Annotated in this window: 55 protein-coding genes (1 of these 55 cut by a window edge); 13 read left to right on the top strand and 42 right to left on the bottom strand. The window is 72.2% G+C overall.

Translation table 11 applies throughout. The features are described 5' to 3' along the window. Positions 1–695 precede the first annotated feature (695 nt). On the top strand, positions 696–2,435 hold the full coding sequence (locus tag OIE69_RS43235; RefSeq protein WP_326581588.1) for an uS11 family ribosomal protein: 1,740 nt from the start codon (positions 696–698) through the stop codon (positions 2,433–2,435). Between the two features lie 32 nt (positions 2,436–2,467). On the opposite strand, the gene OIE69_RS43240 is transcribed toward OIE69_RS43235, so the two are convergent. After that, positions 2,468–2,698, bottom strand: a complete 231-nt coding sequence (locus tag OIE69_RS43240; protein WP_326581589.1) for a hypothetical protein — start codon at positions 2,696–2,698, stop codon at positions 2,468–2,470. A gap of 276 nt (positions 2,699–2,974) precedes the next feature. Further along, a complete protein-coding gene (locus tag OIE69_RS43245) occupies positions 2,975–4,369 on the bottom strand; it encodes an AbiJ-related protein (protein ID WP_326581590.1) in 1,395 nt (464 codons plus the stop codon). Positions 4,370–4,688: 319 nt separating this feature from the next. Between OIE69_RS43245 and OIE69_RS43250 the strand changes: the two genes are divergently transcribed. Then, a complete protein-coding gene (locus tag OIE69_RS43250) occupies positions 4,689–5,168 on the top strand; it encodes a hypothetical protein (RefSeq protein ID WP_326581591.1) in 480 nt (159 codons plus the stop codon). Between the two features lie 138 nt (positions 5,169–5,306). Continuing rightward, positions 5,307–6,527, top strand: a complete 1,221-nt coding sequence (locus OIE69_RS43255; RefSeq protein WP_326581592.1) for a hypothetical protein — start codon at positions 5,307–5,309, stop codon at positions 6,525–6,527. A 149-nt stretch (positions 6,528–6,676) separates the two neighbouring features. Here OIE69_RS43255 and OIE69_RS43260 read toward each other — a convergent pair whose 3' ends face one another. Beyond that, positions 6,677–6,952 (bottom strand): DUF6225 family protein, encoded by a 276-nt coding sequence (locus OIE69_RS43260; protein ID WP_326581593.1) that lies wholly within the window; start codon positions 6,950–6,952, stop codon positions 6,677–6,679. Between the two features lie 258 nt (positions 6,953–7,210). Between OIE69_RS43260 and OIE69_RS43265 the strand changes: the two genes are divergently transcribed. Continuing rightward, positions 7,211–7,789 (top strand): DUF6300 family protein, encoded by a 579-nt coding sequence (locus OIE69_RS43265; protein ID WP_326581594.1) that lies wholly within the window; start codon positions 7,211–7,213, stop codon positions 7,787–7,789. A gap of 103 nt (positions 7,790–7,892) precedes the next feature. On the opposite strand, the gene OIE69_RS43270 is transcribed toward OIE69_RS43265, so the two are convergent. Then, a complete protein-coding gene (locus OIE69_RS43270) occupies positions 7,893–8,321 on the bottom strand; it encodes a hypothetical protein (protein ID WP_326581595.1) in 429 nt (142 codons plus the stop codon). Between the two features lie 542 nt (positions 8,322–8,863). On the opposite strand from OIE69_RS43270, the gene OIE69_RS43275 reads away from it, so the two are divergent. Further along, positions 8,864–10,105, top strand: a complete 1,242-nt coding sequence (locus tag OIE69_RS43275) for a hypothetical protein (protein WP_326581596.1) — start codon at positions 8,864–8,866, stop codon at positions 10,103–10,105. Between the two features lie 56 nt (positions 10,106–10,161). Here OIE69_RS43275 and OIE69_RS43280 read toward each other — a convergent pair whose 3' ends face one another. Then, positions 10,162–10,638, bottom strand: coding sequence for an LOG family protein (locus tag OIE69_RS43280; RefSeq protein ID WP_326581597.1), 477 nt, complete (start codon positions 10,636–10,638; stop codon positions 10,162–10,164). Between OIE69_RS43280 and OIE69_RS43285 the strand changes: the two genes are divergently transcribed. Beyond that, a complete protein-coding gene (locus OIE69_RS43285; RefSeq protein ID WP_326581886.1) occupies positions 10,560–10,760 on the top strand; it encodes a hypothetical protein in 201 nt (66 codons plus the stop codon). The two genes, OIE69_RS43280 and OIE69_RS43285, sit on opposite strands and share 79 nt — an antisense overlap. A gap of 44 nt (positions 10,761–10,804) precedes the next feature. On the opposite strand, the gene OIE69_RS43290 is transcribed toward OIE69_RS43285, so the two are convergent. The 10 genes from OIE69_RS43290 to OIE69_RS43335 all read right to left on the bottom strand — a co-directional run bounded on the left by OIE69_RS43290 (position 10,805) and on the right by OIE69_RS43335 (position 21,312). Then, a complete protein-coding gene (locus tag OIE69_RS43290) occupies positions 10,805–11,071 on the bottom strand; it encodes a hypothetical protein (RefSeq protein WP_326581598.1) in 267 nt (88 codons plus the stop codon). Positions 11,072–11,122: 51 nt separating this feature from the next. Then, positions 11,123–12,271 (bottom strand): hypothetical protein, encoded by a 1,149-nt coding sequence (locus OIE69_RS43295; RefSeq protein ID WP_326581599.1) that lies wholly within the window; start codon positions 12,269–12,271, stop codon positions 11,123–11,125. Positions 12,272–12,382: 111 nt separating this feature from the next. Further along, entirely contained in the window at positions 12,383–12,718 is a 336-nt protein-coding gene (locus OIE69_RS43300; RefSeq protein WP_326581600.1) for a hypothetical protein, read from the bottom strand. A gap of 458 nt (positions 12,719–13,176) precedes the next feature. Then, a complete protein-coding gene (locus OIE69_RS43305; protein ID WP_326581601.1) occupies positions 13,177–14,775 on the bottom strand; it encodes a hypothetical protein in 1,599 nt (532 codons plus the stop codon). After that, positions 14,772–15,857: a bifunctional DNA primase/polymerase gene (locus tag OIE69_RS43310; RefSeq protein WP_326581602.1), complete on the bottom strand. Its 1,086-nt coding sequence runs from the start codon at positions 15,855–15,857 to the stop codon at positions 14,772–14,774. Before OIE69_RS43310 ends, OIE69_RS43305 begins: the two co-directional genes overlap by 4 nt. Positions 15,858–16,093: 236 nt before the next feature. Then, positions 16,094–16,426, bottom strand: a complete 333-nt coding sequence (locus tag OIE69_RS43315; RefSeq protein WP_326581603.1) for a helix-turn-helix domain-containing protein — start codon at positions 16,424–16,426, stop codon at positions 16,094–16,096. A 202-nt stretch (positions 16,427–16,628) separates the two neighbouring features. Continuing rightward, positions 16,629–17,318 carry an LOG family protein gene (locus tag OIE69_RS43320; RefSeq protein WP_326581604.1) on the bottom strand — a complete coding sequence of 230 codons (690 nt, stop codon included), beginning with the start codon at positions 17,316–17,318 and terminating at the stop codon, positions 16,629–16,631. Between the two features lie 423 nt (positions 17,319–17,741). Continuing rightward, the gene (locus OIE69_RS43325) at positions 17,742–18,953 is read right to left on the bottom strand and encodes an ATP-grasp domain-containing protein (protein WP_326581605.1); all 1,212 of its coding nucleotides are present in this window, start codon (positions 18,951–18,953) and stop codon (positions 17,742–17,744) included. A gap of 26 nt (positions 18,954–18,979) precedes the next feature. After that, positions 18,980–20,083, bottom strand: a complete 1,104-nt coding sequence (locus OIE69_RS43330) for a GNAT family N-acetyltransferase (RefSeq protein ID WP_326581606.1) — start codon at positions 20,081–20,083, stop codon at positions 18,980–18,982. Next, on the bottom strand, positions 20,080–21,312 hold the full coding sequence (locus OIE69_RS43335; RefSeq protein ID WP_326581607.1) for an MFS transporter: 1,233 nt from the start codon (positions 21,310–21,312) through the stop codon (positions 20,080–20,082). Before OIE69_RS43335 ends, OIE69_RS43330 begins: the two co-directional genes overlap by 4 nt. 432 nt (positions 21,313–21,744) lie before the next feature. Here OIE69_RS43335 and OIE69_RS43340 point away from each other — a divergent pair, with 432 nt between their 5' ends. The 3 genes from OIE69_RS43340 (at position 21,745) to OIE69_RS43350 (ending at position 24,700) form a co-directional block, all read left to right on the top strand. Next, positions 21,745–22,032, top strand: coding sequence for a hypothetical protein (locus OIE69_RS43340; RefSeq protein ID WP_326581608.1), 288 nt, complete (start codon positions 21,745–21,747; stop codon positions 22,030–22,032). Between the two features lie 705 nt (positions 22,033–22,737). Beyond that, entirely contained in the window at positions 22,738–23,157 is a 420-nt protein-coding gene (locus OIE69_RS43345; protein ID WP_326581609.1) for a hypothetical protein, read from the top strand. A 244-nt stretch (positions 23,158–23,401) separates the two neighbouring features. Next, positions 23,402–24,700 carry an aminotransferase class I/II-fold pyridoxal phosphate-dependent enzyme gene (locus OIE69_RS43350; protein ID WP_326581610.1) on the top strand — a complete coding sequence of 433 codons (1,299 nt, stop codon included), beginning with the start codon at positions 23,402–23,404 and terminating at the stop codon, positions 24,698–24,700. On the opposite strand, the gene OIE69_RS43355 is transcribed toward OIE69_RS43350, so the two are convergent. The 3 genes from OIE69_RS43355 to OIE69_RS43365 all read right to left on the bottom strand — a co-directional run bounded on the left by OIE69_RS43355 (position 24,627) and on the right by OIE69_RS43365 (position 27,676). Continuing rightward, a complete protein-coding gene (locus tag OIE69_RS43355; RefSeq protein ID WP_326581611.1) occupies positions 24,627–26,171 on the bottom strand; it encodes a hypothetical protein in 1,545 nt (514 codons plus the stop codon). The two genes, OIE69_RS43350 and OIE69_RS43355, sit on opposite strands and share 74 nt — an antisense overlap. Positions 26,172–26,369: 198 nt before the next feature. Next, entirely contained in the window at positions 26,370–27,056 is a 687-nt protein-coding gene (locus OIE69_RS43360) for a hypothetical protein (RefSeq protein ID WP_326581612.1), read from the bottom strand. A 5-nt stretch (positions 27,057–27,061) separates the two neighbouring features. Beyond that, positions 27,062–27,676 carry a hypothetical protein gene (locus OIE69_RS43365; protein ID WP_326581613.1) on the bottom strand — a complete coding sequence of 205 codons (615 nt, stop codon included), beginning with the start codon at positions 27,674–27,676 and terminating at the stop codon, positions 27,062–27,064. 540 nt (positions 27,677–28,216) lie between these two features. On the opposite strand from OIE69_RS43365, the gene OIE69_RS43370 reads away from it, so the two are divergent. Continuing rightward, positions 28,217–28,540 carry a hypothetical protein gene (locus OIE69_RS43370; protein ID WP_326581614.1) on the top strand — a complete coding sequence of 108 codons (324 nt, stop codon included), beginning with the start codon at positions 28,217–28,219 and terminating at the stop codon, positions 28,538–28,540. Between the two features lie 123 nt (positions 28,541–28,663). On the opposite strand, the gene OIE69_RS43375 is transcribed toward OIE69_RS43370, so the two are convergent. Continuing rightward, positions 28,664–29,956 carry a hypothetical protein gene (locus tag OIE69_RS43375; protein ID WP_326581615.1) on the bottom strand — a complete coding sequence of 431 codons (1,293 nt, stop codon included), beginning with the start codon at positions 29,954–29,956 and terminating at the stop codon, positions 28,664–28,666. Continuing rightward, positions 29,953–31,062, bottom strand: coding sequence for a HesA/MoeB/ThiF family protein (locus OIE69_RS43380; protein WP_326581616.1), 1,110 nt, complete (start codon positions 31,060–31,062; stop codon positions 29,953–29,955). The genes OIE69_RS43375 and OIE69_RS43380 overlap by 4 nt, the downstream gene beginning before the upstream one ends. A 506-nt stretch (positions 31,063–31,568) precedes the next feature. On the opposite strand from OIE69_RS43380, the gene OIE69_RS43385 reads away from it, so the two are divergent. After that, a complete protein-coding gene (locus tag OIE69_RS43385; RefSeq protein WP_326581617.1) occupies positions 31,569–32,888 on the top strand; it encodes a hypothetical protein in 1,320 nt (439 codons plus the stop codon). Positions 32,889–33,071: 183 nt separating this feature from the next. Here OIE69_RS43385 and OIE69_RS43390 read toward each other — a convergent pair whose 3' ends face one another. Together OIE69_RS43390 and mobF are read right to left on the bottom strand one after the other, a co-directional pair. Then, entirely contained in the window at positions 33,072–33,347 is a 276-nt protein-coding gene (locus OIE69_RS43390) for a hypothetical protein (RefSeq protein ID WP_326581618.1), read from the bottom strand. Between the two features lie 340 nt (positions 33,348–33,687). Further along, positions 33,688–38,421 (bottom strand): MobF family relaxase, encoded by a 4,734-nt coding sequence (gene mobF, locus OIE69_RS43395; RefSeq protein WP_326581871.1) that lies wholly within the window; start codon positions 38,419–38,421, stop codon positions 33,688–33,690. Positions 38,422–38,849: 428 nt separating this feature from the next. Here mobF and OIE69_RS43400 point away from each other — a divergent pair, with 428 nt between their 5' ends. Further along, positions 38,850–39,383: a hypothetical protein gene (locus OIE69_RS43400; RefSeq protein WP_326581619.1), complete on the top strand. Its 534-nt coding sequence runs from the start codon at positions 38,850–38,852 to the stop codon at positions 39,381–39,383. A gap of 81 nt (positions 39,384–39,464) precedes the next feature. Here OIE69_RS43400 and OIE69_RS43405 read toward each other — a convergent pair whose 3' ends face one another. The 14 genes from OIE69_RS43405 to OIE69_RS43470 form a co-directional block, all read right to left on the bottom strand. Beyond that, positions 39,465–39,677, bottom strand: coding sequence for a hypothetical protein (locus tag OIE69_RS43405; RefSeq protein WP_326581620.1), 213 nt, complete (start codon positions 39,675–39,677; stop codon positions 39,465–39,467). Positions 39,678–39,807: 130 nt separating this feature from the next. Then, positions 39,808–40,227, bottom strand: coding sequence for a hypothetical protein (locus OIE69_RS43410; protein WP_326581621.1), 420 nt, complete (start codon positions 40,225–40,227; stop codon positions 39,808–39,810). A gap of 201 nt (positions 40,228–40,428) precedes the next feature. Continuing rightward, positions 40,429–40,917, bottom strand: coding sequence for a hypothetical protein (locus tag OIE69_RS43415; RefSeq protein WP_326581622.1), 489 nt, complete (start codon positions 40,915–40,917; stop codon positions 40,429–40,431). Between the two features lie 177 nt (positions 40,918–41,094). Continuing rightward, on the bottom strand, positions 41,095–41,952 hold the full coding sequence (locus OIE69_RS43420) for a hypothetical protein (RefSeq protein WP_326581623.1): 858 nt from the start codon (positions 41,950–41,952) through the stop codon (positions 41,095–41,097). A 164-nt stretch (positions 41,953–42,116) separates the two neighbouring features. Continuing rightward, positions 42,117–42,842, bottom strand: coding sequence for a hypothetical protein (locus OIE69_RS43425; protein WP_326581624.1), 726 nt, complete (start codon positions 42,840–42,842; stop codon positions 42,117–42,119). A gap of 217 nt (positions 42,843–43,059) precedes the next feature. After that, complete coding sequence (locus OIE69_RS43430; RefSeq protein WP_326581625.1) at positions 43,060–43,476, bottom strand: DUF6283 family protein; 417 nt, start codon at positions 43,474–43,476, stop codon at positions 43,060–43,062. A gap of 199 nt (positions 43,477–43,675) precedes the next feature. Continuing rightward, positions 43,676–44,194 carry a hypothetical protein gene (locus OIE69_RS43435; RefSeq protein ID WP_326581626.1) on the bottom strand — a complete coding sequence of 173 codons (519 nt, stop codon included), beginning with the start codon at positions 44,192–44,194 and terminating at the stop codon, positions 43,676–43,678. Positions 44,195–44,728: 534 nt separating this feature from the next. Continuing rightward, positions 44,729–45,004: a hypothetical protein gene (locus OIE69_RS43440; protein ID WP_326581627.1), complete on the bottom strand. Its 276-nt coding sequence runs from the start codon at positions 45,002–45,004 to the stop codon at positions 44,729–44,731. Positions 45,005–45,316: 312 nt separating this feature from the next. Beyond that, on the bottom strand, positions 45,317–45,781 hold the full coding sequence (locus tag OIE69_RS43445) for a hypothetical protein (RefSeq protein WP_326581628.1): 465 nt from the start codon (positions 45,779–45,781) through the stop codon (positions 45,317–45,319). Between the two features lie 267 nt (positions 45,782–46,048). Continuing rightward, the gene (locus OIE69_RS43450) at positions 46,049–46,582 is read right to left on the bottom strand and encodes a hypothetical protein (protein ID WP_326581629.1); all 534 of its coding nucleotides are present in this window, start codon (positions 46,580–46,582) and stop codon (positions 46,049–46,051) included. A gap of 636 nt (positions 46,583–47,218) precedes the next feature. Next, on the bottom strand, positions 47,219–47,599 hold the full coding sequence (locus tag OIE69_RS43455) for a hypothetical protein (protein ID WP_326581630.1): 381 nt from the start codon (positions 47,597–47,599) through the stop codon (positions 47,219–47,221). A 243-nt stretch (positions 47,600–47,842) separates the two neighbouring features. Beyond that, positions 47,843–48,157, bottom strand: coding sequence for a hypothetical protein (locus tag OIE69_RS43460; protein ID WP_326581631.1), 315 nt, complete (start codon positions 48,155–48,157; stop codon positions 47,843–47,845). A 278-nt stretch (positions 48,158–48,435) separates the two neighbouring features. Then, positions 48,436–49,176 (bottom strand): GNAT family N-acetyltransferase, encoded by a 741-nt coding sequence (locus OIE69_RS43465; RefSeq protein ID WP_326581632.1) that lies wholly within the window; start codon positions 49,174–49,176, stop codon positions 48,436–48,438. Between the two features lie 597 nt (positions 49,177–49,773). After that, a complete protein-coding gene (locus OIE69_RS43470; protein ID WP_326581633.1) occupies positions 49,774–50,004 on the bottom strand; it encodes a hypothetical protein in 231 nt (76 codons plus the stop codon). A 119-nt stretch (positions 50,005–50,123) separates the two neighbouring features. Here OIE69_RS43470 and OIE69_RS43475 point away from each other — a divergent pair, with 119 nt between their 5' ends. After that, positions 50,124–50,273, top strand: coding sequence for a hypothetical protein (locus OIE69_RS43475; protein WP_326581634.1), 150 nt, complete (start codon positions 50,124–50,126; stop codon positions 50,271–50,273). Between the two features lie 385 nt (positions 50,274–50,658). Here OIE69_RS43475 and OIE69_RS43480 read toward each other — a convergent pair whose 3' ends face one another. The 6 genes from OIE69_RS43480 to OIE69_RS43505 all read right to left on the bottom strand — a co-directional run. After that, entirely contained in the window at positions 50,659–50,862 is a 204-nt protein-coding gene (locus OIE69_RS43480) for a hypothetical protein (RefSeq protein ID WP_326581635.1), read from the bottom strand. A 281-nt stretch (positions 50,863–51,143) separates the two neighbouring features. Then, on the bottom strand, positions 51,144–51,542 hold the full coding sequence (locus OIE69_RS43485; protein ID WP_326581636.1) for a GNAT family N-acetyltransferase: 399 nt from the start codon (positions 51,540–51,542) through the stop codon (positions 51,144–51,146). A 245-nt stretch (positions 51,543–51,787) separates the two neighbouring features. Next, positions 51,788–52,861: a hypothetical protein gene (locus OIE69_RS43490; protein WP_326581637.1), complete on the bottom strand. Its 1,074-nt coding sequence runs from the start codon at positions 52,859–52,861 to the stop codon at positions 51,788–51,790. A gap of 383 nt (positions 52,862–53,244) precedes the next feature. Further along, positions 53,245–53,733 carry a hypothetical protein gene (locus tag OIE69_RS43495; RefSeq protein ID WP_326581638.1) on the bottom strand — a complete coding sequence of 163 codons (489 nt, stop codon included), beginning with the start codon at positions 53,731–53,733 and terminating at the stop codon, positions 53,245–53,247. Positions 53,734–53,930: 197 nt separating this feature from the next. Then, positions 53,931–54,563, bottom strand: coding sequence for a DUF3085 domain-containing protein (locus OIE69_RS43500; RefSeq protein ID WP_326581639.1), 633 nt, complete (start codon positions 54,561–54,563; stop codon positions 53,931–53,933). Between the two features lie 295 nt (positions 54,564–54,858). Beyond that, positions 54,859–55,813, bottom strand: partial view of a phosphoadenosine phosphosulfate reductase family protein gene (locus OIE69_RS43505; RefSeq protein WP_326581640.1) — the 3' portion only. Its footprint extends 98 nt past the window's final position; 955 of the gene's 1,053 nt are visible here — the last part of the coding sequence; its start codon lies off the right edge, out of view; its stop codon occupies positions 54,859–54,861.

Consider the following 55,813-nt stretch of genomic DNA (forward strand, 5'->3'; position numbering starts at 1 on the left):
ACAAGAGTGAAGATCCGGCTCCGGCTTTTCGCTGGAGAGGCCCGGCCCCGCCCCTGTGTGCCGCCGTGAACGGCTCACTGACGCAAGGCGGCATATCCCCGCCCCGCTGCACTCATGAGGCGGCACGCGGGCGCACAGCCGCCCCTGCGCCTCGTCCCGCGGCCCGCCCTCTGCGGGCCGCCATCCCACCACCGGCCCAGCGCAGCGGCTCCCCGGGCCGGGGGCGTGGCGCCGCGGAATGGCATCCATGCCCTGGCCATGCGGCCGGGCGTGACACTACCGGCGCTGGAGGCCGGAACGACCGGTGGGGCTGGGTTGTCCCTCACATCCCACGGTGGTGGCTGGTGGGCTGGGGCATGGGGGTGTAGGTGCCGGTGCACTAACCCGGCGGCCGCTCACTCCCCAGTGGCCGGTTCCAGGATGCTGGCGTGATGGGCGTCGGGGCGTCGTGGGTCGTGCCTCGAAGCGCGCTGTCCGTGCCCGCAGGGAGGGCACCCCGCCTGTCACGTCGTCTGCGTCCGTGACATGCCCGGTACCGGCGTGCGGGCGCAACGCGGCAAGAGGCAGGCGGCCTGCGACACGGAGTAGGCACCCGCCCATGCGGACAACGGTCTCGGCCGGGACCTGGCGTACCGGTCTGGGGAGGTCTGCGACAGTGACAGAGGAGAAGGGTGCAGGCGACGAGGGGATGCATCGTGCGGCGTGACCGGGGCGGGCTTGCGGTACTGCGGGAGAAGGACTTGGTGCGCGCGGGGGTGGATGTCCGCGGGTTGCGGCAGATCACCGTGCTGTTGGGGCGTGCGGGGGGCGGTAAGTGGCACGTGCCCGCGACGGGGACGGGGTGGCGGGTGCACTGCCGGTACGCGGAGGATCTGACCGGAAGCCCGCAGGTGCTGCTGGACGCGCGGGAGCAGGTGTGCCAGCACTGCGTCGGCCTGGTGAGCCTGGAGCCGGGTGAGGAGGCTCTGTGGTGGGCGGCGGCGGAGGTGGTGGCCGCCGACGCGGACGTGCGCAGGCTGGAGAAGCAGGAACCCGGGCCGCGGTCGTGGAGCGGGTACGCACAGGTGCTGTGGGAGGCGGCCCGGCACCGCGACGAGCGGGTCCGGCAGCGGCTGGCGGAATGGGCGGGCGATCGTGCGTTCGGTGCGGCAGCACAGCAGATGACGCAAGCCTGGGCGGCGGTGGTGGAGCGGTCGGAGGCGATGCTGGCCGCTTGGCGGGCGGCGGCTCCCGCCGCGCGGCAGGCGACCTCGGTCAGCGCGGCCTGCGATGCGGTGGCCGCTGATGGGCGGGTGCGTGAGCAGGGGCTGCAGTTGGCGGCCGCGGTGGAATCCACCCGATTCGGTGACCCGTTCGATGCGTGGGCGGCAGTGCGCCGGGGGTGGAGTGCGGCCCGGGACCAGGGCCGCGGACCGGCCGAGGCGCGGGATGCGGCGTTGAGAGCGCTGCAGGCGCGGTGGGGGCAGGCGCGGGTGCGGGACGTGACGGCGCTGCCCGAGCCGGCCATCGTGGCGGCCGCTGGGTTCACTTCGCCTGCGCGGTGGGCTGATTCTGAGTTCGCTCACCGGTGGCGAGGGTTCGTGGTGGAGTGCTGCAACCAGTTGGAGACGGCACTGACCGATGGCGCCGGCGGTGAGCCAGCGGGGGCACAACGGCTTGTGCTGGTGACCGGCTGGCCGCTGACCCACGAGGGGGACGCGGAGCTGGCCTACCTGGCGCAGTACGAGCAGCACGGGCCCGTCGTGCCGCTGGGCGGGCGCCGCCACGGCTACGGCCAGGAGCCTAATCACGCCGTGGTGCTGGCTGTGCCTCAGTTCGCGGCCCGCCACGCTGACGAGCACACCCGCGACCAGGACGGGCGGATCGTGACTGGCCCTGCCATCGCGCCGGGCGCGAGCGAGCCTGGTGAACAGGATGTGCTGGCGCTGCTGCGCCACGCCTACCCCTACCTGCCGGCCGACGCCGCCCGCGACGGCGCGGGGGCGGAGGTATCGCCGCTGGTGGCCAAGGCCCGGGCAGAGCGGCGCGGCGCCCGGCGTGCGGTGCGCGGGTGGTCGCAAATGCAGCCGGGGTCGACCGAGGTGTACAACGCGCTGGTCGTCGGCCGGTACAGCTGGGTACCCGACGACGAACCGGCCCGGGGGGCGGCAGCTGCGGAGCTCGCGGAGCTGCCGATCCACTGGATGAAGGACTGGACGCTGTGCCTGGACGTGGAGTGCGGACCGCGGCCCGACACTTCGTTGCACCGCCTGTACGGGGCGGTGATGTCCTTCGTCGCCGACTCCGGCCTGCTCGGCTTCGCGCCGACCGGCGGTCACCCGGAGATGACGGTTCCGGTCCACCGGATCGTCGCGCTGACTGGCGATGAGGACCGGCGGCGCGTCTGGGAGGTCCCCGCCCACGAACCGTATGAGGACCTCTCGCCGCAGGTCTGAGCTGACAGCCCGGCTAGCGGCGCAGGGTTTCCTCAGCCGGTCCCCCACCGGTGCGCTGCGGCACCTCGCCATTCCACCCAGCGCGGGTCGTCGACCACCAGGCCCGGCTCCGGCAGGCCGGCAGACCGCAGGATCAGCAGCAGGTCGTGGTCGGAGAACGCGGTGCCGACGTAGTCGTCCTCCATCCGGCCCTCGTGGTGCATCGTCACCAGCCGGCCGCCCCTCGGCGACAGGCCGTGCACCACAAACCGTGCGCCTTCCATGACTTCCAGCGTGCCGCACAACGATGAGCAGTGCTCGCTGGAGCGAGCGGCTGGGCGCTGCCGCGCAGTGGTGGCGCCCGCCGTTGGAGTGGAGGTCAGCACCGCAGTGCCGCGCCTTCAGATGACGGGGCTGCGTCGGCTTCAGTGTTGACGGTGCGCACTCCCGTAACCGTCACGTCCAGTGCGCGCCGGCGGGGCCCCATCTTCCCCCTTGGGGCCCCTCCCCTCGCTCCCGACACCTGTTGACGGGGCCGAGTACGGGACCACGCGACCTTTTCAGGAGTGGTCGCCGGGCGGACGGTTCAGCAGTTGGCGGAAGAAGTCGGCGACCACCGGGCGTGCGCGGTCACGGTCGCGTAGTTCGTCGTGGCCGAACCGGAACACCTCGTAGCCCCGGAACTTCAGGTCGCGGTCGCCGGCCATGGTGGCGGCGTACTTCCCGCTGTCCGGTACGGCGCCGCCGTCGCGGGTGAAGTGCTGGCTGCCGTCGACTTCCAGCACCACGCGTCTGCCGCCCGGCAGCAGCATGAGGAAGTCCATCCGCAGGTTCTGCAGGGCGTTCTCGCCGCGTTCGCGTACGGTCTTGTGGTCCCAGTGCATCCATATCTCCGGCAGGAGCGCGGGCACCTCGTGCAAGACGTCCTTGTACAGATGGTGGTACAGCCAGAACAGGTGACGCTGTCCCGGGGATTCGGGAGGCAGGGACGCCTTCATCCGCTCGTACAGACCCCGGCTCGCCTCTCCGGGGTCGGTGGTGCCGCGGGTGGCCTGCCACCAGGACAGCAGGTCGCGCCAGAGCAGCCCGTCCTTACCGACGGGCGTGTCATAGACCAGGACCTTGTCGGCGCGTTCGGCGATCTCGATGTCGTTGTCGATTGCGCTGGTGAAGCGGATGTCGGGTTTTCCCCGGCTGGCGAAGATCAGGTTGCGGGGACGACGGCCGGTGCCACGACCGGGCTGCACCAGGTAGAAGACGGGGTAGCCGTCGGCTTCGCCTTCCTGGCGCAGTAGCGCGCCCACCGGCTGCAGGTGCTCGTTGGCCAGGTCCACGAAGCGGCGCTGTGCGTGCTCGTCGGGTAGGACCGAGGCCGAGGCCAATCCCTCGAGGAAGCGCCCGAACCGGGGGTGGGGGGCCTCGAACGCGCCGAGGCGCTCGAAGAGCTCCTCGGCGCTCCAGTCGTCCCGGAATCTGATGACGTGACGCGCGATCTCGTCGCGCAGGCCGGCGGTGGGGGCGCCCCATTCCCCCAGCCAGTCGTCCCCGAGGTCCCACAGCTGGCCCAGCATGGCGAGGAAGCGGTCCGGGTATTCCAGGTAGTCGTCCAGGGCGAGGTCCTTGGCCAGCTCGCGCCGGGTGCGACCGGGAATCTCGACGTAGTGGCGTCCGAGCCACACCACGTCCTGCAGAGCATGGCGTTCGGCCGTGCGCAGCGTCTCGCTGTCCAGTACGGCCTCGGCGACCTGGGGCAGGCGGCCGTCCGGGCAGGCCTGCAGGCTGGCCGTCAGCCGTTGGTGCTTGGTGGGGCCGCCGTCATCGTTGGCGGGCGGCGGGGGCAGGTGGAGGCGTTCGCACAGCTCCGGCAGGTCCTGGTGCCGGTAGCTCTGGTACAGGGTGCCCAGGACGCCTTCGATCAGGCTCCGCAACCGCGGCAGATCCATCTGCTCAGCCATCACACGATGATGAGCCAGACCCTCTCCTGGTTCCAGACCGGGTCACCGCTCCCTGCGGCGTGGACGCCTGGCGACTTCCGCCCGGGGCGCAGCGAGGGTGTGGCGCCGGTGGGGTCCGCTGCGCGGTCCGGGACAGCCGATCGTCCCAAGTGCTGTCCCGGGTAGTGGGAGCCGCCTGTCGCTGGCCGTTGGATCGGGCTTGAGGCGGGGCACGATGGCGCCGGCGGTTGCCGCTTGCCCGGCTGTACGAGCGTCGCCCGAGGGCATCGCGGCGGCTGGTGGGCCGTGGCGATCACGGCGGCGTTGCGAAGGAGGGGTCGTGAAGTCGGTCAAGGATCGGTGGGCCGGGTTGCGGCGGCGGCGACGGGCGGCAGCGGAAGACCGGGAGCGCCGACGGCAGGTGAAGCGCCACCATCGCGCTGTCCTGGAAAAGGCTGCCGGTATCTCGTCCCTGGCGGTCGTATGCCACGAGGACACCTGGTGGATCGTAGAGCAGATCGCCTTTTCACCCTTCTTCTACACCCGATTCCCCCATGACCGGATCAAGCGCGGGGCAGCGGGCATGGTGACCGTGACGGTCTCCGGGCCACACCTGGTGCGGTGCCTGGACAAACTTCTCCAGTGGTGGCCGGCAAAAGGCCTGTTCCTCGCCCACCAGCCGGACGCCGCGGTGGCACGTCACCTGTACACCAAGATGGCCGCGCTGGTCGACGGCATCGACCCCCGCTCCTGCTGTGGCGGTATCCCCCCACTCATCGTCGACGTCGGCCTGGAGACCGGCGAGGCCGTCACCACCTGATGTGCGGTGCCTGGGGGGAATGTCAGCCTCCCGGCGGGCGGGCTCGGGTATCGCCTCCGTGGCCGTGCGTGCGCCCCTAGGATGGCCCGGCCACGCCAACCCTGATCTCTTGCGTGGCGTGGCCTGGGAAGGACGTCGATGACCGATCACGCAGCCACCGCCGCCACCGTCCGGGCGCCCGCGGACCCGGCGCTGCTGGCGCTGGAGTTCCGTCACGGCGACCGACTGCTGGACCCGGCCGGGACAGGTCTGCAGACCTGGCAGGTGTCCATCACGGCCGACGGTGAACTGGTAGGAAGCCTGCAGGCCACCCGGGGGCTGTGGTGGAAGGCTGGCGATCTGCGCGAGCGCCTGACCGACGAGGGATCCTTCGTCGCCGAGGTGGCGCAGCAGCTACTGGATCCGGACGGGGCGTTCTCCGAGAGCTTCGAGGAGATGATCGAGGTTCCGGGCAATGTGCTGATCCTCGACCGGTGCGAGATGACGCCGCCGTGGGACGACCCGCTGACGGTGGCAGGGGTGGCCGCTGCCGCCGTCGACCGGCTGACCGACAACTACTTCGTCGTGGTCTTCCCCCGTGACGGGGCGCCCGGAAGTGTCGGCGCGCAGTTGTTGGAGCAGGCCGGGACGCTGCTGGCAGCCGTCGAGTTCAGCGATGAGCTGCTGATCTTGGACACCTCGATGGCCGCTCCCGAGCAGGCCACCCGCCGTGTGCGGGATCGCCTGGAGGACCGGGCCCGGCGTGGGGGTGTGGACCTGGAGGACCTGGACGAGGAGGACTGGCCCGAGGACGAGGAGCATAAGGTCCTCACCTCGCGGACGGCAGCCGTGCTGCGCCTGGCCATGGAGCAGCTGTCGCAGGAGGCGTGGCAGGAGGTCGCCGCGTTGGGCGACGAAGTGCTGCCGCGCGGCGCGGGCGGCTTGTTCGGTGCCCTGCCGCCGGTGACGCTGCAGCAGGACGGCGGGTGGCGGCGGCAGATGGCGCGCACCTTCGATGACCTGGCCGCTGACCTCGCCGACGGCGATGTGGTGCCGCTGTGCACGGGTGAGGAGATGGCTTTGCATCTGGGCATCCGCCGGGCCAAGAACCTCCATCGCACTCGGCCCCGGCTGGTCGCTCAGGCCGTAGAGGGGTTGCCGGCCGCAGCTCGTGACTTCGACTGGTACGCGTGCTCCGACCTGCTGTTTGAGGATCACGACGTGCTGATGTTGTTCGATGACGCCCTGGACGGCATCGAGGACAGCGGTAGCGACGTCAACCAGGCTCTGGGCATGGTCAACATGGCTCCGCTGGACTGGTTCAGCCCGTTCGACGAGGATCACGCCCGCGACCCAGAGAGAGGCTTCCGCCACCCCTGACGCCCACGGGATCGCCCAACGCTCCACCGGCCTCGCGCGGCCGGTGCCCGAGCGGAGCTGGGCGCACCAGCAGACCGCGCATCCGGCACCGCCCCACCCCTCCGCTGCGCCCTGGCGCTGAGCGGCAGGCAACTACCGGAGCGTGGCGGTCACAGGTCTTGCTCGTACTGGCCGCTGGGGAAGTCCGCGTCGATGGTGACGTACTCGTCCGCCGGTTCGCCCGCAGTACCCACTTCGCGCGTGCCGGTCGCCACGCCCGTGACGACGTAGCGGTCGTCGACGGTCTGCGCCGGGTGGGGCGCGGGGTCGTCGGGCACCGCGATGTGCAGCGGCATGTCGTCGGGGTACGCCGTGAGGGCCTCGCGGAGCCGGCCAACGGTCCATGCCTGGACGGTGTGGGTGTAGATCTTGGCGGTCACGGTCATGGTCGCTCCTGCTCTCTTGAGGTGGGAGCAGTCTCCCGGCAGGCGGTGGCCGTCACGACGGACACGGCCCGTCACGTCGCGCTGATGGCCCTGTCGATGTCGTGCCCGGGGCGCCGGGTACGGACGAGCCGCAGGCCGGGTGCGGTGGGTCCCGGCCGGGGCGCGCAATCCCCGGTTCGGATCAAGTCCGGGCGAACCGGTTGACCCGCTCGCAGCGCAGGCCTTGGATGGCAGCCTGAGCCGACCAAGGGGGTACGCGTGAAGGCCCGGATCCATACTTCTGGCGACCTGCCGCCCTGCTCACGCTGCCACGGCCCGCTGACGATCAGCGTGGACATGCCGCAGCAGGACGACCAGGGGCAGCCGATCCACCTCGAGCTGTGCCGGGCCTGCGACGCCGGCAAGGAAGCCGCCGACGTTCTGCTGGCTTGGTTCGCCGCCGGCGGCGGACACGACCCCGCACGGTTCGAGGAAGGTGCGCGCCTGCTGATCACCTGGCAGGAAGAAGCCATGGCCGTCCACGGCTGGGTCCTGGCGGCACCCCCGGACGAGGACGACATCACCCGCCTCAGCCGCGAACGCGACCTGCTGCGCACCCGGATCGAGCATGCCGCACCGGACGAACGCCGCCGCCTGCAAGAACGCATCCGGGCCCTGTCGGGCGACCTGGCCGCCGCTTCGGCCCCGGACGGCCCCGCCGTCTTCGGCGACCCGCGGCACATGCCACCGCACGTGACCCCTCCCGGCCCGCTCTCCCCCGAAGCCGAACAGCGCCTCCGTGACACCTTCGACCGCCTGTCCGCCGAGGAGGCCCACGAACGCGAGCACGGCGACTGACCGACGCGGCCCCCGCCACAGCCGGGCCGGAACGCCGGGCGCGACGGCCACGAAACCTCCCGCTACCGGTCGTCGGCCCACTCCGGCACAGGGGCCCGGTCGCTCATCGCCCGCCGGTGGCACCGTCCTTGGAGCGGCGCGCCGTGCGGGCATCGGGGCTCCGGCCGACCTGCTCGGTCACGAAGTCGACCTCGGCCTCACCGAACGCCGTGCGCACCCCGGAGGGGGTCATGCCGGACGCCTCGGCCAGATCCTCCAGCTTGTAGGGGCGGCTGCCGTGGAACGCCCGCCCGTAGGCCAGCAGTCGGCGGATCTCCGCCTCGGCGGCTCGCCGCCGTGCGCGGGCGTCGCTCAACGCCACCAGCAGCGGATCGGCCTCCAAGCCGTCGGTGGCCGCCTCCAGACCCACCGCCTCCTGCGCGCGAGCCCGTTCAGCCTGCTCCAGCGCATCAGGGAACAGTTCTGGCGGCGTGACGTCCTGCGGCCGCGGCAGCGGATGACGGATCGCTGCGATGTCACCAATCACATCCATAATGCGACCATCGCAAAAAACTGCGCACAGCGCAATAGATCCGGCGGGCCCAGCCTCGAGCGGCCGCTGGTCCGCAGGGGCACGTCGACTGCGGACGACCAAAAACGGGGACGGGGCCCCGAGCGGTGCCCGGGCCCCCGTCGAAGGTCAGCGCCAGATGTGCACGGTGACCTGGCCGATCACCGCGGTGCAGCACGCCGCCGCACCAATACTCGGAGGGAATGGCGCACAGATGCCCGCCCGCGCCCCCCAGTAGTCCATGGCACACACGATTGAGCGTTGCCTGGGGCAATCGCGCCCCCTGTCGCTGTCGCCGCTCTAGGCTCGATCCCCTACTTCATGCAGTGGGTACGCCAGCCAGGGCCATGGAGCCGTCAGCCCCGGCGGCCGATCCGGGGTGTTAGGAATATATGTACTCGGACTGGAGAAAAACGGATAAGTTGGCGTTCCTGCGAGCCGTTGACGCCGTCACCGGACTCCTGGCTTCCCCTGTTGGCTCTGGCCCCGCCGCGCGGATCATTGTCCAGCGGATGGTGGCGCGCATGTTCGAACTCCTCACCACCGGGGACCCCGACGAAGAGGCAGACGAAGCGGAAACAGCCTGCAATCTGCTGGTACCTGAGCACGGCTCCAACGAACAAGCAACCCGGGCATGGCTCGCGCAGATCCTGACTAACCGGGCGCTGGGCTACAACGAGGAGTTCGCGGAGTACACCGGCACCGACTACGGCTGCATCGACCTGCAGGAGCATCACGCGTGGGCGTTACTGTCCCTCGGCCCGCTACCGCGCCGTTTGAGGCTGCTGCAGACCGCCACCAAGTCCACGGCGGTCTCTCTCAGCCGGGCGCTGGACGTCGGGAAGCATCAGATCGACCACTGGGCTTCCGGGCGGTCGGCTCCGCGCCCTGAACGGCGCGAGGCCCTGGCAGCCGCACTGGGTGTGCATCCGGCGTGGCTGGCCACCGACCGGGACGACTGCGCGGACTCCCCGCTCTACGTCTATGCCGCGTGCCCCTGCGGTACCAATGCGGGTTTCACCTCCGGTCCGCTCGAAGGCGACAGCCCCCGCTACATCCAATCGCTGGACTCGGTTCAACCCGTGCAGTGGTGCGACGGTTGCGGTCAGCCATATCTGTCTTCGGAGGGGTTGCTCATGCCCCTGCCGGTAACAGACGAGACCATGACTCCTGGAGAAGCGGCGCTCGCCCGCGGCGAGGGGCCCGCTTACAGTGCGGCGCTCGTGGACGGCCCAGAGCTGGGCGAGCCATGGCCGCACGGCCTTTGGAGTCCCGGCGCCACCCCTCGGGAACGCGGCGCAGTACGTGTCCCCGACCTCCTGAAGAATCCCCCCCGTATGCCCGAAGGATCAGCTGGCCCGTCTGTTGCTGTCCCACAGCAGCCGCGTCGCTCATCTGCGGGCAGCAAGGCGCGCGGCGGGCGTGATGCGGTGCCCCCGGAACTGGTTCACCAGGAGATCGCCTCGCAGACCTTCCATCCCGGCGGTCGTGTCACCACCGAGCGCGCTCCGGCGGTCTGGACGCTGGCTCATAAGGGATACAGCGGCTCGGGCCGCCTGGATGTGTGGGTCTACTACTCGGAGAAGGAAGCCTTGCGGGCGGGCGCGGAACTCGCGATGGCCTGTGGGATGGACGAGGACGCGGCAGCCCGCGCGTACTTCGCCGCCGGTTGCTACCGGGAGGCCATGGCCCGCTACGAGGCCACCCATGGCGAAACCCACCTACTCCGAGTCCAGTCCGCCTTCGTGCAGGACCCCGGGGAGTGAGTGCTGTCCGGTCGGGCGTCATTTCCCCGAGCACGGCGCCCTGCCAGTGCATGCGGTCAGGCGGCAGTGGTGATGTCGTCCTCAGCCTCTGGGGCGGCGGGCACGCGGGCGAGCAGCGTTCGGATCAGCTGTGCCAGGTCGTCGTCTGCCAGCAACATCTCGTCCAGGGGTAGATGGTCGTGGAGGGCGAGGAAGCCCTGCGCGACCGCGGTGCGGACGAACGTGACCAGGGGGCGGTAGAACCCGCCGGTGTCGAGCAGCCCGACCGGGCGGGGCGGGAACACGGCCAGCGCGCTGCCGGACCACACGTACGCGAGCCCGTCCAGGGTGCCGAACCCGCCGGGCAGCGCGATCACGGCATCTGCGGCGCTGGCGAGGTGCTTCTTGCGGGTGGCCATGTCCGGCACGATCCGCAGGTCGCTCAGCCCGGCGTGAGCGACGCCGAGGGCAGGAGATGGAGGCCTGGATACGTGCTCTGGGCGTGGACGGTGCCCGCACCGCGGCCTCGTGTGCGCACTGGGGGTTGCCGTCATCGAGCCTGGACATCGTCGTCGACCGGCTGCATGTGCGCCGGCGGCTGCGAGCCGGGAAAACGGTCACGGCCGTGCTCGCCCTGGCCGCGCAGTACGGCGTCGACCTGCACCTCACGCCCTGACGGTCCGGGCGGTGGCTGGCGGGGAGCGGCGGGGCGTCAGGAGATCAGCGGATGTCGCCCCGCCAGTCCCAGAACCGGGTGCCGCCGTCGCCGGGTCGCGGCCCGTACACGCTGCGGCCGCCCAAAACGTAGCGGCCGATCTCCGTCCGCAGTGGCGCTCCGGCGGTGCGTTCGGGCTCCGTCCATCCGGTGATGTCCAGCAGCAGGCCGTCGAGCGGACCGCCGACCAGCTCGCGGTAGACCCGCCGCGGCCGGGGCCAGGGGGCATCGTGATCGGCGCCGTACACGCGCCGCCGCACCGCATCGTCCATCCGTCCACGGTGCCACCGGCCACGGACATCCGCTCCGCCTGCGGCCAGGGGCTATGCGGGACCGGGCCCGTGGCTGCCGGGCCGCTGCTGGGCGATGTCGTGCCCGGCGGGATGGGCTCGCAGGGGCCGATGCCGTGCGGTGGAGTCCTCTCGGCGCTCCCGCGATGTGCGTCCTGTGCTCGTCTCCTGGCCGGTGCAGGGTTCGTGGCCGCTCTCGCCGTCGGTACGCGGTTCGGTGAACTGCTTGTTGCGGTCGGCCCCGTCGGCGCTCAAGGTCGCCGTGGCCGGCTCGGCGGGGCCGTCACCGGCGGTCATTGGTCGTGTGCCCGGCACCGGCGTCTCGTCGGGGTGGTCCGGGGTGGTCCGGCGGGCCCGCGACAGCGGGGCGCTGCTGGGCGGCGTCTGCGGCATGCGTCGTTCCCGGGCCCAGGAATGCAGTCGCCAGTGCGTCAGGTCGTGCTGGTCGAGGGAGGTGCGGTAGCGGCGGGCGCCCTCACCGGCGACGACCTGCTCGGCCATCGCGGCGAAGACCATCGTGGTGTCGGCGTAGACCTCGAGCATGATGCACAAGGACTCCACCATGCCCTCGCGGCGCAGCCGCAGTTGTTCGGCGGCCACCGGTGAGGTGACGGTGGCCAGGTCCTCGTCCAGGGCGTAGATCTGGGCGGCCAGGCGTGTGGCGGCCTCGCCCAGGGGCCGGGAGCGGTCCGGGGCGGGCACGGGCGGCTGCGGGGCTGGCCGTCCGAGGAGATCGTGGATCCGCACCGCGTGCATGCGGCCTGCCAGGGCATCGAGGGTGCGGTTGCTGTTGTCGTGGCGGACGACGATGAGGTGCGCCGCGGTGCGGGCCAGGGCATGCAGCGGCTCGCGGGCTGCCTGATCGCGCAGCACGTCGGCGTGGACGGCCAGGACGGCGCCGGTGAGGTTCGTCGGCAGGCTGGAGGGGTCCTCGGCGGACAGCAGGGTGCAGGCGACGCCGGGTTCGAGCGCGGTCACGGTGGTGGCGATGTCGTCATGGAGCGCGGGCGAATCCACCACGGCCAGCGGAGCACCGATGTCGGCGGCCAGGCGGGCTCCGGCGCAGGCGAGGATCTCGCGGCCGCCGGCGCCCGTGTCGTACTCCACACAGCCGCCTCGCTCGGTCACCAGCGCTGTGACAATCGCGTCGATCTTCGGATGCTGCAAAAAGCTGGTGTCCATGGTCGGCTCCGTTGCTCGGCTGGCCCGCAGCGTATGCGCGTGCGCTGCTGCCCGGACGAGTCGGAGCTGCCTCGGTCCCTCTCCCGGTCTCCGGATCTTGGGGGCGTTTCCTCAGGCGGAACGCCCGCTGTCCCGGAGGCGCTGACAGGCTGGTCGCGCGCCTTGGGCCCAGGCGGCGAACTGGGGTGTCAGGCAGGAGGGAAGCAGCCGGCGGACTTCCACCTCGGCTGCCCGCCACCACGGGCGGGCGTCGCTCAACGCCACCAGCCGCGGATCGGCCTCGAAGTCGTCGCTGGCCGCCTCCAGACCCACCGCCTCCTGCGCACGAGCCCGTTCCACCTGCTCCAACGCGTCGGGAAACAGCTCGGGCGGCGTGACGTGAGGACGCAGAATCCGTGACGCCCCGCTTGTCACGCCTTCTGCGTCCATGACAGCGCCCGCGGTCACGTCGTCAGTACTTCCCTTACGCCGGGCTCAGGAGCGGTTCGTTCGGGCGGGGTGGGGCAGCATCATGCCGGAGCCGCGGGCAGGGGTGACGCACTCAATGCGGGGTGACGCTGAGGTGACGCACCTGGTGACGCAGTCTGGTGCGGTCTATAGGTGCTCTGACCTGTTGTTTTGATGCCCTAATGGTGCTCGCGGTGACGCGGTGACGCACTTTCCGGGGATCTCTCTACTGCCTCATCCCCTCTTTTTTCTTGAACAGAGAGATAGCCGCAGAGTGCGTCACCGCGTCACCGTGCGTGTCAACCGTCTCGGAAAGTTGCAGGTCAGCTTGCATGTTGGCGGGCGCAGAGTGCGTCACCGAGTGCGTCACCGGTGCGTCACCAGAATCCGAGTGCGTCACCGGGAAGACGAAAGCCCCCGCTACGCGGGGGCTTTGCGGGGGCTGTGTGCGGGTTGGGTCAGGTGTCGGCGCGTGCGATCCGGACCGGGCGTCCGGTCTTGGTCCGGGGGAGCTTGCGCACGTCGACGCCGCGACGGCGCAGTGCGGGGGCGGCGCGCTGCAGGCGGCTAGACAGGACCGCTGGCGTGCGAGGCCAGTCCACGGACAGCGGCGGGGGCCGCAGCAGGCCGAGCAGGTGCGCCGCGGGGCCTTCCCAGGCCCACGGCGGCTGCTGCGACATGGCCCAGCGCAGTACGGCCGTGGCTACTTCGTCGCCGTCGATGACGTCGTCGATCAGGGCGTCCTGCACGCCGGTGTACGTGGAGAGGGTGTTCCAGCCGGTGACGGCGTCCAAGGCCCAGAGCATCTCGGCGAAGTCCGCCATGCGGGGACGTTCTGCGAGCTGTTCGGCGGCTGCGGGCAGTTGCTGCCAGACCAGGGCGGCCAGGTCGAGGAGTCCGCCGAGGATCTTGGGGTGCGCCGTGGCGTAGGAGTCCCACAGGTGGCGTTCGGTGCGCCGCTGCCGGCCCGGGATGGGCTGCAGTTCGATGGGCAGCATGCGCTCGGCCAGGTCCTCGCGGAGGGCCCCCAGGTCGATACCGGTGAGCAGTACGGGGCGCTGGTAGAGCACGACGGCGACGTCGTCGTCGCTGTAGAGCTCCCTTTTCATCAGGGCGTCGCCGGTGACGACGCGGCAAAGGAAGTCGCTTAGCCAGGGGGTGAGGCCGCTGAGGTTGTCCAGGGCGAGGCACCAGCCGGCCGCTGTGGTCACGGCAAGGTCGTCTTCGGACTTGGGTACGGAGCGCAGGTGTGCGTCGAGTCCGTCGACCAGGCGCAGCATCATGCGGCCGCCGGTGCTCTTGCCGGTGCCTGACTCGCCGGTGAGGTAGGCGACGGGGCGGGGCATGCCGGGGCGCAGGGCGGCAAGTAGCCAGGCGACGGCCATGGGGGTGGACTCGTCGCTCATTGGCAGAAGGCCGCGCAGTATTTTCACACTTTCCTGCCAGCCGCCTTGGGGGTGCTCAGGCTTGGGCATTTCGCGCAGCAGGCGGGAGCGGCGCCATAGGGGGCCCTCCAGGGGGTCGGGAGCCAGCACAGCCCAGCGGCCGGGTTCGATGCACACCGATTCGCCGTCGGGGCGTCCGAGGTCGAGCCAGGTGGTGTGGGGGTCCTCGGGGTCGGGGGCTACGCGCAGGTAGACCTCCTGGGTGGGGCTGTCCATCGCCAGTGCTTCGAGGGAGGAGATGGCGTCGGACAGCGCGGCCTGGGAGGGGGTGCGGCCGGTGCTTAGGACGAACTCCCTGATCAGGCTTTGCCGTAGGGAGCCGGTGCCGACCCCGCCGCCTTTGGAGCGGATGGGGCGGGCGATGGGGCTGCCGTCGACGGCGATGGCATAGGTGGTCTGGTCCCAGCGCACGAAGCGGTAGCCAGTCTCCCCGAGCGCCCTAAGGACGTCGGCCTGGGACATTTTGCGGGCGCGCGTGTCCTCCTCAGGGGCATCTTGGAGGTGACCGGTCATGGCGGCCGCGGCATCGGCAAGCGCGCGGGGGGCGTGCGCTTGCGGCGCCCGCCCGGTACTGGGCGGAGGCACGGTGGGGCTGGCGGTGGTCTCGCTCATGCCCTGGCTCCGATCTGACGCGGGCGGCGGGAGCCGGCCTCGATGCCGCGTCGGATGGTGTCCTGAGCTTTGCGTTCCGCCGGGTCGATCCCAGCCGCCTGGGCGGCGTCGGTGAGAGCTTGGTGGACCTCGGCGCGGTCCAGGCGGCCTGCGCCGACGAACTGGCCCAGCGCGAATGCCGAAGCGTTCAGCTGGTCGTTGCGGCTGCCCTGGGAACTGCCAGCGACCGCCTCGAGTTCGGCACGTACCGCCGAGGCGACGTAGCCGCGGCCTCCGGCGCTCTTGGGCAGGGATACCCCCAGGTGTCCGGCACGGGCGTGTGGGCGGCGCTTGAGGCCGACCCGTGCCAGGTCGTTTGCGAGCCAGCGGGGCAACTGGGCGGGGGTTCGGCAGGGCCCGACCGGCTTGTAGAGCCCGGCGCGGGTGCGGGTGCCGGGGGCCACGGCGTAGGACCGGTCGGCGCGGATGTCGATCTGCCAGCCCAGGCGGCCGCGGGAGTCCATGAACCACTGGGAACCGTCGTTGACCTGGTACCACAGGTGCAGGCCGCCGGAGGGGGTGCACACGCTGAAGGTCTGTGGCGGGTCGGTCAGCAGCGGGGCGCGGCGCAGCTGGCATAGCAGGGCCAGGACGTCCATGCCGCTGCGGATCGTCGTGTGGTCGAAGTCGTCGGGCAGGGTCAGGCCCGGCAGCAGCCGCTCAGGGTCGGGCGGGGTCGACTGGTGCATGTCGAGGTCGACGATCAGCAGGTTGGACAGGCCTGCGGCGATACCGACACCGAAGTGCGGGTTGCGTCCCCACCAGGCGTCGATCAGTGCCCGATCGGTGGTCGCGGCCCGCACACCGTGGCAGTACCGGCCTGCGGCGATGCAGCGGCACTCCTGCGGCGTGTGCGGGATGTGGTCGGGGTTGGGCTGCCCGCCGATCGTTTCCCGGCAGTGGATGCAGTTGGCCGGGGGCACCTTCAGCCCGGGCGCCAGCGGGTGGACGTACCAGCCCTGCTCGGCGCACCAGCGGGCGACGGAGTGCGGCGAAGCGCGACCGGGGTCCTCCCGGCCGGGTGTTGCTGTTGTGGCCAGCACCGATTCCTTTTTCCGCCGTGCTGACCCCTGGTCCACCCTCACGCCCCGTACGGCGGCGTCCCATGCGGGCACTCCCCCCGTTACAGTGGGGAGTGCGCCTGGGGCGACCCGGGCGAGGGTGATGCTTGTACAGGGCATCACGGCTTGTTCGGGAAGGGCCCGCGGCGACCCGTGGCAAGGAGAACGCGGAACACCTTCTTGTGGCCCGGGACCTTCGGTCCCGGGCCCGTTCCATGTCACGCAGCGACGACCGCGGTGACCGGCGGCTTGAAGTGCACCGGCTGATGTCCCTTGGCGGCACGCAGCTGGGCAACGCGGTCCTCGGGCAGCGCTGTGAGGACGTCGGACAGGTCTGACAGCAGGCACGAGGGCGGAATGCCCCAGTGGGTTGCGATCTTCCCGAGTTCGGGGACGCTCCACTGGGTGGTGCCCGACAGGCGGCGCCCCACCAGTGCTCCGGACAGTCCGATGGCACGTCCCAGGTCGGTGTTGGTTTCGCAGGTCAACGACAGAACTGTCCTGATGACCTTGCGGAGTTCCACTTCGACGGGATGTCCCCGGTCAGCCATAGCCCCTCCCGTGTATCGGCGAGCCAAAACAGCACGCCCCTGCACTTTTTGTATAGCTCGGCCGACCATACATCACAGAAAGCTACTTTCTGAGCACCCCTCGCCCGGAGGGTGACGCAACGTTCACGAATCCTTTGCGTCAGCAGGTCGCGGCGGCGTCCGGCGGCTGCCGCGACACGCCCGGATCCCTGGCCCACGAGCGTCAAGCGGCAGGGTGGTGCAGGCCGTTCGTGGCCTGCACGTGGGACAGCACGGTCTCGACGAGTCGCTCGGGTGTGTCGTCGGTCAGCAGTAGATCCTCCAGGGGCAGGTGGCCGTGGTGGGCGAGGAACCCCGACGCGACGGCGTTACGGACGAACACGGTCAGCGGGCTGTAGAAGCCGTCGGTGTTGAGCAGACCGACCGGCAGCGGCGGGCACAGGCCCAGGGCGCTGCCGGACCACACGTGCGCGAGCTCGTCCAGCGTGCCGAAACCGCCGGGCAGAGCAACGACCGCGTGTGCGCCGGCCACGAGTTGTTCCTTGCGGGTGGCCATGTCCGGCACGATCCGCAGGTCGGTCAGGCCGGGATGGGCGACCCCGAGGGCCTGCAGGAAGTCCGGGATGATGCCGGTGACCTTGCCGCCCGCCGCCAGCGCGGCGTTCGCGACGGTGCCCATCAGCCCGAGCCGGCCGCCGCCGTACAGCACGTGCACGTCGTGCTCGGCCAAGGTCCGGCCGATTGCCGCGGCGGCCTGCAGGTAGCGGTCGGACCCGTCGGCGGCGCCGCAGAAAACCGCGACGGTCAGCCGGGTACCGGGCGCCCTGCCGGGCCGGGCCTGGCTCCCTTCGCGTGGCGTGCCACCCCGGGAGAGTGGGTGGCTGCTGCCCGATCTGACGGTCTCCGACGCCACAGACGGAGGATGGGTCATGGTCAGGCCTTTCGCGAAGGGAGCCGGAGCCCCCCGTGCCGGGACTCTGGCATCGTGCCGCGGCCGACCAGGGGTGAGGGTGTGCGCGCGCAACATCTCCCGCCCAGTGGTGCAGTATCTGCCGACTGCGTTCCACCGGGCGGGAACGCAAGGTTGCGATGGCTGGGCCACCCGAACGGTCCGGCCAGCCTCCCGGACGCGCCGTCGTAGGCTCCGAAGGCCCGCGCGGGATGCTCACCAGCAGCCGCTCCGGCGGCGGTCCGGGCGCCGTGTCCCCGAGAGCCCGGCGCCCGGACCAGCCTGCGTGAAGTTTGGCCCGGCCCGGCTGCGGCGGTCGGTCGGAACGGCGGGCCCCGATGCGGCTGGTCTACCGAAGGTGCCTGAGCCTGCGTTGAGGGCATGCGGTCAGGACGCGGCAGCCAGTGCCGGCGCGAGGCTGTAGTGGAACAGGGAGTCGGTGGCCCGGATGGACTCCTCGACCGCGTCGGCGCTCTCGCCGAAGAAGCGGAAGGAGGCGACCAGGCGCTCGTAGACGCTGGGCTCGTCGAAGACGGTGCCGACCTCGGGCAGGTCCTCCGCGTACAAGCCGGGCAGAGTACCGATGAGGGAAGGGCTGCGTTCGGTCAGGCGCAACCCGTACGGGCTGGGCAGCATGAGGTTCCCCGCGGACAGTTCCGGGTTGCGGCCGGGTACCGTGCGCGGGCTCTCGCCGAGTTGCAGCCGGACCCAGTCGGCGACCAGGTCGACCCCGTAGACGTCGCGGATGGTGTACGGGATCGGGCCGCCGCTGACCCGGGCCGCGGCTTCCAGGAAGACCGGCTGGGCAAGGGTCTCGAACGCCTCGAGGTGGAAGACGCCGCTCGCCAGCCCGAGGTGGGTCACGCAGGCGACGGCGAAATCGGCCATGGCGTCGGCGATCGGCCCATGTTCGACGACCGAGCCGATCGGCGCGTTGCGCTGGGAGAACTCCAGGCAGGTACCGATGTACCGCGACGGGTACACCGCCAGCGCCTTGCCGTCGTGCAGCAGGCCGTCGATGTGCCAGACCGGCGCCTCGATCCACTCCTCCACCTCGTAGCCGGTCAGGTCGACTCCCCGCAGGGCCTCGGCGGCGGACTGGCCGTGCCGGATCCGGTAGCAGCCGACGCTGCCCGCACCGTCGCGCGGCTTGACGATCACGCCGCCGGTGCACCGGCGGGCGAAAGCGGTGACGTCGGCGATGCTCGCGACCGGCTCGAACCGGGGTACGGCCAGACCGGGGGCGGTGGCCAGGAGGGTCTTGGCGGCCGCCTTGTCGCGGAACGGCGTGAGGTCGCAGACGCGGCTGCCGGGTACGTTCCAGCGTTCCCGCAGTGCGGCGCCGGTCAGCAGGTCGTACTCGGACATGGCGATGATGCGGTCGACGCCGCCCATGCGGGCGCGCAGCGTCTCGGCGGCCTGCTCGACGGCCGCTGTGTCGGCCAGGGAGTCCAGCTCGACGGTGCCGGCGGCGGTGGCCGGGATCATCGGGACATGGCTGGGGACGGTGACGTAGGCGACCTGGTGGCGGCTGTGGTCGATCACGCCGCCGAACGCAGCGAGTTCGTCGTCCCACCGGTTGATGATCAGAATGCGCACGATGGTCGTCCTTTTCGGGGTGCGGGTCAGGCGGCGGGCCGCAGCCCGGCGCAGGCCTCCATGGCGTGGCCCATCGCGTGCAGGGCGCGGGCAGTGGCCGCGTCGCGGGCGGGGAAGTAGGCGAGGGTGCGCAGGGCCACCGGGTGGAAGCCGGCGGTGCGCTTGTAGCGGTAGTTGGCCCGGCCGGCGTCGATGGTGGTGGCGCCGAGGTCGGCCGCCAGGTCCACGGCGGCGAGCATCAGGCCGGTGTAGGTGTGCAGGGTGCGCAGCTTCGGGTAGTCGATGCCGGCGGCCCACAGGTAGAGGCAGTCGCGGTAGTGGAAGCACAGGAAGCCGCCGGCGAGGTTGCCGTCGTGTTCGGCGGCCAGCAGCAGCACGCCGGGGATGTCGGCGACCGCCGTGAAGATGTCGGCGCCGTACATGCTGCCGCCGTTTTTGAGGGCGGCGGCCTCGGCGAGGTCGGTGAACTGCGGCAGATACGGCAGCATGGCCCGGCCGTGCAGGGGGCGGAATCTCAGGCCCTGCTCGATGCCGCGGCGCCTCTGGCGGCGCATCTCCTTCGCGTGCTTGGCCGACGGCACGGTGGTCAGGAACCCTTCCAGGGAGCCGTGGACACTGGCGGTGTGGGCCAGGTCGAAGAACAGGTCGGCGTCCGGGCGGCAGGCGGCGGTCCACCGGTGGGCGAGGTCGGTGGTCAGGCCGGGCACGACCAGTGCCTGCGCGCCCCACTCGCGGGCCAGGTCCACCCCGGCGCTCACCGCGTACCGGATGGTGTCCGCGTTGGCCGAACCGGCGCCGCCGTACTCGCCGTAGGGCGTTCCGGCGTACACCACGGGCGCGTTGAAGACCGGGCCGGTGGCGGCGTCCCGCTCGACGGCGGCCCAGTACGGCGAGTGTTTGACCAGGTAGTAGGAGACGAGGTCGCCGGGGCCGGTGCCGTCGGTCAGGTGCAGGTGGCGGTGGGCGATGACCGGTTCGGTGGTCACCTGCTCCCACGCGGATGCCCAGGCGCGGCTGGTGGAGATGTGGCGGCCGGGCGTGGTGGGCGGGGCGTCGGCGGCGTGGGCGTACCAGGTCCCGGTGGTGTCGTGGGTGGTGCGCGGTGCGGGGCGGGTGGTGGTGACGGTCACTTCGGACTCCTGACGAGCTCAGGCTCGGGGGCGGGCGGCTGGGCGGGTTGGGGGTGGTCGAGGACCTGGCGGTGGCGCCGCAGGCGGCGGGCGGCGCAGGCGGTGACCGCGGCGTGGAGCACCGCGACGGTGATCAGTGCCGTGCCCAGCCGGTCGGCGGGCACGAGTGCGAGGACGGCGCCGCCCAGGGGCATGGGCGCGATCAGCACCAGGACCATCAGCGCAACGGCCGAGCCGAACACGCGGGGCGGCAGCAGGCGGGCGCGGGCGGTGCGCAGGGCGACCATGGCGATGCCCTCGCACGCGGCAAGGCCTGCCAGGGCGGCGGCGTAGGCGAGGTAGGAGGGGGCGAGTCCGGCGGCGGCGGTGGCCAGCGCGCCGCCGACGCTCGCGGTGATCGCGAGGCTGCTCAAGCGGACGCGCTTGAGCAGGCGGGCGCAGGCGGCGGCCGCCAGCAGTGCGGCGGCGGCGCTGGCCGTCCACACCGCGCCGGTGGCCGCCGGGGAGTGCCCGAAGTTGGTGACGATCACCGGGGTGGCCGCCTGCAGCAGCGCGGCCATCAGGTTCATGCTGGCCAGCGTGGCCAGCAGCCACGCCAGCGCCGGTAGCGCCTTGAGCGCGGCCGCCCCGCCGCGCAGGCCCCGGCTGTCCGTCTCCGCGGCGGGCTGCGGCTCCCGGGAAGCGGGGTGGGGGCGGGCAGCGACGGTTCGGGTCAGGGCGGCGGCCGTCAGCGACAGCATCGCGATCAGGCCGAGGCCGTACTGCGGGCCGAGCAGCAGCAGGGCGCCGCCCAGGAGCGGGCCGGTCAGGATGGCGCCCTGGTCGATGGCAGTCTGTGCGGCCTGAACGCCCGCGGCGCGGGGGCCGGTTGCCACCGTGGCGCCCAGTGACTCGGCCGCGAGGTAGGTGATTTCGGCGGCCACGCCGCAGCCGACACCGACCGCGGCGATCGCCAACGGCCCTGCCCCGGCCGCGTACGCGGCCATGCCGCACGTGACCAGGCCTCCGCGGGCGAGCGCGGCCACCAGCATCACGGTGCGGGCCGGTACCTGGTCGACCAGCGGGCCGCCGACGCCGATCGCCAGCAGCCGCGGCAGCCACTCGGCGACGAAGACGATGCCCGCCCAGGCCGTGGAGCCGGTCACCTGGTACACCACGACCGGCGTCACATACGCCGCGACCGACGTAGCCAGCCCGTCGCACGCCCGCAAGGCGTGCACCCGGGCCACCGCCGGACTCCACCTCGTCGCACGATGCGCCCTGGGGGCGGCGGCCGCCGCTGCGTTGTGCGCCATGGCCGCCGCTCTCAGGCCGCTACCGGTACGGGAGCGGCGGGCTGGCGGGTGCGGGTGCAGGTCACCGGGATCGACGTCCTTCAGGTCGGCGAAGCAGAGGCGGGGCGGAGCCCAATGTGCCGCCCTGGCGGTGAGCCTGGTCAGGTCACGGGCCGCCCGGCGCAACGTCCGCCGCCCGGTACCAGGGCCCGGCACGGCATTCCGCGCCCGTGTCCCGCCACCAGGAACGCCCCCGGTACCGCGTTGCCGGCATCGATCGTGCCGAGTAGAGGCCGTCGCCTTCACCGATGTCGGCGCGGGCTGCTGTCAAAGGGGCGCCCAGCCCAGCGAAGGGGTGACAAGTCACCTGCCCAGAAGGGGGCTACCTTGCCCACCCTGATCACGTCCCTGCTCACGGACGGCCCGCGCGCCATCAGTGCCCTCATCGACCTCGGCGTCCCGACCGCGGCCATCGCCGTCTGCCTGATCCTCCTCTGCACGGCACTGCTGCTGTTCGCCGCTGCCACGCTGCTCCGCCGCTGGACCGAGGCCCGGGCCGTGCACGCCCTGAGCCGGGCCGTGGAGAACACCAGCGGCGGCAGGGCCCTGCCCCGCCGCCGGACTGGCCGGATCCGGCGGCGGGCGCTGAGCCGGGCGCCCCGCCACAGGAGCTGACGCTCCCTGCCGCCCAGGCCGCGCGGCAGCAGGAACACCGTGGGCCCGCACCGCTTGGTGCGGGCCCACGCACGGTCCGGTGCGGCCTCAGGATGCGCGCCCTGCTCGGCCGGACAGAGGCCGGCTCCCTTCGCACCGGCCGCCCAGGAGCCATAGCGGCATCTCCACGGCGGGCTCGAGGCGAAGGGAGCCGGACCAACCCCGTGCACCGCATCGTGTCTGGCCCGCCGCCGCTGTGGTGGTGTTGGACCAGGGCGTCCCGCGCGATGCCGCTCGGATCGCGTTGCCCGCACCGTCCCACGGGGCAGCGCAGCACCGTCGCGACCGTTTGGTCCTGTCTGTCGGTGCGGCCCTGCCTCTGTCGGAGTCGCCCGATACCGTCACCGACGTGAGCAGGCACCGGGCCTTCGGTGCCGACCGGCGCCTCGCGTGCCGCAATCCACGACCATCTGGCAGGGCAACCGCATGAGCATCGTTCCCGCACGTGACGTCGCCCGGCCCATACCCGCTTCGCGACGGCCGAAGAACTCAACCGTGCGCCATGGACAGCCCTCGTGCGCGGACTACGGCTGCCGCCTGGTCGTATGCCGGCAAGCGGCGCGACGAGCACGCCGTCAGCGGGACGCGGAGCTACGCGAGCGAGGAAGCGCCCGGGTGGCCCCCGGGCCGGCAATCGCGTGGGCGCAGCGGCTGCAGGTGCGGGGAATGTCAGCCCAGGACATCGCCGACCGTTCCGGGGTCTCGGTGACCTTGGTCCGTCGTCTGCTGCGCGGGGTCAGCCGGCCGATCGCCCGCACCACCGCCGACGCCGTGCTGGGAGTGGTCATGCCGCCGCGCCACCTGCCGGCCACACCCGGCCTGGCCAGTGCCAGCGAGGCGTCACGGCTGCTGGCCGATCTGGAACGCGCCGGATGGCCCGCCACGTTGCTCGCCCGGCGTCTCGCCGTGCATCCGCGCACCATCGCCGAGATCCGCTTCGCACGCCGCACGCGGATCCACCTCGACCTCGACGTCCGCATCCGCGAACTCCACAGGCACCTGATCCCCCTCGACCCGGTCAGCGAGGGCGTACGCGCCGTCGACGTCGCCCGCATCCGCACCCTGGCGCAGCGCCGGGCCGCGTAGCCGCCCAAGACGCCCGACGCGGGCTGCTACCAACTATGGCCGGAGTACGTCCTCGGCCGGGGTCCAGCCGCGATTCGGCTGGGTGTTGTTCACGCCTCCGTGCCGCAAGGCGGCACGCGTACGGGGATCGCCTGCCCTCGGCTCCCGCCTGGCGGACCGGGCCGCGACGTCAGGGCCGCGAGGGGCGGATGGGGCGATAGACGGAAGCACACCATCACCGTGCCGAACGCCCTGTGGAGCCCCCGTGAGAGCGAGTGTCGTACCCGTCCCCACCATCGCGGATCTGGCCATCCGGGCGCTGCCCTGGAACCCGGCCGATCACCTGAACCAGGCCGCCCGACGCATGCGAGGGCGGCAGAGCCGGACGCTGGGCTTCCCCGGCAACGCCAACGTCGACCTGAGCGCCTACGGTTCGCTGCTGAGCGTGCTGTTCAACAACGTCGGCGACCCGCAGTCCACCGACGCCTCCAACATCGGCGCCAAGCCGTACGAGCTCGCCGTGCTGGCTTACTTCGCGCACGTCGCCGGCGCCGACCCCGCCCAGGTGTTCGGATATGTGGCGTCCTCGAGCAGCGAGGCGCTGCTGCACGGCCTGTACACCGCGCGGCAGGCGCTGCCGGACGCCGTGGTGTACGCGTCGGATCAGGCGCACTACAGCGTGGCGCGGGCGTGCGAGGTGCTGCGGGTGGAGATGGTGACGGTCGCCTCGCGGCCGGACGGCAGCATGGATCCGCAGGATCTGGCCGACCAGGCGGCGCTTCGCGCGCGGGGGCGGATCTACCGGCGGCGGGTGGGGGCGATCGTGGTCGCGGCGTGCGGGTCGACGATGCGGGGCGCGGTCGACGACATCCGTGAGCTGCGGCGGGCGGCGGCGGTGGCCGGGCCGGTGCACCTGCACGTGGACGGCGCCGGTGGCGCGCTGATCGCGGCCCACACCGACCCGGCGCCGCGGTGGAGTTTCGCGGACACGGCCGACTCGATGAACATCAGCGCGCACAAGGTGTTGGGTCTGCCGGTCCCGGCCGGGATCTCGCTGGTCCGGGCCGAGTTGGTGACGGCGGCCGACAGCGGCGAGTACCTGGCCACCACCGACCACACACTGGCGTGCTCGCGGTCCGGGCTGGCGGTGCTGCTGCTGTGGGCGCGGCTGCAGGAGCTCGGGCAGACCGGGGTGGCCGCCATGATCGGCCGGTGCCAGGACGTCGCCGCCTACGCGGTGGAGCGGCTGGCCGAGGCCGGGGTGAACCCGAGCCGTTTTCCCGGGTCGCTGACCGTGTGCTTCGACCGGCCCCCGGCCGCCGTGGCGCGTCGCTGGCACCTGGCGTGCGAGGGCGGGCTCGCGCACATCGTGACCACCGGTCACGTCACGCGTGCCGCCATCGACGAGCTCGCAGCCGACCTCGCCGGTGCCGGGCGGGGAACCCGCCCGGAGCCGATCGGGCTCGGGGGCCGTGTGGCGGCGCCGCCGGTCACCGCATCCCGGGGCCCGGTGCCGGTGCAGGCGGCGCGGTCTGCGCGTCAGGGCGCGTCGCGCGCCGGGTAGACGCGGTCGGAGCGGCGACCGGCGCGACAGGTCGGGTGAGGGCCTCGGCGCGCTGGCGGATGCTGTCGGCGTCCCACGGCGTGGGTGGGGCGATCCGGTCCAGTCCGTCCAGTGCGGCCTGCAAGCACTCCACGTCGCCGGGGGTCGAGCCGATCCGGTGGGCGGGGACGGGCTGCTGCTGCAGGTAGGTGAGTTGCCCGGTCAGGAACCGGCGGGCGCGCTCCGGGGTGCCGAAGGCCTGGGCGAGGCGGGCTCCGGCTTGCGCGACGGCTATCTCGACCATCTCCTGCGGCAGCGTGTCCGGGTGCGGGAGGCGGGTGAGCCGCCCCAGCGCGTCGTGGACGAGGTGCAGCATCGCGGCCCGGGTGTCCAGGTAGGCGCGGGCGGCGACCACGGCTTCCGGCGCGGCTCCCAGCTCGGAGCCCTCGGCGAAGGTCGCCTGGCGCTGCTCGCGTACCTCCCGGACCGCCAGCCCTGCGCTCACCGAGGCATCCCGCCAGGAGTGGGCGGCCGACGTCATGGCCAGCGACCGCTGCGGGGCGGTGATCGCATCCTGCAGCCGCTGCGCGTAGCCGGTGCGGCCGGTGTGGAAGGCGGCGGTGTAGTCGCGCACGATGTGCCGGGCCAGCGCGAGTTGCTCGGCGCGTTGCTGGTCCAGCACCGGTGGGGCCGTGCCGGTGCGGGCCGCGGTGTCCAGGTCCCTGCGGTAGTCGCTGATGTCCGGCTCCAGGACCGCCCGTAGCCGCTGCGCGTGCTGGTCGTGCAGCGCCACCAAGTCGATGAGCCGGTCGGTGCTGTTCCGCAGCACCGGCACGTGACGGGCCAGGAAGTGCAGCTGCTCCCAGTCCTTGAGGTACTCATCGCGCTGCCGGGGCGTCTCCAGCCGTTCGAAGATCTGCCCCATCTGTCCGGCGGCCTCGGCTACCTGTCCGGTGACGGCGGCTTCGTCGTCGCTCTCGCCCATGCCGACGATCGCCGCCTCGAGGATCGGCATGGGCGGGGAGCCGACCAGCTCCCGCCAGTGCAGGGCCCACGCGGCGGCTGCGGCCAGCACCTGCTCCCCGGCGCGGGGCACCGCGGCGGCACGCTTGGCCATCCACGCCCCGAGCAGCTCGTTCAGCTGCTCGCGGTGTTCCTCGCCCAGATACGTCGCGAGCTCACCGGGGGTGTACTCGCGGACGTTCCCTTCCGGGCTGCGGGCCAGCAGGACCAGGTGCTGCCGCCCGTCGTCGAGTTCCATCCAGCGGCGCAGCGCCTCCAGCGGGCCGGGGGCCATACCGGCGAGAGTCAGACGGTCGAGGTCGAAGCCGGGCCGGTCGGCGCCTGCACGGCCCGGCGGATGCTGGTCGGACGCGGTCTGCGGCCCGGTATCCGGGCCGGCCACGGCCACGGCGAACACCCCTGGCTGCAGGCCCTTTAGCCAGGCTGGGACGAACACGGGGACGGCAGGCGGGGGTGGCGGCTCGCTCATCGCAGGCCCTTCTGGTCAGCCGGGCCCGCACGGCCCGGGAGTCGGCGGCTGGCCCAGCATGATCCGTCGCCGTGGCGGGCGGGGCGTGCGGCCTGCGTTTGTCCCGCGTGACGGGAAATGACAGTGCCCGGCGGTCCGCAGGACGGAACTTGCGCGGCAGCCGGCTCGAGGTCCGCGGGCGGTGCCCGCGGCCTCCTGTCATGGGGCGAGGAACGGCCGGGGCGCGGCGGGAGGCGTCAACGGTGGCTGATGCGCTGTCCCTCGTGGCCGCGCCCGGTTCTCGCGTGCTGTGGCCAGGGCTTCCAGCCGCGTCAGGTGTCCTTCATCCAGTGTCAGTAGTCGGGCAGCGACGGCCGCGTTGGTGGGCGTGCCGGTGAAGAGTGTCTGCACCTCGGCTCCGGTCAGTCGGCCGTGCTGGTGAAGGTGCTCGGCCACCGTCATCACCGCTGTCCAATGCCGGTCGAGGAACTCCTCGGCCTGATCGGAGGCCTGCCGCACCTCCCCCGGTGTCGCGCCGGTCGCGGCGAGGGCGTCGAAGTCGTGGCTGGCGGCAGCGCGTACGGCGGACGACCGCAACGCAGTCCACATGTGCTGCTCCCGTAGCCACCGCTGCTGGGCGAGGTGGCCGCCGTGCAGGAGAACCAGCAGCGCCTGTTGCGAGTCCCACCGCACGTCGGTGTAGGCCCGTTCGCCCTCGCCGTCGACGGCGCACTCGAGCACGCGGGCCTGCCCGGTGGCGAGTGCGGCAACCGCGTGGCCGCTCTCATGGACGGCGGTGAAGCGGCGGTACACAGGCTCGGACACGTCCAGCGCCGTGAAGACGGTCAGCGGCTCCTGGCCGCGAGGTCCCGTCGTCGGTACGGCGGGTCCTCGCTCATCAGGCATGCGCGTCAGCGGCCTTGTCCGCCGCGTCGGCGGCTCGTGCCGCTGCGCTGTCCCTGCGGTCGGCGCCGGGCCGGTCGGGTCCCGCGGCCCGGAGCGACCTCTCCGGCGCTGGGCGCGGAGGAGAACGCCGGGGCGGAGAACCCGCCCGGCACGCTGGTGCGCGCCTGCGCCGGAACCGCTGCGGTCGCCGCGGCGGGCTTGGCCACGTCGGCTGTGCGGGCGCGGGTGGCGGTCCCCATGGGCTTGGCGTGCGGGATGAGCGGGGCGCAGACCTGGCAGACCTCTTCCACGGTCCACACGCGGCCGACCGCGGGGTCGTGACGCAGGATCAGCACGACACCGCCGGAGCAGAGCACCTTGGTGTCGCCGTGGACGGTGCACTGCCGGGCGCGGCAGTGGCAGGCCGCGTCGGGCCGGATGGTGGCCACGCGGGCGTGGGCAACAGCGTGTTGCGCGGCGAACGTGCGCATCGCCTTGAGGTCCCGGGATCGGGGCGGCATCTTGCAGGCGGTGCTGCTGCAGGTGACGGTGGCCGTGCGGTCGGCATGGCCCTCGAGGCGGATCGTCCAGACCCGTCCGGGGATGCGCTCGATGGCTGCCGGGGTGGTCGCAGATGTCACGCAGGGCTTCCATTCGTCGGTTATCAACAGCGTCCGGACCACTATGGGTTACCGGGCGAGCACGGCGGCAGCGGATATCCGGACGATCCAGGCCGTGAGGCGGTTGGGTGTACATGTGTCCCACCAGGCGGCCAGGGCCGGGGCGCGGCGTGCTGGCTGTCGTCTTACCCCGTCTGCGCCGGTTTCGATCCTGGGCGTTGGGCGGACGACGACAGCAGAAGGGGCGCCGTCGGCGGCAGCCTCGGGGCGGGGCCTCCCACACCCCGCCCATCACTCTTTGTGATCGCGCTGGCCAATACCCCTTGCCCTAATATGAGATGAAGCGCGAGCTGCTGTGTCCGCGCTGTCCCGTAAGGGCTCCCGCCGATCCGTGAAGCCGGATCCGGACTTGGGGTTAAAAAAAAGCCCACGGTGGTGACTCATAGCATCGGTATCCGTCACTCTTTGTTGGATGTAGGTAAAGTCTCCGCGACTGCGCCGCATTGACGTCCGCCACCACAGGGCTTCCCCCGTCCAGCCGGACCCCCCAAGGGAACCCCTTTGAACCTCCAGATCGACCCCGTCAACGGCGTGATCTTCGGCATCGCCGTCCTGGTGGGCTGGCTTGTCTACCGCCGCAACCACGGCGGTGCACAGGCAGGCCCCACGCTCGCGGGCCAGCAGCCTGCCGGCGACCTCCTGGGCGCCGTCACCGCCGCGGCCGCCGTGATCCTCGCGCTGTCCTTCCTCTTCGGGCTCGGCGACGGGAAGACCGACACGGGGCGCGAGCCGCACCCGACGCCGACGGTCACCGTCACGGTGCCGCCCCCTACGGCGCCGGCCGCGACGCCGAGCCCGTCGCCCGCCGGGACGCCCTCCGCCTGACCTGGCACGGACACCGGCTGCACCGCCCCGGGACGTCGCCGGTCCTGCCGTGCCCTCATCCAGGTGAGCACGATCCCGGGCCGAAGCCTGCGGGCCTGGCCGTGCGGCTGCCCTTCCGGCCGGTCATGCAGCCCGGGCGCGGCGGCGGTTGATCAGGTGGTGGCCGTGGCGGCGCCACCATGCGCGGGCCCACAGCGCCTGGGGGGCCAGCAGCACGAGCAGGACCACGCCGCCGTCCAGCGCGCGCACCGCCACCGGGGCGGACGGATCCAGCAGGTGGCCAGCGGCGGCGGTGAGCAGGTGCAAGTCGAAGGGGATCGTGACCGCCGCGGCGGCGGTCAGGCACATCGCGGTCCCGGCGATCAAGACCAGCGTGTAGACGCGGACGATCCGGGCCTCGCGTATGGGCAGGGTGGCCAGCGGGCCGGTCCCGGGCGCAGGCTTGCGGCGCAGCTTCGCTGCGACGCGGCGGGCCTGGTGGCGGGCGTGGGCGGCCGCGTGGGCGTACAGGGTGCGGCAGCCGGTCAGGTCCTGGATGAGGAAGTAGATGTCGGTGCGCATGAACGCCATCAGCTGGATCGTCAGGGTGATGGTGACGGTGGTGGTGACGATGAGCGCGACGCGGTGCACGACGGTGCCCGCGTCGGTGTTGGCCGCGGTGAGCACCGCGGTGGAGGCGAGCGCGACGTCGGTGGCCATCCCTGCGGCGTAGATCGTGAGTCGGTGGCGGCGGGGAGCGGCCCAGATGCCGGGGACCTCGGTCTGGGCGACGAGGAACTGCAGGCGGGTGCCGAAAGTGATGCGGCCGGGCACCCCGGCGGCGCGCGCGGTGATCAGGTGAGCGAGTTCGTGGATGCCCAGCAGGGACCAGGCGATGGCGGCCTGCACGAGCAGGACAAGACCGGTGTGCTCGGACCAGATCAACTGTCGGTAACCAGGCCACAGCTGCGGCCGGCCCACCGTGACGAAGACCGCGACGGCCACCAGGGTGGTCAGGAGGACCGGCAGTGCCGGATGCAGGGTCCATGCGACGGCGGCCGGGCTCAGCCTCGGCCAGGTCGGGCGGAGCGGGGCCGGTCCGGGCACCGGCTGGCCGTCGCAGGTGGCGACGAATCCGAGCGGCACGAGGTCGGTGGCCAGGCCGGTGATGTCGAGGTTTTGCCCGGTCTGCGCGCGCAGCAGGCGGCGGGTCTGGGCGGGGGTGTGGCCTTCGGCGAGCAGACCCAGTGCGCGGGCGCCTACGGGCGGCAGAGCGATGAAGTCGCCGGTGTCGGTGCGGCCGACGACGATCTCTTCGTCTTCGTCGCGGACGGCGAGGGGGTGCAGTTCAAGGATGCTGTCCTCGCGCACCACCGGGACGCCGCCGGGGCCGTCTGGCACGTTGGGCGGCAGCGGCGCGGGCGCGGGGGCGGTCACGGGGTGGGCGCGCAGGCCGGGCAGTCCGGGCGGCGCTGGGACGTGAGGTGGACCGGGTCGGTGCCCAGGGCTGCGAGGTTGATCCCGTAGATGGTGCCGGGGGTGACGGCGGCCGTCCCGGTGAGAAGGGCAATGGCTAGGTGTGCGGCAAGCTGCCCGGACAGGCCCGCGGTGATCGCCGTGGCCGGATGCCCGGGCGCTCTGGGCAGCGTCTTGATCAGGTCGGTGTCGTCGGCGATGTCGGGCTGCCACCGCTCGTCCTCGGTGCGGCGCAGGCACATCCGGCAGCCGCCGCTGATGTGCGGGGCGTAGGCGCCGACAGTGACCAGCGGCCCGTGGTAGCCGCCGTCGATCCAGGGCAGGTTCGCCTTCAGGCAGGCCTCGTTCGCCCAGGTGCGGATGTCGTCGGGCTGGTCGGCGCACATCATCAGCAGGTCGAAGCCGGGCAGGATCTCGGCGAGGTCGTCGGGGCTGGTGATGCGGGACCGCTGGCCGGTGACCGTGATGTCGCTGTTGGTCTGGTGGAGCCGGTCGCGGGCGGCGTCGACCTTCAGCCGGGTGATGTCGCGCTCGCGGAACAAGGTCTGGCGGTTGAGGTTGGACAGTTCCACCCGGTCGTGGTCGACCAGGTGCAGTCGCCCGATGCCGGAGGCGGCCAGCGCCGTGGCGGCCGCTCCCCCGGTGCCGCCGACACCGACGACCACCACCTTGGCGGAGCGCAGGATGCGCTGCACGTCCCAGGCGCTGGCGCGGGGCTGCGGGTCGGTCCACCGCCAGTACGCCACGCTTCTGCCGTAGCGGTCCTGTTCTCGTTCGGTGAAGTCCGGCGGCGGCCACGCGGCCGCGTCGTCCATGTGGCCTGCCTGGATCAGGTCGTCCAGCGCGGTGAAGACGTCCTCGGCCGCGGCTTCGGGGTGCAGGGCGCGTACGGTGTCCGCGATTTGCTGCGGGGTGCGGGTGCCGTCGGCGGCGGTCAGCAGGTCCCACAGCCACGGTGGGCCGTCGGTGATCTCGGTGGCGAGGCCGTACACGCCGCTGCCGAGTCGGATCCGGCCGTCGGTGGTGCGGTAGGCGCCGTGCTCGGGTCGCACGCGGGGCAGCTGCATGACCATCCCAGATGAAGAACGCGGGTCGAAGAGCAGGAAGCCGGCCCCCGTAAGAGGGCGGAGGCCGCGCCCGCGGCCCCGGGCAGGTGCCCGGTGTCAGAGCGGCGCGGGCGCGGCCTGACGGGCAGAACGAGGTGGTGTCCTGCCCGAGGTGGTGAGGGCGTCGACGGGGCATGACAACGCCCTCACCGTGTGCGTGCCGGGGCCGGCGGGGTCAACTGGCGTTGGCGCAGGGACTGTTCGTGGTCTCCACGCGCTCCAGGCGGCGGAAGCCGATGCGCGCCGGGGCCGCGGCCGGGGTCTTCGCGGTGGTCTTGGTCAGCTTGGACATGATGACTCCTCGTGGGCGAGGCCGATGGGAAGGGCCTCATCGCAGCACCGCCACGACGTGGGGGCAACCAACGCCCGTCTGATTGGCCAGACTTGATCCACGATCTCCCGCGGTACGGGATGGTGGCGGGAAACCACACCCCCGGTGGGTGGCCGGACGAGGGGACGAGGGCTGCATGGAAGCGCTGCTAGGACCGGACGAGATCGACCTCGCGCCGTGGAGCTCCCGGCACACGTTCCCCTCACCTGGCGACGTCGACCGCGAGCTCGCCCGCATCGCCGAAGCCCACCCCGCGTGCCGCCGGGAGCGGCTCGGGCCGTCGCGCGGCGGCCGCCCGGTCACGATGCTGACCGTCCCCGGAGGCCCGCGGCACGTCCTGGTCGTCGCGGGCCCGCACCCGAACGAGCCTGCCGGAAACCTGACCATCGTCGCGCTGGCCCGGCTGCTCACCCGCACCAGTCGCTGGACCGGTTCGATCGGCTGCACCTGGCACCTGGTGGGCTGCATCGACCCGGACGGGGCCGCCCTCAACGAGCACTGGACCAGCCGGCCGCTGGACCTGGACGCCTACCACCGCCACTTCTACCGGCCGCCGATGGCCAGGCAGCCGGAGTGGACGTTCCCCGCGCCCGGCTGGGACCGGCCGCTGCCGGAGACCACAATCCTGCACCAGCTGCTCACCACGCTGCGGCCCGAGGTCTACATCGACCTCCACAATGCCGACTTCGGCGGAGCCTTCTTCGTGATGAACCGCCCGCACCCGGCCCTGTCGACGGCGCTGCGCGACACCGCCGCTCGGCACCGGATCCCGCTCAGCCACGAAGGCATCGACACCGCCGGCTGGGCCAAGGACGGCCCAGCCGTGCACCTCATGCCGCCCGCCCACGAAATGGTCATCACCCCGCCCGGCAAGGACAGACCCTCCCACGGCGCGAGCAGCCTGCACCACCTCCCCGACGGCGCGATCGCCGTCATGCCCGAGGTGCCGCTGTGGCCCGCCCGTACCCTGCCCACCCCGTACACCGGCGGCCCGGACGGCAGCGGCTACGCCGACCTAATGCGCCGCGCCGCCGCGACCCTCTCTGAGCGCGCCGAGCTGTTGAAGGCGTGTCTGGACCGGGTGCTGCCCCACCTGCCGAGGGACACCGCGGTGTTCACCGACGCCGTCACCGACACCCTGCGCGCGGCCACCGGCTGCGCGACGCTGTGGGACTCCATGGCCGGCGGGCCGGTCACCCGGGGCCAGTACGCGGCCTCCGACGACGGCGCCATCTCCTTCCCGCTGCGCGCCGCCGGGATGCTGCTGCGCGCCCTCACCGCCGAGCCCGTTGCTGCCCGCCCGGCCCCGCTGGAGGCCGAACACGCCGCGGTCGCCGAGGCTTTCGGCGGCTGGATCAACGACCTGCAGGCGACCACGCCCGCCCCCTACCCGCTCGAAGCTGTGGTCGGCCTGCAGACCACCACCGCCCTGCGGGCGGCCGCCATTGGCCCCTGACCTGCACCAACGCCCCGTCCGGCGGGAAGTACGCAGGACCGCATGAATAATCCCCCCACTATTAAACCGAGGATAATGGGGGGATTTTTGGCAGAAAAAACGCCAGGGAACAATTTTCGTTCACCTGGCAGGCTGTTAAATTATTCGCTCAAGAGTCACATATTGTCGCGTGCTAACGATGCGTCAGCGATTAAGCCACTTGTTAACCTTCGCCTTCACCTTCTTCTTCAGGTAACCAAACTCTTCCATTAGGACATCCAGGCTTTCACTAATGTCTCCGTACGACTGGGCGAACGCGAGGAACACGGACGCATCGTTATGGCCGGACGTCGCGGCGACCACGGCAGCAAGGAGCGCCAACGCGATGACCGTGGTCGCCCTCCGCAGGCGCCGAACACGGTCCTCCGCAGTAGAAGGCGTCCTGACCTGCATGTTGTGGTGGTCGTTGGTGGGCAGCATGAGTAACCTCCGTCATGTAAATGAGTGTCATATTTCACCCCTTGGTGAAGCTTGAGGATTAGTCCTCGAACGTGCATAAAACGCAAAAGAGGAGGTCACCGGGTACACGAACGGCCCCACTGCGGGGGCCTACGGTGTACCTGATCACTTCCTCGTTGTTACGCCTCCATCTTACCCGCGAGCCGCCGTAACGTCAATTCTCAAGCGCGTCATCGGATTGACGTCCGGGAGGGTCTGCGGAGTGCCGAAGCCGATGATGACACGCGCCCGGCGTTTCACCAAGGAAATTCCGCCGCTGCGGGTCACGGACCCTCTCGGCGTTCACACGAACCCGTGGTGGTCAGCGGCGGCGCGGGCGAGGGCGGCCGGTGCGGTGGCCGTTCCGGTTACCCCTTCGCGGGGCCGGAGGCGGTACCCGCGGAGCCGCGGGAAGGTCGGCGCGGGCAGCCTCGGTGCGCTGGCGCAACTGCTCCAGGCGGGCCTCGATGCGGGCGCGGGTGTACAGGTCGATGGCGTCCGTGAGGTGGTCCCATTCCTGGCCGTCGATGCCGGACGGGCGTGGGCCGAGGATGTCGGAGCCGGCGCGGTGGTGACGGCGGCGGTAGTCGGCGAGCGCGGTGACGAGCCGGGTGTAGGCGTGCTGCTCGTCCTCGTTGTCCTCATCCGGCGCGGTGATGGCGCCGATCCAGGCCTCGGGTGCCGCCTCGCCAGCGAGCGCTGCGGCCAGCGCGCTGCGGGCCAGGCGGGCGTCGGCGGCGGCGTTGTTCAGGGGTGCGATGCCGTGCGGGTCGCGTACGGCCGGATGCGCGGGCAGCGCGTAGGCGCCGCCGGGCGGCGGGCTGTCGAGGTGGGCCAGGACGGCAGCCAGGACATCGGAGGCGGGTGCGCCGGGCGGTGGTGTGTGCATCGGGTGGCGGCTTCCGTTGAAGGCGCGGATGCGGGCGGTCATGGCGTCCCAGGCGGCGGCGTCGCCGGGGTCGGCCGGGCGGGGGCCGAGGCCGGGCACCGTGGTAATGGCGTGGCGGGTCCGCCACAGTTCGACCAGGGCGCAGGTGGTGGCCCAGGCGGCGCGCCGGTTGGGCGAGGTCGCAGGCGGTGGCGGGCCGAGCGGGCGGGCCCAGGCCGGCGGGTGGTCGGCGAGGGTGTGGCCGCGGGCTGTCACCGCGCGGGCGAGGATGCGGTGGCGTTCGGCAAGGTGCTGGCGCCAGTGGCCCGGGGTGTCGGGGTGCGTGAGGCAGGTGCGGTCGGCGGCCCAGTCGGGAATGTCGGCGTGCTGGTTCGGCTGGTGCGGAAGGTGGTCGGGCAGGCGGTCACGCAGCCGCAGTTCGGCGTCGATCCGGCCGGTGATGGCGTCGGCGCGGGCGAGCGCGGTCCGGGCGTGGAACTGCCGCTCCTTGCTGGCGTCGGCGCGGTCGTGGTGGTGGCGTCGGGTGGCGGCCAGGCTGCCGCTGCCGGTGTGGTGACGGCCGCGGTCGCGCTGCCAGTCCTCGCGGGCGGCCTGCTTCCACGGCAGGGTGCGGCGCAGGGCGGTCTCGGCCGTCAGGGCGGCGATGGTGGCCCGAGCGGCGGGTGACAGTGGTGTGCCGGTGCGGGCGGCGTCGCGGTAGGCGGCGCGGGCGGTGGCGATTTCAGCGGCAAGCTGGGTGCGGGTCAGCGGCCCATGGGGGCGGTCGGGCCAGGCCGGATGGGTGATCCCGTCGCGTGTCGTCACTGGTGCGGGGAGGACGCTCATGGCGGCGTCGGCGGCTTGGAGTTCGGTGTGCGCGGCCGTGCGGTGGGCGGCCGCGAGGTGGGCGAGGTTGTGCAGCTGGTCGAGGGTCAGGTGCGCCAGCGGGCGGCTTTGCGGGGTGGTGGTGGCCGCGTGTGCGGCGTCTGTGAGGTGGCGGCGCAGCCGCCAGGTGAGTAGCGCGGCGATGTCGTCGGCGTCGGCCAGGGCGCGGCCGGTGAGGGTGCGGGTGAGCAGGCGGGGCAGGTCGAATCCGGTGCGTTCGGCGTCGGCGAGGGCGCGGATGAGGGCGGGGAAGGCGTCGGCGGCGAGGAACGCTGCGGCGCGGTCCAGGCCGAGGGTGTGCTCGAGGACGCCGGTCAGTCGGGCGGTGGTGGCGCGCCGGGCGACGTCGGCGTACTGGGCGGCGAGGGTGCCGGGGGCGGTGGCGTGGCGCTGGAGGTCGGCGATCGTCTCGGTCGCGGACAGCTGTGCGCGGCGGCGGGCGGCAATGCCGGTGAGGACGTCGTTGAGGTCTTGGCCGTCGTGGTCGAGGGCGACGTACAGGCGGTTGGTGTGGCGGCCGCGGGTGAGCTGGACGTAGACGCCTTCGCGGCCGGAGGCGGGGGTTGCCAGGGCGTGGGAGGTGTCGACGGTCATGCCCTGGGCGCGGTGGATGGTGGAGGCGTAGCCGAGTTCGCAGTGCCCGGCCACGTAGTCGGCGGGCAGCCGGATGCGGCCGTGGTGGCCGGTGTGCCGGACGACAAGCTCCCCGTTGGGGTCGACGGCCTGGACGGTCCAGGTGTCGCCGTTCTTCACGAAGTCGCGGCCGCCGCGCACGCTCATGCGGCGGGCGTTGAGGCGGGTGACGATGATGTCGCCGACGTGCGCGCGGGCCCCGGCGCGCAGGGCGATCGAGCTGCGGGTGTCGAGCCGGCCGGCTGCGATGTGCCAGGCCTGGGCGCGGGCGTTGAGCGCGGTGACGGTCGCGGTGTCGGCAGCGGTCATCAGCGTGGTCCGCCCGGCGAGCGTGTCGGCGGCCCACGCTTCGAAGACGGCCTGGTGCATCAGCTGGCCGGGGCCGGCGGTGACGCGGCCGCGGTCGCGGTACCAGGTGAAGGCCTCGGCGGGGTGCTTGCTGTCGCGTAGGGCCAGGGACGCGTCGGCTTCGCCGGGGGTGCGGAAACGGTGCAGCCGGTCCAGTTCGACCGCTCCCCCGGCACCGGCGATCAGGCGCAGCGCGCCGCCTGATTCGATCGCGGCGAGCTGGTGCGGGTCGCCGAGCAGCCGCACCACGGCCCCGGCGGCGGTGGCTTCGGCGAGGATCTTGTCGAGCAGGCGGGTGCCGGCCATGCCGGCCTCGTCGACCAGGACCACGTCGCCCGGCCGCAGGGCGAAGGCGTCGTCGGTGTCGTGGCCTTGGGCGGCCAGTTCGCGTTGGTGCAGCCAGGAGTGCAGGGTGTGCGCGGGCAGGCGCAGGTCGCTTCCGAGGACCTTGGCGGCGCGGGCGGAAGGCGCGAGCGGGATGACCCGGCTGCCGGCGGCGTGGGCGGCGGCGGCCAGCAGCCGCATGGAGGTGGTCTTGCCGGATCCGGCCGGTCCCAGCCCGGCCAGCAACAGCTTGTCGGACAGGGCGAAGGACGCGGCAAGCTCGCGTTGCGCGGCGCCCAGCGGCCCGTCGTGCACGGCGGCCGCGCGGGCGAACGCTTCCCGCCCGACCGGCGGGATCACGTCGGTGCGGGCGGCGGCCAGCAGCCGGTTCTCCGCGGCCAGCAGCGTCGCGGTGGTGTAGGTGCGGGCTCCGATCGGCTGGTAGACCGAGGTGCCGTCCGGTCGGGTCAGCTCCGGGTGGCTCGGGTTGATGTCCGGCGGTGTGACCTCGAGGCAGTCCGCATCAGCGAGCGCCTGGTCGGCAATCCGGTCGGCGGCGCCGGATGGTGCGGTCGCCCCGGCCAGGGTGCGCATCAGGTAGCGGCGGGCTTCGGCCAGAACGTGCCGGCGGCGGAAGGTGGTGCGGTGCGCGGCGACTTCGGCGAGCACCGCGGCGGCGGCCGCGGCGACATCAACGTCGACCGGGGTGGTGGCGCGACGGACGGCTACCGGGGCCGCAACGTGGGCAGCTGCCTGTGCCGCATCCAGAAGCCCGTCGACGGTGGCCTGGTCGGTGGCGGCGACCGCACGGCGCCGCCAGTGGTCCAGGAGCTCGTCCAACGAGCGGGCGGCACGCTTGGCCGGCCGGGTCAGCAGCGTCGCCTGGCCCTTCAGCCGGGTCCGTGCTGCCGGTCCAGGCTGCCGCCCGTGACGGCGTGCATAGTCGTCGAAGAGGGTCTCGGCGGTGATGCGGATGGCTGTGCCGCGCTGGGAGAACAGCTCCCGCAGCCTGGCGTCGATGCCCGCAATGCGCATCACCGGCCGCTGCCCGGGGGTGACTTCGACCGGTTCGGTCCGCAGGCCCAGCCGCTCGCACAGCAGCTCCAGGACCCGCTGGTTGAACAGCTCGGAAGCGGCGACGATCTCCCGGTACAGCAGCCGGTTGTCCAAGTTCCTCCAGCGTCCGTCGGGCCCTTGGACGCGGGGGCTGATCACGACGTGCTCGTGCAGCATCGGGTCCCCGGCCCGCGACTCGTAGTGCAGGTACACCGTGGCCAGCACCCCCGGCACTGCCTGCTCCTGGACGACGCCCCCGGCGCCGCTTCGCACCGCCAGCGCGTGGTTCTCGATCCAGGCCACGGTCTCCGCCCGGGCGGCCTGCTGCACCTCAAGGGCCGTGCGGCGCACTGCTTCGTCGCCAAGAGCGAACAGCAGCGACAGCTCCTCGGAGGAGAACGTCAGGTCGAAACCGGTGCGGGCCTGCCGCTGCTGGCCGGTGCGGGCGGCCAGGAACCGGCCGAGCTCCGCCCCGCTGTCCGGCGTCCGGTGATACTCGGCGCGGAAGGCCTGCGCGGCGACCGCCATCCTCACCTGCTTGGCTTCGGCCTTGGTCAGCGGCCGGCACACCCGCTCACTGGCGATGTCCAGAGCCTGCTCGATCTGCCGGTCCAGCGGCGAGGACTCCGCCAGATTCGGCAGCGCCGGGCCGAGCTTGGCAGCCCGCATCGCCCGGGCGGCACCTGCGCCGGCGCGCGTCTGGATCGCCACGATCGCCTCGGCGTCCGGGTGCATGCCCAGCCCGAACAGCGCCCGCATCTGCGGCTCGGTCACCTCCCCGGCAAGACCCAGCCGCACCGCCGCCGCGCCGTGCCACTCCCCGACCGGAACACCGGGCGTGCTCGAGGACACCGCGGCTTCACTGCCACGGGCACCGTCCGCCGCCGCGATGTTGTGCCGGTAGTACGGATAGCTGGCGGCCGTGATCCCTTTCACTGTCATCCCCACCCGACCAGTGCACCACCACCACCGCCGTGCGCGGCGGGCCCGAACACCTGATCCGCCCAGTCCTCCCGTACCGGTGGAAACGACCTTGCGGCGCATCCCGCCCGGCGGAACCGCAGGCCCGCCCGGCCAAAAGTGCTAGAGGTGTGCGGCGCACCGGCCCTCACCAGCCGGGGAACTATCAGCCCCACTCACGACAGCCACCCACAGCAGACCGACACCGCCGGGGCCGAGCGGACCAGGTAACACTCCACCAATCACCCGTCACGACCGGGACATCCCGCCTGCGGGACCACTCACCCCGAAGCAAGTCCAGGGGCCTGGGACGGGCGCGTCTGGGCCGGTGAGCGGCGGGCCTGGCGGGGTGAGACTGCCGGGCGGCGGCCTGCGCTGGGCGGGCCGGTGAGCGCCGGGAGGCGATCGGCATGTCCAGTAGCGGGAAGAGCCGGGGGGCGAAGGATCTGGCGCGGCGTCGGGCGGCGTTGGAGCGGGTCCAGGCGCGGTTGGCCGAGGAGCGGCGGGCGGCTGAGGAGGCTGAGCAGGCGCGGCGTCTGCGGGAGGCGTCCTTGGATGAGCTGGCGGCGGATTTCGAGCTGGCGCAGGAGGACGCGGGTCGGATCGCGGAGGAGGTGGAGGCTGAGGTGCGGCGGGTGCGGGCGCGGGGTGAGGAGCGGATGCGTCAGGCCCGCTTGCAGGCGGCGCAGGTGGTGGTGGCGATGGGCGAGGCGGGCGAGACGGTGGTGGCGTGCGGGCGCAGGTTGGGGGTGTCGGCGGAGCGGGTGAAGGAGCTGCGGCGGCTGGCGCGGGAAGCCGGCGGAGACGGCGGGCCGGGCGTAGCGGGCGTGGCGGCGGATCAGGGTGGTGGCGTGGCGCGGTCGGGGACGTCGCGGGGTCAGGGCGGGGTGGAGCCGGTCGTGGGTCGTGGGCTGGTGGCCGGTGCCGGAGTGCCGGTGGGGTGAGCGCTGGCCGGGAGACGGCATACGTCGGCCCCGGTCACCCGTCTTGCGGGTGGCCGGGGCCGGGTGTGTGCGGGGCGGGGGTCAGAGGATCGCGTCGCGGACGCGGCCGTCGCTGTAGACGAAGAGTCGGGGCGCGGAGTTGTCGGCGCGGACGGCGGCCGTGCCGGTGTGCGGGTGGTCGGCGAGCAGGGCGCGGGCGGTCTGCACGATGGCGTCGCGGGGCTGGTCCTCGGGCAGGTCTGTGGCGGAGTGCTGGATCACGTCGGACCAGTTGGCGTAGAGGTCGATGCGCATGCGGGTCTCCTGGCCGGGGTGTGGTTGGGGTGTGCCGAGCGTGGCCGGTGGCGTGGTTATGGCGGCAAGGCGTGGGGCGGCCCCGGTCGCCCGCAGATTTGCGGGTGGCCGGGGCCGGGGGTGCCGGGGGTCAGGTGCGGGGCGGCGGGGTGGTCCAGGGCGCGGCGGGCCGGGCGGGCGCGGGTGCGGGTGTGTAGGGGGTCTGGGGTGCGGGGTGGGTCCACGCGGTCTGCTGCTGGTGGGGCGCGCCGGCTGGTGCCGGTGCGGGCGCCGGTGTGGGGCTGGCGACTGCGGGTGCGGGGACGGGCTTGTAGTGGACGGTGACGGGGGTCTGGTCGCCCTCGATGTGGATGCGTTCGGCGATGCCGGGCGGGGTGAGGATCCACGCGGTGGTGCCGTCGCGTCGGGTGGTGCGGCGGATCAGGGGCGGGGGGAGCGTGACGGCGTCGGTGGTGCCGGTGGCCGGGTTCGTCTCGGTGACGGTGATGTGGTCGACGGTGGTGAACAGGCCGGGCAGGTCGCCGAGTTCGCTGATCGGGATGGTGTGCACGGTGCGGCGTTCCCCCTCTCCAGGTTGCGGGTCCGCGGGGAACGGTAGGCGGCCGGGCGGGTCGGCGGGGCGTTGTGGCGGTCGGGGTGCCGGGGGGTGGGACGCGGGTGCGGGGGTGCGGTGCTGGTGGCGGGAAACGGCGGGCTCCGCCGCCGGGCCGGGGGTGTCCGGGCTGGGGGCGGGGCCGCGTCGCGGGTTGGGTCAGATGGCGAGGGTGTCGGGGGTGGTGGTGGCGTCGCTGGTGATGGCGCCGGTGGCCAGGTCGAGGGTGAGGACCGACAGGGTGCCGAGGTTGAACAGCTCGGAGAACTCGGTCAGGGCTTCCTCGGTGGCGGGCAGGTCGACGGTGGAGACGGCGCCGTCGGCGTGGAACAGGCGGGCGTCGTCCGGGTTGTACTCCAGGAGTCCGCTGTCGTGTTCGGTGACGACGAACCGGACGTGCGTGACGGGCGTGGCGCTGGCCAGGCGGTTGTCGGGGGTGAGGGCGGCGAGGTCTTCGTTGATGGCTTCGAGGAGGGCGGCGCCTTCGACGTGGGCGATGACCTGTTCGCAGGCTCCGACGAGGTGGTGCAGTTCGAAGGACGGGAGCAGCGCCAGCGCGCCGGCGACGACGGTGTGTTCGGTGAGGAGCTGGGCCAGGAGCTGCGCGCGCTCGTCGACGGTCAGGGGCTCGGGTTCGGGTTCGGTCACGGTGGCCTGCTTTCCAGCGGGTCGGGGTTTCCCGGCGGCGTAGAGCCAAGGGCCGGGGCGTGGCGGTGACGGTGGTGGCGCGGGGCGCAAGGCGAGCAACCCCTCGGGCGGGGTGACAGACGCGGACGGCCCCGCCCTCCTGGCGAGGCGGGGCGGGGCCGTCGGTGGCGGCGGGGGTCAGGGGTGGAGCAGGTCGGGGTCCTCGGCGTCGTCCTCGTCGGCGGTGCCGGCGGCCAGGTCGAGGGTGTAGGTCGAGCAGGAGCCGACGTCGTCCAGCTGGGACAGGTCGGTGAGGGCTTCTGCGGTGTCGTGCAGGTCGACGGTGGAGACGGCGCCGTCGGTGTGGAACAGCCGGACGCGGCAGGTGCTGTAGGCGTAGCCGTCTTCTCGGGCGCTGGTGGTGAACCGGACGTGGGTGACGGGCGTGGCGCTGGCCAGGCCGTTGTCGGGGGTGAGGGCGGCAAGGCTCTCACGGACGGAGTCGAGGAGGGCGGCTTCGTCCTTGGGTCGGGCGGCTTCCTGGCACTCGCCGATCAGGTGGTGCAGCTCGTAGGAGTCCAGACGGCGCAGGGCGGTGACGCGGGCCTTGGGGCCGCTGGTGAGGAGCGCGGCCAGGAGGCGGGCGCGGTCGTCTTGGGTGAGGACGGTGTAGGGGTCGGTGCCGGTGGTCTGCGGGGTGAGGTCAATCTCGACGGTGCCGGTCGGGCGGTCGAAGCAGGTGACGTCGAAGAAGCGGGCCTCGCTGTCGGGGCGGAGCTGGCGTGCCAGGGCCTTGCGGGCGGCGTGTGCGGGGCTGTCGGCGTCGATCTGGATGATCCAGGTGACCTGGTACTCGCCTTCGCCGGTGGGCGGCTGGGCGCTGCCGGGGGTGATCAGGGCGTCGTGGAAGCGGCGCAGCGCGAGGACGGCGGCGCGTTCGGCTTGGGCGGGCCAGGTGGGGTCGGTGTCGCGGGCGTGGCCGAAGTCGCCGTTCTCTTCGAGGAGCGAGAGGGCGTCGCCCGTGGTGGTCGCGGCGGCGTGGTAGTCGGTGGTCATGCGGGGACGGTGGTGGTGGCACGCGTTAGGCCCGCAACTTCAGAGGAGAAGGGCCGGGGTCGTGATGCGCGGCTGAAAGCGGAGCGGCCCCGGTTCCCCGGTCGCTGGTGCGTGCCGGGGGCCGGGGCGCGTGGGGCGGGTCGCGGCGCGGCGGGCCGGGGGCGTCAGACGGCGAGAGCGGCGTTCACGCGGGTGAGTACGGCGTCCAGGTCGGCGGGCACGGGAACCTCTTGTGCCTGGACGTCCTCCACGTGGGTGATGGCACTGAGCAGGTGCCAGTAGCGCGACGTGTCGTGGACAGTGGCGGCGTGGGCGGTCAGTTCGACGTGCAGCCGCAGCAGGTAACTGGGCAGGAGCGTCGGGATGTCGTTGGCGCGGATGAGCGCGACGGTGTCGGTGGGGGCGGCTGTCGGGTTGTCGGCGGGGCGCAGGGTGTTGCTGTAGACCTCCCGGTCGCCGGTGTTGTCCCACACGATGCGAGTCAGGCTGTTGTGGTGGTCGTCGCCGGAAACGTAGGTGATGACCGTGCCGGAGTCGCCGTGCGTGGTGGACGTGACGCGCTGCCCGGGGCGGTACCCGGCCACGGGGGTGCCGTTCTCGTCGGCGACCCACGCGTGCCGGAACGCCGTGGTGAGCGCCTGGATCTCGGCGAGGGTGCCGCTTGCGCGGGTGGACTGCGTGCCGCAGCGTCCCCGGTCGCAGAGATCGCGGGGGTCTTCGCAGACGCGGAGGGTGTAGCGGCCGGGCCGCAGAGCCTCCAGGGCGCCGCTGGCTGCCTGCTCGAACGCGTTGCGGGCGACGGTGGGTGCGGCGGCCGGCCCGGGGTTGGTGGCGTGCTCGGCGTTCAGTTCCGGGGCTTCGGTGGCTTTGTCGTGGTCGATGGTGGTCATGCGGGGATGGTGTCGTCGGTGCGCGTTACGCCCGCAACCCCAGAGCGAGGAGGGACGCTGAGGTGGTCATGCGCGGATGAACACGCAACGGCCCGGTCCTCGGGTCGCTGGTGCGTGCCGGGCCCCGGCTCGCGCGGGAGGGCGCGAGCCGGGGCTGCGGCGGTTCAGCGGCGGGTGGGGACGAGGGTGTAGTGGTCGCAGGCGGCGAGGTCCTGGGTCAGGGCGCGGGCGGCCCGTCGTCGGCCGGGTTCTGGGGCGGGTTGTGAGCTGCGGCCATAGCGTCGTAGGAGTCGTGCAGCGGGGGCCAGTTCGGGCCCGGGGTGAGGGCGCTGGCGGGCAGGGAGCCGGTGATCACGGCGAGGCGGACGGACAGGTTCTGGTGTCCGGCGACGGCGAGCCATCCGGCGCAGGCGAGGTCTTCGCCGCTGCCGGGGGCGCCTTTGTGGCAGCCGAACTTGGGTTGCTGGCCGAGGGCTGCGGCCTGGTAGGCGTCGTCGTCTGTCGGGTCGGGCTGGACGCTGGTGGCGCGGAGCTCCTTGAAGCGTTGCGCGGGGAACCGGCCGGGGGGTGCGTCGAGGAGCCAGGGGCATTCGTTACAGGGGAACGGGCGGTACGGCATGGCGTGGCGGGTCACGGGTGCGGGGCCTCCTCAGCGGGCCGGATTGGTGGGGCGGCACCGTGCCGGGGGCGGTACCTAGGCACGCCACCCCGGCCCCGAACGGGACGGCCGAAGCTGAGGCGCCAGGCTGGGAGCCGGGAGCGTGGGGATGCCGGCGGCCCGTCCCCGGGCGGGGCCGGGGGCGGGCCAGGTTCGCGGGAGGGGCCGGGGGTGGTCAGCGGCCTCGGGCTGCGGTGAGCGCCCACTCCTTGGTCTGCAGCCGCAACTCGTAGAGCTTGGCGGTCAGGAACGAGCTCGCGCCGACGGTGGTCATGAGCGGGGACAGGCGCAGCTTCTGTGGGCCTTCGACGCTCTTGGAGCCACCCAGGGCGGGGTCCAGGGCGAAGACGGTCGTGCCGTCGATGTCGTAGGTGACGGCGAAGTCGATGACCAGGTCGCCGGGGGCTTCGAAGAACCCGCGGGCGTCGTCGTACCGGACGAGCCGCCATCCAATGAGGGTGGCGGTGCGGGCGATGACGGGGTCGATGTCGAGCGGCGTGGTGGTGAAGGCGACGTAGGCGGGGCCTTCGGTGTCGAAGCCCATCTCGCCGAACCAGGTGGTCAGGATCTGGGTGACGTCGGCGCCGCTCCAGTTGTCGTCACCGTGCTCCTGGTCCTTGAACCGGTCGAACAGGTCGGTGATGCGGCAGCCTTCGGGGCTGGCCGTGTCGATGGTGGGCTGCTGGAAACGCATGGCAGGGCGCTCCGGGAGGGGAAGGGGCGGTCCGGCCGGCGGCCGCCGGGAAGGGTGTGTGGTCCCGGGCCCGGGAGGGCGGGGTGTGGTCACCGCCGTCCCGGGCCCGGCACCGGAGACACTGGCCTGCCGCGGCTTAACGCCCGCAACAACCCCCGCGCCGGGCTGGGCGGCTGCCCGGGCGCGGTGGCCTGGCCTTCCTCGGCGACCCGATGGGTGTCGATGCCCCACGGCCGGGCGACGGCCACGATCAGGGAGCCATCGGTCGCAAGCGAAAGCGACGTCGGCAAGGGCGGAGCCGAGGAGCTCGGCGGCCACCTCGGCGGCGGACGTCGGCGAAGTCGGGGCGCGGGATACGGACGAGCCGGGTTCGGTCCGGTCACGGCGGCTCTCCTTGGCGGGCACGGCTTTGCAGTCGGGCCGGCTCGGGCAGCCCCATCACCGAGCACCCTCAAAGATGCACCGACCGAATTGGGTCGCGGCCCTTCGGGAGAGCCACACGCGCCGCTACCCCACCGGATCAGGCCAGGGCGGCTAGCGGCTCCTGGTGCCCGGCGTCCGCCCCAGCTCCAACCGCGCCGCCTTGACGTGGTCAACACAGGCGAACCGCTCGAAGGGCCGACGGAACAGACCCCGCACCCGAGTCAGCCGGAAGTCGGCTTCGTAGCCGCACCGCTCGGCGTAGCACTTCGGCGCGCCACGCGAACTCTCCTTGTACAGCCACATGGTCCGCGGACCGGGGGCGCTGCCGCCGTACTGCCGCATCATGCGGGCGTCTTCCACGGACTGGATGGTCTGGTGTCTGATCATGTGCGGCCCCACAGCGGCGACGAACATTCCCCCGCGAAATTCCAGGGCATTTATCAACGCAATGCACCGGTTCATGCGATCTCTCTCGTCTTCCACCGACATCCCCTCCTCGCAACGTGCGCGCAAAGTACCAGCACTTCACGGTCGGGCAGATGTCCGTACCGGGCGCGCAGGCCTCGCCGGGATGCAGTCGTACAAGTCGGGGAACTCCGCGCAGTCCGTGCGCGTACGCCTCCGCCGGGCGCGGCGGGTATGGCGACGGCCCGCCCCGGGCGGGGTGCCGGGGGCGGGCCGTCGCGAGTGCGGGGCGGGTCAGGCGTAGGTCCGGTGCCGGGCCACCTCGTCGACGCTCCATCCCACGACCATGGCTACATCCTCGTTCGAGGTGCGCGCGCTGCCGATCCAGTCCTCCAGGGCGCCCTCGAGGCTGGCCGGGAGCGCAGAATCGGGGCCTTCGTGGTCCTCGTCGTCTTCTCCGTATGCCTCGCTGGTGATGTGGTCGATGTCTATCCACCGGTTGTCGGGGTCCAGGCGCTTGACCGCGGCGGTGTAGCCGTCCAGGCCGTCGGTGCCGGACGCGAGGACCTCACGGGTACGCCAGTCGCAGATCGACCACGAGTCTTGGTCTTCCTGGCCGCCCTCAACGATGCGGTGTCCGGCCGCCTCGTACTTGGTGACCAGCTCGAGCCGGGTCGTCTCGTCGGCGAGGTCCTGCCGGAGCAGCGCGCGGATGTAGTCGCGGATCGCTGTGTCGGCGCTGTGTGCCTGCTCGCTCATGGTCTCCCCATGGGACTGTGCGCCCGTCTGTAAGGGCGCCCCCGGGCGGGAAGCCTCGCACACCGGTGCTTCGCCGGCGAAGCCTGTGCCGCTGGTGGGGAGTTGTGCGGGTCGTCGTGCTGCAGCGCGGCGCCCGGACCGGCCACCGCTGCCTGCGGCTTGGCGGGCTGGCACTCCCCCGCCGCTGCCCGGGCGTGGGCGTATGGCGGCGGCCCGCCGCCGGCAGGGGTGCCAGGGGCGGGCCGTCGCAGGTGCGGGGCGGGCGGGTCATGCCCGGTCGCCGGGGTTGATGAACAGCACCGCGGTCAGCTCCGCGTTCTTGGCGGGGCGGGAGGTGGCGTCGGTTCCCTCGATCGGCACGATGGTGGCGGGCGGGCCAACCGGGGTGAAGTCGGCGGAGGCGACGGCCAGGTACGTGACGGCGTCGCCCCGGGGGGCGGTGACGGCCAGGACGTCGCCGACGGACACGGAACGGACGTCGCTGGGCCAGTCCTGGCCGGTGTCGTCGCGGCCTTGCCGGTTCCCGACGACCCAGGCGGCGTCGGCGGCGTCGTCGACGGACAGCACGGTGAACGTCAGCGTGAGCGGGGTCCCGTCCGGGCGGGTGACGTGCGCGACCGGGTCGCCGGGCCGGTAGCCGTTGCTGTAGTGGTGCTCGGCGGTGTTGAGGTAGACGGTCACGGCGTAGCCGCGGTCGGGCTGCGCGCTGGTGGCGGTGGCCGGGGGCTGCGGCGGGACGACGCCGGCCGTCGGAGCGAGTGCGAGCGCGGCGCGGGGCGGGGCGGCAAGGGCGGTGGTCATGAGCGGGTGCCTCCTGGGCTGAAGGGGTTCGGGGCGGGAGCGGGCGTGCGCGTGCCTGCCGTCTGCGGCCGCGGCCGCCAGGCACGGCCCGCGGCTCGGGCGGGCGTGCAGAGCCGTGTTCGCGGCCAGGGCAGAGCGGCCGGGCAGAGCGGCCGGGGCAGGTGGGGCGGGGCAGCTGTGGCGGGGCGTGGTGCTGACGGCACCGCTGCGGCCCGTGCTGGTGGTGGAGCTGTGGGCCGTGCCCCGCTCGCAGGGGGTGACGAGCGGGACCCGACCGGTCTTCGGGGGCGGGCCGGACCGCGCCGCTGCCACGCCCGGGGATCGGAGGGGGAGCGATCCACGCCGGGGGCTGCGGGGTCCGGCCCGCTGACCCGAACACTGCCCGGACCGCCACCAAGACCGTCAACTCCGGATCCCCCGGGGGCGCGGGGGCCCGGGGGCCCGGGGGCGCGGGGTGGCCGCTCCCCCGGCTCCACCGCGGGCTGCTCGAGGGCGCCACGCACACGACATCGACCCCAGGACCACCCGCCCCGGTCCCGGAGCGGCGCGGGTCGGGTTGCTCCAGGGCCGGGCCGGTGACACGACGACGGCCCGCCCCCGAGGTACGGGGACGGGCCGGTAGCCGGTGCTGCAGGGTCAGCCGCGGCTGTCACCGGCCGTGCGGGAAGCCCGGCCGTTGCGGACCTCGAGCTTCGCCGTCATGCACAGGCTGTAGATCACCACCGAGGCACTGACCATGAGCACGCTGGTGTAGTTCGTCCCCCGGACCAGGGGCAGCACGAACGCGACCGCGGGCAGCGCCGCCAGGAGCAGCCCCCGCAGACGGCGCGGACGACCGTCTGCGGCGGGCAACAGCGCCCCGGCGAGCAACGCGGCCGCCAGGACGACACCACCGGTGATGAGCAGCGGGAGGCGGGCCGGACCGAGGTGCTGCACGGAGTAGACCGTCACGAGAGGCACGGCGGTGCTGGTGCAGAGCGCGACGCGCCAGGGGCGGGATGCACGGGTACGAGACACGATGAAGCCTCCAAGGGCTGTGAGTGAACTGGGGCGGGGCGTGGAGTGCCTCCGCTGACCTGCCGGGGGCCGGGCTCCAGTGCGGTGCCGGTGACCCCGGAGGGTGTGGCGTGACCATGTCCGGACCGGGGGCAACACCCGCAACCCCAGCCGGCCGGCGGACCGAACTCCCATGCGGGCTGGTGACACGACGATGGCCCGCCCCCGAGGTACGGGGACGGGCCGGTAGCCGGTGTTGCAGGGTCAGCCGCGATCGCCGGCGAGTTGAGCAGCGGGAATGACCGCCACGGGGGTGTTCCGGAAGACAACCGTGCAGTCCGCGTCCGGCTGGGACGGGGCCAGACAGACGTAGCGGGCGTCGTTCTGGGTCAGACCGGCCAGACCGGCGGCGTCCAGGGATCCGTCCAGGGCGAGCTCGTTACGTTCGTCGCAGACCTCACACCCTTGGCATGGACAGTCACCCAGTGCGTGCGGATCAGCAGTGAACGGCTCCTCCTCGTACTCCGCGTGCCGCTCGCCCGGGCCGTCGGTGAAGAACGCCACAATCACGTCTCCCACCCGAACCTGGTGCCCGGGCACGACCATTGCGTGGGCTACGCCCATACCTTGCGGCAACGGCTCCCAGCCCGGCCCGGTCGGCCGGTCGGCCAGCCGAAACGTGTCGCCAGGGTGACTCGGCACAGTGACAGTACGCATGAGCGGGGGATCCCTTCGAACAGACGGGCGTCGGGGGTGCAGGACCACACTTGCCCGGCCACGACCAACACCCACAACCCGCCACCGGCCTGCCCCGCACACCGCCAGGGCGGGGCGCGGGGCCGGGGCCGGTGGAGCTGTCAGGGGGCGACCAGTCGGCCGTCTTCGAAGCGCGCTCCGGGGGGCAGGGTGCAGTCGCGGAACAGGCCGGACGCGATCGGGCCGGGCGCCTGAGGCAGCATCACGACTTCCACGCGGGGGGCGATCGGCTTGGCGGCCATGAGGTAGCCGGGGGCCTGCTCGCCGAAGAGGTGGTCTCCGGGAACGAGGATGATCAGCTGCGGTGAGGAGTGGTAGCCCAGACGGGAGTAGAAGCGGGTCAGGTCCGGGGTGTGGTTCAACGTCGACAGCTTGAATCCGGCGTCACGGAAATGCTGCTCGGCGGTGGTGATCAGGGCGCGGCCGATGCCTTGCTTGCGGTGGTCGGGGTCGACGCCAATCGCGTGGATTCCGGCGATGCGGTCTGCCATGAGCGCGCCCAGCAGTACCCCGGGCAGGGTGAACTGGTTGGTGAGCGGGTTCTCATCGATCCAGACCGGGACGCCGCCGATGAGCGCGCCGACGACCTTCCCGGTGCGGGTGTCGCGGGCGACCAGGCACAGGGCGGGGCCGTGGGTGAACTGCTCGGGCGGCAGGGACAGCAGAGCCTCGGGGGTGGGCAGCGGCTCGTCGGGCAGAGCGGTGAGTAGCAGCCGGAAGTAGTCGCGGGCATCGCCTGGCCGGGCGGGCTCGATCCGTACGGTGGTCGGCTGCGGGTGGCGGGCGCCGGTACGGCGGGCCGGTGCAGCGGTCTTCTTACGGGCGCGGGCGGTCTTAGGCATGAGCGTCCTCCAACGCAGTGTGTGCTTGCGGGATTGGTGGTGCGCGGCCCGGCCAGCGAGCGGCGGCAGGGCGGGACGGGGCGGCGGCCGGTGCCGCACACACCCCGGGAGAGGGGCCGTGGCCCGCTCGCAGGGGGGTGACGAGCGGGACACGACCGGCCTCAGGCGGGCCGGACCACACCACTGCCGCGCCAGACGGGGGTCGGAAGGGGGGACGACCTCACGCTCCTGGGGCTGCGGGGTCCGGCCCGCCGCCCCGAACACTGCCCGGACCGGGGTCAACACCCGCAACCCCGAACACCCGCCGGTCGACCGTGCCCGCCGGTCCCGCCGCTCCCGCCGGTCCGGCTGTCCGTGCCCGGGCTCGGGCTCGGGCTCGGAAACGACGACGGCCCACCCCCGAGGTACGGGGGCGGGCCGGTGGGTCATGCGGAGTCGCGCTGCCAGCGGCGCTCAGGTCCGGACGGCCTAACGCCGGTACTCGGGGTGATGCAACTCGATCGGGAGAGGCTGACGGCGCGCCGTCACGGCAAGACGCCCCGCCCCGGGATCGAGTCCGGGGCGGGGCGTTCCACGGCATGAGGTGCGGGGAGTCGGCTACTCGTCCAAGCCGTCGAGCAGGCGGCCCAGGTGAGCCAGGCTTCGCACCTCGTTCTCGCGCGTCTGCCCGCAGTGCCCGCACGGGCGGACCAGGAGCAGTTGCTGCCGCTTGCCGTCCACGACGTAGACATAACGCAGCAGATAGCCAGGCGAGCCGGACAGCGGCGCCTCCGCCTCCTCGGTGTCCACCGCGGGGTTCTCCGTCGGCTTGAAGACCAGACCGTGCATGGCCCCCGGACCGATAGCACCACATCCGTGCGGGGCTTCACATCGCATGCCCCGTCCCACGGGTTGCCTGGCGCGGCGTCGTGGGTCAGCCGCACCGCCGGCGTAGCGGCCTCACGGCAGTGGCTGCAGTGCGCCGGGTCGACTCCGGCGGGCGCGGCCGGGTACGGGTTCGCGACGTAGTCGGTGACGGCAAGACGGCCCGCCTGGTCGCTGACGTCGCCCACGACCAGGTCCTCGTCGAGGATCTCCCCGGCCCGGGCGAGACGTAGCCGCGCCGGGTCGTAGGGGTAGACGTCGTCGTCGGAGGGAGGGGCGGCGGTGACGATCACGGGAAAGAACACAACAGGCACGGCAGACACGGCGGGCATGACGCGGGCTCCTGACAGACGGCAGACGGCAGTGGGGTGTGGCACCGACCATGACCGCGTCTGCCCCAACACCCGCCACCCCGCCGACGCCGTGACCCGCCACTCCCCCGGACAGGCCGGAACACGACAACGCCCCGCCCAGCGGTGGCGTTCTCGCTCCAGTCAGCGGGCAACGGGTACGACAACGCCCCGCCCCCAGGTCGGGGGCGGGGCGGTACGCCGTCGCGGAGCGCCGCCTGTCCGCACCCACCCCCGCCCGCTGCCACCACGGGCGGCAGCGCCCGGGTCAGGCAATACCGGCGCGGCGTTCGGCGGTTTCTGCGATCTGCCGGGCGAGAGCGGAGCCGGCGGGGATGGCGACGATGCCAGTGAACGCGCCGGTGTCCGGGTCGTGGGTCGTCTGGAGTCCGTGCCCGGCAGCGAAAGCACGCGAGGCGTAAGCGGCGTAGTCGTCGGTCACTGCGGCCGGGTACTGGAAGGGGGCGCTCATCAGGTGTCCTTTCGCGAGTCCGGCGCTGCTACGCGCCGGGAAGTAGGCCCGGAAGCCGGGCCTTGCGCCATGCGACGGCCCCGCCCCGGGAGAGAGCAGGGCGGGCCGGTCGGTCAGTGCGCGGGGCCGGCTACGTCTGCCGGACGCAGGTCCCCCGCGGCCGCGGCAGACAGCAAGAGTCCGGGGGCGATCCCCGAAGAAAGGCGGCTACAGGCTCCGGCCCGCTGACCACAACCATGACCAGGACGCAGGCAACACCCACAACCCCACCCGCCAGCAGGTCACAGGGTGGTCGGGGGAAGGCGGAGCAACCGGTGCTCGTAATCGGGGGCGTACGGGTCGGGCTGGAATCCGTGGCGGCCGTACCAGCCGGTCAACTCGTCGTCGGTGAGTCCAGCGGTGTTGCGGACTCCGGGGAAGCTGGTGACGACCGCTTCGCAGCTCAAGGCGATGGCGCCTTGACCGTGGCGGGCGATGACGGAGCGCAGGAGGGCGCTGCCGTATCCGCGTCCCCGGTAGTCGGGGTGGACGACGATGTCGTGGATCCACATGGCGTCGCCGGTCTCCTGCACGTCGGCGATCGCGACGTCCTCGCCGTCGTGGCGGATGACGTGCCACTCCTCGCGCTCGTCGGGGTCCTCGACCAGGTCGATGTGCGGCGGCGGGGTTTCGGTGCTCACGGATGCTCCGGTTCTTTGGCAGACAAAGGGAGGGGCCGCTGCGGCGGCCGGCTCGCGGGTCGGTCGCGCGAGGTGGCTTGGGTCCACGCGAGGAAGTCGCGGGCGACGCCGTCCCCGCTGTCCCGGACAGTGCCCGGGCTGTGGTCAACACCCGCAACCCTCGGCCGCCGGCCAGCCGGGGCCCGAGGCATGACGACGGCCCGCCCCCAGGAGCAGGGACGGGCCGTCTTGGCGGGGCCGAATGGCTAGTTGACGGGGACGACGATTCCCTGGGCGAGCTCACCGAAGGCGTCTGCGTTGACGAGCATCGGGGGGAGCCACAGGGTCTTCCTGAGCGACTTGCGGGGGCCGTGCAGGAAGGTGTGGGGGTGGCCCTTGCGTACGTGAGGGATGACCTTCCAGCCGCCTGCTCCCGTGAGGTTCGCCAGGTGGGCGACTTGGGTCTGGAATCCATGGATGGAGGGGCCGAGTCGCCACCCAACTCGCTGGATCTGAACCGGGCGCGCGGCCGCCTTCTTGCCCTTGCCCTTGGTGTCGGGGCGTGACAGGAGCTGGTCTGACGGCGGGGCCTGGATGTCGGCTTGGTCGCAGCAGACGTACAGCATGTGCGCGATCACGACACGCTGTAGCTGGAGGATGTAATCGCGCAGGGCCGCCTGGTCCGTGTCGGCGTCGCCGACGGTTATGATCCCTGCCGCGCCGTCGATGATCTTGCGGACGGTGGTCATTCCTCCGCTGGTGGGGACAGTCAGCTCCACCAGGGTCGTCTCTTCTTGAGCGTCGGGTCCGCCGAAGGAGTCGACGACTGCGATCGCGGCGTAGATCGGGTGATCGCACCGGTCGATGTCTGCGGTGCTGAGCACGCTCTTGAGCCTCGGCCGGAGCATGAGCAGGAAGCCGCGCACTGCCGAGGTTCCACCGAGGTAGTTCGTCACCGTGACAGGTTCGCGGAAGAGAAACAGGGGGTTCGGGTGAGGCAGGCGGCGAAGGGCGGCCGCCGGGAACTCGCAGTCCTCGTCCATGTCCATCAGGGACTCGGACATGTGCGGGTCGATGTCGTACACGACTCGGGTCTGCCTCCAGAGGCGGACAGCGGCGACCATACTGGCTGCGGCCAGCATCTCCTCGGCTTCCCCGTCCGTGCGGGCTTGCGGAAGTTGGGCAAGGTCAACGGCCTGGCCACGTACGAAAGGGACAAGATCCATCGCGTCCCGGTTCCGCAAGTAATCGACCTGCGGGCGCTCGACATCGAAGGCGAGCCGCTGTGCCATCGTGCCGATATTCGTCAGTTCCCGGCGGAGGCGGGTGCCAGTGCTCATGGGAGTTTGCTCCTGGTGTTGTGGTCCACTGGCGGCACGGGGGCGCAGGGCGGCACGAACGGTGTCCGCACTGGTGGGTGTCCGGCAGCGGTGGGAGAGGGCAGCTGAACAGCGCCGCACAAGATGCGGCTGGCCGTGCTGGCTGGGGATGGCCGATCTGCGGCTTGGGCGGACCTGGCGTGGGTAAACGGTGGCCCGCCGTGGCGTTAGCCGTGCAACCCCGGTGCGGAAGCGCTCGCTCAGTCGAGGCTGATTAGATGCGCTGCAGAGCGCGGGTGAAGGCTTGGGCATGCAACGCGGCCCGCCCCGGGACCGAGTGCGGGCCGCGCAGGGCGCTCACTGGTTGAGTGATGCCGGGTTCCTGTTCGGTTCCTCCGGCGCGCTCAGCGGTACGGGGTATAGGTCACGTCGTGGTGGGAGCTGGTGCGGGAGCGGAGGGTCACGGTGCCGCTGGTGAGTTCGAGATGCGCAGATACCCAGGCGGTGATCTCGCCGACGTAGGCCCTGAGCTCGGTCCCTGTGACCAGGCGTGTGGCGTCTCGTGTGGCGTACCAAGGTGCCCCGATGCGGTGCGTCTCATCGCGTGTGAGCTGGTGCGTTATGGTGACCCGCTCGCCGGATGGGCTGCTTCGGCGCCACCATTCGGCAATGGCGGCATCGGTCAGGCAGAGGCCCTGTGTGTGGCCCGGCGCGATCCACAGGCCCCCTGTGCGTTCCCAGGGGTAGCCGGACGGGCAGAGGACGGTGTCGCCGTCGATGAGCGGGGGGAGGTGCTTCTGGGCGCGGCCTGCGCGTGCGCTCTCGAAGTAGGCTGCGGCCGCGATCCGGATTCCGTTCCGGGGGGCGGCCGGTGTGTGCAACGTTGCGGTCATGTCGGTCCCTTGGGTGGGTTCTGAGGGGACCTGGCGTGGGTTAGTGCGCCGGACGGTGTGTTGCGTGTCCGGGGGCCAGGTGGACCGAACGGTGGTCGGTGCCTGCCCAAGGGCCGCAAGTCGGGTTGGGTGGCGAGCAGCGGCAGCCCGCGCCGGGTTGCGGGGCGGGCTGCCTGATCGGTCCTGGGAGGCGCAGGTCACTCGATGCTTATGCTCATCATTCCGACGTCGTCGCCGTGTCCGTCGTAGGTGAGGGTCAGGAGGAGAAGGGTTCGACCGTCGGCGACCCCGTCGCGCAGCATCTCCAGAATCGACACGCCGTCGGCGTTGCCCTCGGCGGTGAGCAGGTCGATGGGTTCGCAGAAGTCGTCGCCGCCGAGCACGCTGCGCGGATCCGTGCCCCGCCCCCATCCCTCCGCGTAGACCACGTTGGGCAGGACTTCGTCCCGGTCGTATTCCTTCTGAGGGTATGCGCGGTTGCTCATCAGGTAGGTGCCGTCGTCCTTGACCCACCACAGCTGAGGTGTGGGGTCGGTCTGGCCGTACGGCAGGCGGTGGCTGGGGGCTGCGGCAGCGTCCTCGGCTGCCGCGAGGATTTCCTTGAGCGGGAATTGGAGGGTGTAACCCTCGACCTTGCGCGTGGGTGGCATGAAGGCCAGCGACGGGTGGTGGGCTGCCGCCGGGTCAGGCTGGGCTGCGTCGCCCACGAGAGCGGTGAGCCAGTCGGGGCGCGGGTCGAGTGTGAAGGCGTCTCGGATCCACTGGGGGATCTCCGGGGTTGGGGACTGGCCGGTGGGGCTGTCGCCCGTGCCGTTTCCGGGTTTGGTCATGACGTTGTCTCTCCCTGTGAGGGTCTGTTGTGGGGGGTGCGCCGGAGCAGTCAGCGGCCGGGCGCTTCCGTGGACCGGAGCGGGGCGGCTGATCGGCGCGAACGTCACGATGGAGGGGGTAGTTCTTACAGCCGCAACCCCTGATTCCGCAGGTCGTCTGCGGGTGTCACCTCTGCGAGCGCACTCTCTGGGTTGGTAGCGGCAACGCGCGCCAGCCCCGCGCTGACGTACGCGCGGGGCTGATCGTTGTTGATCGTCGATCCTGTCTGACGGCGCACCGGCTGCGCTGGTGTGGTCAGCTGGCCGCTGCCAGGTGAGTGAGGTATCGGTCGGTGGTGGAGCGGCCGAGGTAGGCCGCCATGGCCGTTCCTGGTTTGGGCTGGGGCAGGGTGCCGGCGGCATCGAGCTCTCGTGCTCGGCGAACGATTTCCCGCATCGAGAGGTCCTGCTTGAAGTCGCGTTCCACCTCGACTTCGACGGCCGCGTACTCCGCTGCCTTTGCGGGGTTGAGCCGTGCTGACAGGACGAGATCAGATTCGCACGCCAGTACGCAGAATCGGCATGACAAGCGGCGCATTCCCCAGTCGTACGCCGGGTGGTACGGGAGGCCGGACTGGGCAATCTCTTGCCAGACCTGGCGGTCGCTCCAGTGGTGAATCGGCCGCCACGTGGTGATGTGCCGGTTCCCGCTGCTGGCCGATCGGTCGATCTCGACAGGGGCCAGCTTGCTGCGTGCGGCACTCTCCGCGGCGCGCTGTCCCAGAACGTTGAGGATCCGAACGGGACGGATGGGTTCGCTGCGCTGCTGCATTCCGGCGTGTTGTTCGGTGGCGAGAGTGGTCAACAGTGTGCGGATCGGGTTGCGCTTGAGGTCGCTGGTGCACCATCGTGCGGCGCTGGAGGGCCACGCCGCGGCGAGGGGTTTGCCAGTCTCTTTGGCCTTCTGTATGAGCTTGGGGTAGCGGAGTCGTACGCGCTGGAGCAGGTCCGCGCCTTGCTGCCCGTTGGCTTTGACGACCTCGAATCGTGTGATGCCGGCCAGGCGTGCTTGGCGTTCGGCGAGCTCGCGGGTGCCTTGCCACTCGATGTCGCCAAGGTCGGCGTGTACCGCTGTGACGTGGTGGAGTACGCCGCCGGCGGCGGCCAGGCGGCTGACGTAGGCGAGGGCTGCCTGGCTGTCCTTACCACCTGAGGTGTTCAGGACAACTACGTCGGCCTGCGCGATGAGTTCTGCCGGGTCAGTCGTCGCC

The sequence above is a fragment of the Actinacidiphila glaucinigra genome (assembly GCF_035918135.1).
GTDB lineage: Bacteria > Actinomycetota > Actinomycetes > Streptomycetales > Streptomycetaceae > Actinacidiphila > Actinacidiphila glaucinigra.

Coding starts and splice junctions, on each gene's coding strand:
- OIE69_RS43240 (WP_326581589.1), bottom strand. CDS start 2,698: ATGGAAGGCGCACGGTTTGTGGTGCACGGCCTGTCGCCGAGGGGCGGC.
- OIE69_RS43245 (WP_326581590.1), bottom strand. CDS start 4,369: ATGGCTGAGCAGATGGATCTGCCGCGGTTGCGGAGCCTGATCGAAGGC.
- OIE69_RS43255 (WP_326581592.1), top strand. CDS start 5,307: ATGACCGATCACGCAGCCACCGCCGCCACCGTCCGGGCGCCCGCGGAC.
- OIE69_RS43260 (WP_326581593.1), bottom strand. CDS start 6,952: ATGACCGTGACCGCCAAGATCTACACCCACACCGTCCAGGCATGGACC.
- OIE69_RS43270 (WP_326581595.1), bottom strand. CDS start 8,321: ATGGATGTGATTGGTGACATCGCAGCGATCCGTCATCCGCTGCCGCGG.
- OIE69_RS43275 (WP_326581596.1), top strand. CDS start 8,864: ATGTTCGAACTCCTCACCACCGGGGACCCCGACGAAGAGGCAGACGAA.
- OIE69_RS43285 (WP_326581886.1), top strand. CDS start 10,560: ATGGAGGCCTGGATACGTGCTCTGGGCGTGGACGGTGCCCGCACCGCG.
- OIE69_RS43280 (WP_326581597.1), bottom strand. CDS start 10,638: ATGACGGCAACCCCCAGTGCGCACACGAGGCCGCGGTGCGGGCACCGT.
- OIE69_RS43290 (WP_326581598.1), bottom strand. CDS start 11,071: ATGGACGATGCGGTGCGGCGGCGCGTGTACGGCGCCGATCACGATGCC.
- OIE69_RS43295 (WP_326581599.1), bottom strand. CDS start 12,271: ATGGACACCAGCTTTTTGCAGCATCCGAAGATCGACGCGATTGTCACA.
- OIE69_RS43305 (WP_326581601.1), bottom strand. CDS start 14,775: ATGAGCGAGACCACCGCCAGCCCCACCGTGCCTCCGCCCAGTACCGGG.
- OIE69_RS43315 (WP_326581603.1), bottom strand. CDS start 16,426: ATGGCTGACCGGGGACATCCCGTCGAAGTGGAACTCCGCAAGGTCATC.
- OIE69_RS43345 (WP_326581609.1), top strand. CDS start 22,738: ATGTCAGCCCAGGACATCGCCGACCGTTCCGGGGTCTCGGTGACCTTG.
- OIE69_RS43355 (WP_326581611.1), bottom strand. CDS start 26,171: ATGAGCGAGCCGCCACCCCCGCCTGCCGTCCCCGTGTTCGTCCCAGCC.
- OIE69_RS43360 (WP_326581612.1), bottom strand. CDS start 27,056: ATGCCTGATGAGCGAGGACCCGCCGTACCGACGACGGGACCTCGCGGC.
- OIE69_RS43380 (WP_326581616.1), bottom strand. CDS start 31,062: ATGCAGCTGCCCCGCGTGCGACCCGAGCACGGCGCCTACCGCACCACC.
- OIE69_RS43385 (WP_326581617.1), top strand. CDS start 31,569: ATGGAAGCGCTGCTAGGACCGGACGAGATCGACCTCGCGCCGTGGAGC.
- OIE69_RS43390 (WP_326581618.1), bottom strand. CDS start 33,347: ATGCTGCCCACCAACGACCACCACAACATGCAGGTCAGGACGCCTTCT.
- mobF (WP_326581871.1), bottom strand. CDS start 38,421: ATGACAGTGAAAGGGATCACGGCCGCCAGCTATCCGTACTACCGGCAC.
- OIE69_RS43400 (WP_326581619.1), top strand. CDS start 38,850: ATGTCCAGTAGCGGGAAGAGCCGGGGGGCGAAGGATCTGGCGCGGCGT.
- OIE69_RS43405 (WP_326581620.1), bottom strand. CDS start 39,677: ATGCGCATCGACCTCTACGCCAACTGGTCCGACGTGATCCAGCACTCC.
- OIE69_RS43420 (WP_326581623.1), bottom strand. CDS start 41,952: ATGACCACCGACTACCACGCCGCCGCGACCACCACGGGCGACGCCCTC.
- OIE69_RS43425 (WP_326581624.1), bottom strand. CDS start 42,842: ATGACCACCATCGACCACGACAAAGCCACCGAAGCCCCGGAACTGAAC.
- OIE69_RS43435 (WP_326581626.1), bottom strand. CDS start 44,194: ATGCGTTTCCAGCAGCCCACCATCGACACGGCCAGCCCCGAAGGCTGC.
- OIE69_RS43440 (WP_326581627.1), bottom strand. CDS start 45,004: ATGATCAGACACCAGACCATCCAGTCCGTGGAAGACGCCCGCATGATG.
- OIE69_RS43445 (WP_326581628.1), bottom strand. CDS start 45,781: ATGAGCGAGCAGGCACACAGCGCCGACACAGCGATCCGCGACTACATC.
- OIE69_RS43450 (WP_326581629.1), bottom strand. CDS start 46,582: ATGACCACCGCCCTTGCCGCCCCGCCCCGCGCCGCGCTCGCACTCGCT.
- OIE69_RS43465 (WP_326581632.1), bottom strand. CDS start 49,176: ATGCCTAAGACCGCCCGCGCCCGTAAGAAGACCGCTGCACCGGCCCGC.
- OIE69_RS43470 (WP_326581633.1), bottom strand. CDS start 50,004: ATGCACGGTCTGGTCTTCAAGCCGACGGAGAACCCCGCGGTGGACACC.
- OIE69_RS43480 (WP_326581635.1), bottom strand. CDS start 50,862: ATGAGCGCCCCCTTCCAGTACCCGGCCGCAGTGACCGACGACTACGCC.
- OIE69_RS43490 (WP_326581637.1), bottom strand. CDS start 52,861: ATGAGCACTGGCACCCGCCTCCGCCGGGAACTGACGAATATCGGCACG.
- OIE69_RS43495 (WP_326581638.1), bottom strand. CDS start 53,733: ATGACCGCAACGTTGCACACACCGGCCGCCCCCCGGAACGGAATCCGG.
- OIE69_RS43500 (WP_326581639.1), bottom strand. CDS start 54,563: ATGACCAAACCCGGAAACGGCACGGGCGACAGCCCCACCGGCCAGTCC.